Here is a 57,460-nt window from a genome sequence, read left to right as displayed (position 1 = left end):
TCCGGGCCCGCCGGCGGCACCCGCCCGGCCCGCGCCGGCACCGCATCCCGGCCCACCGGCCGCACCCACCCGGCCCGCCCAACCGCATCCGCCGGCGCACCCCGACCCCTCACCCGAACCCGCCCCGCGGAGGTCCGAGCATGAGCACCGACTACACCGCGGACGAGATGATGAGCGTCGCGGCCGCCCGCGCCCTCGCCGGCGGCAAGTCCTGCTTCGTCGGCATCGGCCTCCCCAGCAAGGCGGCCAACCTCGCCCGCCGCACCCACGCCCCCGATCTGAACCTGATCTACGAATCGGGCTGCCTCGGCGCGAAGCCCTCCCGCCTGCCCCTCTCGATCGGCGACGGCGAGCTGGCCGACACCGCCGACGCCGTGGTCAGCGTCCCCGAGGTCTTCAACTACTGGCTCCAGCCGGGCCGCATCGACGTCGGCTTCCTCGGCGCCGCCCAGCTCGACAAGTTCGGCAACATCAACACCACGGTCATCGGCTCCGACTACCACGACCCGAAGGTCCGCCTCCCGGGCGCGGGCGGCGCCCCGGAGATCGCGGCCTCCTGCGGCGAGGTGTTCATCGTCCTGCGCCAGAACCCGCGCGCGTTCGTGGAGAAGGTCGACTTCGTCACCTCGTTCGGCCACGGAACGGGCAGGGGCGACCGTGAGCGCCTGGGCCTCCCCGGCCAGGGCCCGACCCTGGTGGTCACCGACCTGGGCCTGCTGCGCCCCGACCCCGAGACCGCCGAACTGACCCTCACCGAGCTCCACCCCGGCGTCGAGCTCGATCGGGCCATCGCGGCGACGGGGTGGAAACTGAAGGTCGCGGAGGACCTGAAGGCCACCCCCGCCCCGACCGAGCAGGAGCTCAAGGTGCTCCGAGACCTGGAGAAGGCGAGCGCATGACCGACGTCTACATCCTCGACGCGATCCGCACCCCGTTCGGCCGCTACGGCGGGGCGCTGGCCGGCGTCCGCCCGGACGACCTCGCCGCCGGGGTCCTCAAAGCGCTCCAGGCCCGCGCCGGCCTCGATCCGTCCACAGTGGACGAAGTCACCCTCGGCGACGCGAACGGCGCGGGCGAGGACAACCGCAACGTCGCCCGCATGGCCGCGCTGCTGGCCGGCTGGCCGACGACCGTCCCGGGCAGCACCGTCAACCGCCTCTGCGGCTCCGGCCTCGACGCGGCGATCCAGGCGAGCCGGGCGATCCAGGTCGGCGACGCCTCCCTCGTCGTCGCCGGCGGCGTCGAGTCGATGACCCGCTCGCCGCTGGTCATGCCGAAGCCCGAAAAGGCGTTCCCCGCCGGCAACCAGACCCTCTACAACACCGCGCTCGGCTGGCGGATGGTCAACCCGGCGATGCCGTCGCAGTGGACGGTCTCCCTCGGCGAGTCCACCGAACAGCTCGCCGAGCGCTACGGCATCGGCCGCGACGAGCAGGACGCCTTCGCCGCGCGCAGCCACGTCAACGCCGCCAAGGCCTGGGACGAAGGCTTCTACGACGACCTCGTCGTCACGATCGAGGGCGTCGACCTGGCCCGCGACGAAGGTATCCGCCCGGACTCCAGCCCCGAGAAACTCGCCAAGCTGAAGCCCGTGTTCCGCAAGGAAAACGGCACCGTCACGGCGGGCAACGCCTCCCCGCTCAACGACGGCGCCTCGGCCCTCCTGCTCGGCGACGAAGCCGCCGCCGGCCGGCTGAACAGGGCTCCGCTCGCCCGCATCGCCGGCCGGGGCGCAGCCGGCGTCGACCCGGACGTCTTCGGCATCGGCCCGGTGCGCGCGGCCGAGATCGCCCTCGAGCGCGCCGGCATCGGCTGGGACGACCTGGCCGCGGTCGAGCTCAACGAGGCCTTCGCCGCGCAGTCGCTCGCCTGCCTGCGCGACTGGAAGGACCTCGACCCGGAGATCGTCAACACCCACGGCGGCGCGATCGCCATCGGGCACCCGCTCGGCGCGTCGGGCGGCCGGATCCTCGGCACCCTGGCCCACGACCTGCACCGCCGCGGCGGGGGCTGGGGCCTGGCCGCCATCTGCATCGGCGTCGGCCAGGGCCTGGCCGTCGTCCTCGAAGGCCGGTAAAGGAGAACAGACGTGGCCACTCCGACCGAACTCAGGCTGCCGCGCTACGGGCAGGACCCCGAAGGCACGCACCCCCCGCTGGACTCCACCGGCTACCGCTCCACGGCCCTGCGGCACCCCAAGCAGGACCTGGTGCTGCTCCCGCAGATGCTGACCGAGGTCACCGGCCCGCTGCTCGGCCCCGGCCGGCTCGGCGAGCTCGACAACGACCTCACCCGTCAGCACGCGGGCGAGCCGCAGGGCCAGCGGATCATCGTCACCGGCCGGCTCCTCGACGGCGACGGCCGCCCGGTGCGCGACTCCCTCGTCGAGATCTGGCAGGCGAACGCCGGCGGCCGCTACCGGCACACCGGCGACCGCTGGCCGTCGCCGCTCGACCCGAACTTCGACGGCGTCGGGCGCGCACTGACCGACAGCGACGGCCGCTACACCTTCACCACCATCAAGCCCGGCGCCTACCCGTGGAAGAACCACGACAACGCCTGGCGCCCCGCGCACATCCACTTCTCGGTGTTCGGCTCGGCGTTCACCCAGCGGCTGGTCACCCAGATGTACTTCCCGGACGACCCGCTGTTCTCCCAGGACCCGATCTTCAATTCGATCCCGGACGAAAAGGCCCGGCAGCGGATGGTCTCGCGCTACGACCACGAGATCACCCAGTCCGAATGGGCGCTCGGGTTCCAGTTCGACATCGTGCTGCGCGGGCGTGACGCGTCGGTGTTCGAAGAGGAAGAGGACGAGGACGAATGACCAGGCTGCTCCCCACCCCTTCGCAGACGGTCGGCCCCTACCTGTCGATCGGGCTGCCCTGGCCCGACGGCCCGCACGTCGTGCCCGAAGGCACGCCCGGCGCGTTCCGGATCCGCGGCACGGTCCGCGACGGCAACGGCGACCCGGTCCCGGACGCGATGATCGAGACCTGGCAGGCCGACCCCGACGGCGGCTTCGCCCACCCGGACGACCCGCGCGGCGCGGCGAACGGCGAGTTCCGCGGCTTCGGCCGCTGCCCGACGGACGTCGACGGCACGTACGAGATCCTCACGCTGCTGCCCGGCGTTGTCCCCGGCGAAGGCGGCACCACGCAGGCGCCGCACATCGACGTGTCGGTGTTCGCGCGCGGCCTGCTCAACCGGGTCGTCACGCGGATCTACTTCGAGGACCAGGACAACTCCGCGGACCCGGTGCTGGCGACCGTCCCGGCGGAGCGGCGCGCCACGCTCATCGCGGCGAAGACCGACGACGGCTACCGCTTCGACGTGCGCTTGCAGGGCGACGGCGAGACGGTGTTCTTCGCGGTATGAACGGAGGAGGAGGCGGCGTGAGCTCCGTGCGGGTGCACCGGGTCGTGGAAGGCCCGGAGGACGGGCCGGTGGTGGTGTTCGGCGGGTCGCTCGGCAGCGACCTCCGGATGTGGGAGCCCCAGGTGGTGCCGCTGCTCGAACGCGGCTTCCGCGTGGTCCGCTACGACACACGCGGTCACGGCGCCTCGCCGGTGCCACCGGGTCCGTACGAACTGGACGACCTGGGCGCCGATGTCCTCGCGCTGCTCGACGAGCTCGAGGTCGAGCGGGCCCACCTGGTGGGGCTTTCGCTCGGGGCGATGACGGGCATGTGGCTCGGCGCCCACGCACCGGACCGGGTGGCGAGCCTGGTGCTGTGCTGCACGTCCGCGAAGCTCGGCCCGCCGAGCATGTGGGCGGAGCGGGCCGCCAAGGTCCGCGCCGAGGGCACTTCCGCGGTCGCGGCGGCGGGCGTCACCCGCTGGCTCACCCCGGGCTACGCCGAGCGGCACCCGGACCGCGCCGCCTACCTGCGGTCGATGATCGCCGGGGTCCCGGCCGAGGGGTACGCGGCGTGCTGTGGCGTGATCGAGCGGATGGACCAGCTCGACGCGCTGCCGAAGATCACCGCCCCGACGCTGGTGATCGCGGGCGCGGACGACCCCGCGACCCCGCCGGAGGAGCACTCGCGCCCGATCGCGGAGGGCATCCCGGGCGCGCGGCTGGAAGTCGTCGCGGACGCGGCGCACCTGGGCAGCTACGAGCAGCCGGCGGAGTTCACCCGGCTGATCCTCGACCACTTGGAGCGAGTGTGACCGACCGGCACGAACAGGGCATGAAGGTGCGGCGCGAGGTGCTCGGGGACGAGCACGTCGACCGCGCCGTCGCGGGCACGACGGACTTCAGCCGCCCGTTCCAGGACTACATCACCGAGGGCGCGTGGGGGTCGGTGTGGTCCCGCGACGGCCTCGACCGCCGGACGCGCAGCTGCGTGACGCTGGCGGCGCTGACGGCGTTGCAGGCGCACAACGAGCTGGCGATGCACGTCCGCGCGGCGGTCCGCAACGGCCTGACGGCGGCGGAGATCAGCGAGGTCCTGCTGCACACGGCCGTCTACGCGGGCGCGCCGGCGGCGAACGCGGCGTTCGCCATCGCGCAGCGCACCCTCGCCGAGCTCGGCGAGCCGAGCGCCCGGCCGGCCGACGCCGGATAGGGTGCCGGTCATGGACGCGGGGAGGCCGATCGACGTCGAGCTGGACAGCGAGCCGGCGCACCGTGGTGCCCACCACGTGCAGTCGCTGGAGCGCGGCCTGGCCGTGATCAAGGCCTTCCACGCGGGAGCGGCGGAGCTGACCCTGAGCGACGTCGCCCGCGCGACCGGCTTGACCCGCGCGGCGGCCCGCCGGTTCCTGCTGACGTTGACCGACCTCGGCTACGTCCGCACCGACGGCAAGTACTTCTCCCTGACCGCGCGCGTGCTGGAGCTGGGCTACGCGTACTTGTCGAGCATGACGTTGCCCGAGGTGGCCCAGCCGCACCTGGAGAAGCTGTCCGCGACGGTCCACGAGTCGAGCTCGGTCTCGGTCCTCGAAGGAACGGACATCGTCTACGTGGCGCGGGTGGCGATCTCCCGGATCATGACGGTCAGCATCAACGTGGGCACCCGCTTCCCGGCGTACGCGACCTCGATGGGCCACGTCCTGCTGGCCGGCCTCAGCAAGGCGGAGCTGGAGGCGTACTTCCTGGTGGCGAGCCTGGACCGCCTCACCGACCACACGGTGACGGCCCCGGACCCCCTGCGCGCGGAACTGGCGGCGGTGGCCGACCAGGGCTGGGCGATGGTCGACCAGGAACTGGAGGAAGGCCTCCGCTCGGTGGCGGCCCCGATCCACGACCGCAAGGGCCGCACGGTGGCGGCGGTCAACCTGTCCACGCACGCCAGCCGCACGACGGCGGAGTCGGTCCGCGAGAACCTGGTCCCCCCACTCCTGGAGACGGCCCGCGCGATCGAAGCGGACCTGGCGATCGGAGCCCCGGGCCGAGCCCATGGCTGACCCCCCACTGCCTGCCACCCGGGTCGCCGGCCTCCTCCTGGCCGCAGGAGCCGGCCGCCGTTTCGGCGGCCCGAAGGCCCTGGTCGAGCTGAACGGCGAACCCCTGGTCCGCCGAGCCCTCCAAACCCTGACGGCGGCAGGCTGCACCCCGATCCGCGTAGTCGTGGGCGCAGCTGCCGCCGAAGTCCGCGCCCTCCTCCCCGACCCATCGTCGGCGGTGTTCGCGGAGGACTGGCAGACGGGCATGGGAGCCTCCCTCCGAGCAGGCTTGGCCGCACTGGCGGAAACCCCCGACGCTCCGGTGGCGGCCTTGGTCCACCTGGTCGACCTGCCGTGGGTAGGCCCCGAGATCCTCACGCGGGTCGCCGCGGAGGCAACCCCGGAGGCAGTGGCCCGCGCGTCGTACAACGGAGTCCCCGGCCACCCAGTCCTCCTCGGCCGCGACTGGTGGCCGGAGATCGCAGCCACCGCCCAAGGCGACCGAGGCGCCCGAGACTGGCTCGCGACCCGCAAGGACCTGAGACTGATCGAGTGCGCCGACCTGGGTAGCGGCCGCGACGTCGACCGCCCCACCGACTTGCCGAACCCGCCGCCCCGCTGACCACCCGCCCCAGCGCAAGCGGCTTCCGGCACTTCGCCGCTCCGCCCGCGCTGCTCCCCGCTACCCTTTCCCGCCCAGCCCCTCCCACGCCGTCCCGGCCCGCGGCCTCACCCAGCGAGTCGACACCGCCCACGCGAGCCGCCTCGGGCCGGGCCGCCGGCCGCTCCGGCACTGCAGCCGCCTGCCCGCCCTCCGGCAGGCGGGCCAGCCTGCCGTCCGCCTCGGCAGGCCGGCCTCGGGTTGCCCCGGTTCTGCAGCCATGCCGACCAGCAAGTCGCCGCCCGGCATGCGAGCTGTCCCCGGCCGCCCCGGCCCGCCGCCTCCTGGCCAGCGCGTCGTGGCGCGGCACGCCAGTTGCGCTCGGCCACCTGGCATGCCGCGGCCAGCAAGCCGCCGCCCCGCAGCGCGGCACGCCAGTTGCGCCCGCGCACCCGGCCGCGCCTCGCCGGGCACCAGGCCGCGTCCGGCAGGCGCCCCGCCGCACCCCGCCGGGCACACGGCCGCACCCCGGCCGTGCCCCGCCGCGCGCTCCGGCGGGCACGCGGCCGTGGGTCATCCGTCCGGGCCTCCTGCTCCGCACACACCGCACCCTCCCCACCCGCCGCCTACGATCGGGGCGTGACCGACTTGCTCGCCTCGCCCGAAGAACTCGCCGTTGCTCTCGACGGGACCGGTTACCTCGCCGATGACGGGCTGGCCACCGCCGGGTTCCTCGCGCTCAAGATGGGGCGCCCGCTCTTCTGCGAAGGCGAACCCGGTACCGGCAAGACCTCGCTCGCCCTCGCCCTCGCCGCCGCGCTCGAGCGTCCTCTCGTGCGGCTCCAGTGCCACGAGGGCATCGACGCCGCCCAGGCGCTCTACGAGTGGGACTTCCCCCGCCAGCTCCTGCACCTCCGGGCGCTCGAAGCCGCCGGCACGCTCGATGTCGAGGCCGCCGAACGGTCGCTCTACACCGAACGCTTCCTCCTAGCCCGGCCCCTTCTGCAGGCCCTCAAAGCTCCCTGCGTCCTGCTCGTCGACGAGATCGACCGCGCCGATGACGAGTTCGAAGCCTTCCTCCTGCAGCTGCTCGACGAGAACGCCGTCACCATCCCCGAGTACGGGGAGGTCCGAGCCGCGCAGCCGCCGCTCGTCGTGCTCACCTCCAACCGGACGCGGGAGGTGCACGACGCTCTCAAACGGCGGTGCCTCTACCACTGGCTGGAACACCCGGACCTGGTTCGGGAGGTCATGATCCTGCGCCGTAGAATCCCTCGAATAGGTGAAGTTTTAGCTCGGCAGATCGCTGAAGCGGTGCATCGGCTCCGTGAAATGGACCTGCTGAAGCCACCGGGAGTAGCTGAGTCACTCGATTGGGCGAGAGCCCTGATGACTCTTGAGCGCGACGAGCTGGACGCGGCCACCGCGGCGCGGACGCTCGGGGCCGTCCTGAAGTACAGCGAAGACCTCGACCGGGTACGGGCGAAACTCGACGCCCTGTTCGCCTGACCCGAGGGCCGAGACGGGGGAGAACCTGCGGATGAGCGTGGCGGAAACGACCGAGACGAGACCGGCCGCGGAGCCGGCGCCGGATCGGCCCGAGGCGGCCGGGGCGAGGACCGGCACCTGGCGGGGCAAGCTCGCCGCCGTGGCCGCGATCCTCGGCGGCACCGCGCTGATCGCCGTGCACGCGTCCTTCTACGGCCACTGGCTGATCGACGACGCCGCCATCACGTTCGCCTACTCGCGCAACGTCGCCGACGGCTTCGGGCCCGTCCTGCAGCCCGGTGCCTCGCCGGTCGAGGGGTACTCCAACCCCACCTGGATGGTGCTGCTCGCGCTCGGGAAGCTCGTCGGCCTGTTCGACCACGGGACGCTGTTCGGGGTCAACGACCAGATCCTCTTCCCGAAGGCGCTCGCGCTGGCGTGCTGCCTGGGCGTCCTCGTCCTGTTCTACTTCGGCGCCAAGACGCTCACCCGCCGCCCGGCGCTGGTCACCTTCCTCACCGGGGCCGTGCTCGCCGCGATCCCGTCGTTCGTGATCTGGTGCTTCTCCGGGCTCGAGAACTCCTTCTACGCCCTGACCGTCGCCGCGCTCGCGGTGGTGATCCTGCGCGCGGTCCAAGGCGGACGGCTGCTCGGCACGCAGGTCGCCGTCGGCACCGGGCTGATCGCCGTGCTCGCCGCGCTGACCCGGCCCGACGGCATCATCTACGCCGGTGCGTACCCGATCGTCGTCCTGCTGTTCCTCAAGCGGGAGCTGCTCGGCCGCAGCGTCCGCGCGGTCGTCCTGTCCGTCGCCGGCTTCGCCGTACCGTACGGCGCTTACGTCGTCTTCCGCTGGTTCGAGTTCGGCCGGCTGGTGCCCAACACCGCCGTCGCGAAGGGGCAGGAGCCGCCGAACCTCGACGACCTCGCGCGGCCCGGGGAGATCGTCTCCTACGTCGGCTGGCTGGTCGTCGCGATCGCCGTCGCGTGCCTGGTGATGCTGATGATCCGGCCGTCGAAGCTGCGCACCGGCCTGATCGCGCTGCTGGCGCCCTTCGGGCTGACCGTCGTCGCCTACATCGTCCTCGAGTACGACTGGATGGGGCAGCTGCGCTTCGCCACCCCGGTCTGGACGCTCGGCGCGTTCGGCGCCGTGGTCGTGGTCGTCGAGGCCCTGTCCGCGGCCCGGCTGCGCGGCCGGATCGTGCTCGCCTGCCTGCTGGTCGTGGCCGCGGTCAGCTCGGTGAGCGGGTTCTACACCCAGGGCACGACCTACCGCGCCAACGTCAAGACCGCGTTCTGCATCGTCGCCGAGCGCGACGCGCAGGCCGTCAACGGCTTCGCGGACATCCTGAAGCTGCCGGACACCGCGCAGGTCGGGCTGATCGACCTCGGCGGGACGTCGCTGGGCAGCCGCATCCGGGTGCTCGACCTGGCCGGCCTCGGCGACAAGCCGATCGCCGACTACCTGCACCGCGCCGACATGCAGGGCCTGCGCGACTACGTCTTCACGAAGGCCAAGCCGGAGCTGATCACGTTCATCGGCTCGTGGATCACCACGCTGCAGTTCGACCGGGACCCGCGGTTCGAGCAGGACTACGTGACGATCTTCGTCAACCAGCCGATCGGGAACATGACCGTCGATTCGCGCAACTGGGTCAGCTACCACGTCCGGCGCGACCTGGTCGACCCGGCGAAGCTCGCCGAACTCCAGGCGTACGCGCAGAAGACGCTGCCGCCGATCCTGGAGCTGAACAAGACGGCCGGCCTGCGCGGCTGCGCGAACATCCAGCCCGGCATGAAGGTTTCCTGACGCACGAACCCGAAACGCCCGCCCGGTCCACAATGGACCGGGCGGGCGTTTTAATTGCGTTGCCGGGCTCGCGCGACTCCGGCATCCTTTTCCTCACACAGCCGGAACCGCCACCGAGAGGAGGAGATCGTGACCCGACAACGGAACCGCCGCGCCACGGTCTCCCACGCCGTTCGCTGAAATCTTTCCGAAAAGCTCTTCGCGCCCACCCGCCGCTACCGGGTCGGCCGCGGCGAAGAGCGCGGTCCGCGTGCCCACCCGGGGAGGGGCGGGTGCGCGGGCCGCCTCGTCCCGGTAGCTCAGCAGGACAGAGCGCGGCGCTACGAACGCCGAGGTCCGAGGTTCGACTCCTCGCCGGGACACCAGCAGTGCACCCCCGAACGAGCGCACAATGGGGGCATGACCACCGCCGCCGATCCCGTCGCCGGGTACGCCGGGTTCGCCGCCGCGCTGCGCGAAGCCGGGGTGGCCTGCGACGCCCACCGCGTGCAGGCCTACCTGGCCGCCGTCGCCGAGATCGACGTCGCCGAGCCCACGCAGCTGTACTGGGCCGGGCGGCTGACGCTGTGTTCGAGCCCCGACGACCTCCCGAGTTACGAAGAAGCCTTCAGCCAGTGGTTTTCCATCGAGACGCCGACTCCGCAGCGCACGAAGACCGCCGCGCCGAAGCAGGCCCGGATCGCGCCGCTCGTCGACGCCGAGGGCGGGGACGCCGAGGGCGGCGACGGCCAGGACCAGCTGAAAGTCGCCGCGAGCGCCCAGGAAGTGCTGCGCCACCGCGACCTCGCCGCGCTGACCACGGCCGAACGCGAACACCTGCGTGAGCTGCTGGCCACCCTCAAACCGGTGCCCCCGAAGCGGCCGGCCGCCCGGCGGACGCCGTCGCGGCGCGGCCGGCTCGACCCGTCGCGCACGCTGCGCGCCATGCTCGCCAGCGGTGGCGAGCCGCTCAAGCTCGTGCACGCCCGCCGCGGCACGCGCCCGCGCCGGGTGGTGCTGCTCATCGACGTTTCCGGTTCGATGAGCCCGTACGCCGACGCGCTGCTGCGGTTCGCCCACGTCCTGACGCGGTCCGCGCCCCAGGCGGTCGAGGTCTTCACCCTCGGCACGCGCCTCACGCGGGTGTCGCGCCAGCTGCGCCAGCGGGACCCGGAACGCGCCATGCTCGCGGCCGGCTCCGCGGTGCCCGATTTCGCCGGCGGCACCCGGCTCGGCGAGACGCTGCAGGCGTTCCTCGACCGCTGGGGCCGCCGCGGGGTGGCCCGCCGCGCGGTGGTCACGGTGTTCTCCGACGGCTGGGAGCGCGGCGACACCGGCCTGCTCGGCGAGCAGCTCGCCCACCTGCGCCGGCTCGCGCACGCCGTATTCTGGGTGAATCCCCACGCCGGAAGGGCGGGGTACGCTCCGGTCCAGTCGGGCATCGTCGCGGCGCTGCCCCACATCGACCGGCTGCTGGCCGGGCACACCCTGGCCACCTTGGAACAACTGCTCCGGGAGATTGCCGATGCGTGACGTACTGGACGACGTGTTCCGCCGCTGGACCGACGGCGAGACCGTCGGACTCGGCACCGTGGTCGCCACCTTCTCGTCGGCGCCGCGCGCGCCCGGCGCCGCGATGGTCGTCGCCCCCGACGGCACCGTCGCCGGCAGCGTGTCCGGCGGCTGCGTCGAAGGCGCGGTCTACGAGCTCGCGCAGGAGGTCGTCGCCGAGCGCAAGCCGGTGCTGCAGCGCTACGGCGTCACCGACGACGACGCGTTCGCGGTGGGCCTGACCTGCGGCGGGATCATCGACATCTACGTCGAGCACGTCGACCGCGCGTCGATGCCGGAGCTCGGCGACGTCGTCGCGTCGGTGCGCGGCGGCGAGCCCGTCGCCGTGGTGACGGTGATCGAGCACGAGCGTGAGGGCCTGGTCGGCGAGCACATGATCGTCTGGCCGGACCGCACCGCGGGCTCGCTCGGGTCGTCGCGGATGGACGACGCGGTGGCCGACGACGCGCGCGGCCTGCTGGCCAGCGGCCGCACCGGCACCCTGCACTACGGCCCGGACGGGCAGCGCCGCGGCGAGGGCATGGCGGTGTTCGTCAACTCGTTCGAGCCGCCGCCCCGGCTGCTGGTCTTCGGCGCGATCGACTTCGCCGCAGCGATGGCCCGCATGGGCGGCTACCTCGGCTACCAGGTCACGGTGTGCGACGCGCGGCCGGTGTTCGCCACCAGCAGCCGCTTCCCGGACGCGCACGAGGTCGTCGTCGACTGGCCGCACCGCTACCTGAAGGCGGAGGCGGACGCGGGGCGGATCGACCAGCGCACGGCGATCGCGGTGCTGACCCACGACCCGAAGTTCGACGTGCCGCTGCTGGAGATCGCGCTGCGCCTGGAGGTCGGCTACGTCGGCGCGATGGGCTCCCGCAAGACCCACGACGACCGGTTCGCCCGCTTGCGCGAAGCCGGGATCACCGAGGGGGAGCTGGAAAGGCTGTCCTCGCCGATCGGTCTCGACCTCGGTGCCCGGACACCGGAAGAAACCGCCGTCTCGATCGCCGCGGAGATCATCGCGCTTCGGTGGGGTGGCGGCGGCAAGCGGCTCGCCGAGCTGACCGGACGCATTCACGGCTGATGAAAGCCCCCGGGCGGCACTGCTCCGGGTGGCTTACAAAAGTTCACCCATCCGGACTTCCGCACGTGCGGAGTTGCGCAGTGCATTCCCGTGCATCTGCGGAACAAGTAGTTGAACGTGTGACATCAGGGCTTGTCCGCGCCAAGGTCGCGTAGCACGCTCGGGAGTCTGTGAGCCCGATCACCTCGGGCAGGCCGTTCCCGAACCGGCTTTTGGAGGCCTGATGCGCATCACCGTCACCGTCGACGGGACGAAGTACACCGACGAAGTCGAGCCCCGCACCCTGCTCGTGCACCACCTGCGCGAAAAGCTCGGCAAGGTCGGGACCGTCGTCGGCTGCGACACCAGCAACTGCGGCGCGTGCACCGTCCACCTGGACGGCCACAGCGTGAAGTCCTGCTCCGTGCTGGCCGTGCAGGCCGACGGCTGCGAGGTCACCACCATCGAAGGCCTCGCCCGGGACGGGCAGCTGCACCCGGTGCAGAAAGCCTTCCACGACAACCACGCCCTGCAGTGCGGGTTCTGCACGCCCGGGATGATCATGCAGTCGATCGACCTGCTGGCCGACAACCCGGATCCGGACGAACAGGCCGTCCGGGAAGGACTCGAAGGCAACCTCTGCCGCTGCACCGGCTACCAGAACATCGTCCGGGCGGTCCGCGACGCCGCGCAGAACATGAGCCCCGGCGCCGGCCCCGAAGCGGAACGGATCTCCGAGAACAAGCACGTCGGCGTGGGTGGTGACTGATGACCGCCACGATCGAACCGGAGGTCGGGAAGTCCCGCCGCCGCAAGGAAGACGAACGGCTGATCACCGGCCGCACCCGCTGGACCGACAACCTCGCGCTGCCCGGGATGCTGCACATGGCGGTCCTGCGCAGCCCGTTCGCGCACGCCAAGATCGTCTCGATCGACACGTCGGCGGCGAAGGGCGCCGCCGGGGTGGTCGCCGTGTTCACCGCGAAGGACCTCGACCCGGACAGCTCGATCGGCATGCCCTGCGCGTGGCCGATCACGCCGGACATGAAGGCGCCGCGCCGCCCGGTGCTCGCCGCCGACCAGGTCAACTTCGCCGGTGAGGGCGTCGCGGTCGTCGTCGCGCGGACGTCGGCCGAAGCGCACGACGCGCTCGAAGAGATCGACGTCGAGTACGACGAGCTCCCGGTCATCCTCGACATGGAAGCCGCGATCGCCGACGGCGCCCCGCTCGTCCACGAAGACCAGGGCAGCAACACCAGCGCCGTCTGGAAGTTCGACTCGGCCGAAGCCGGCACCGGCGGCAACGTCGAAGAGGCCATCAGCTCGGCGGAGGTCGTCGTCAAGCGCCGCTTCCGCCAGCAGCGCCTGGTCCCGGCGTTCATGGAGCCGCGCGCCTGCGTCGTCGACCCGACGGGCACGCAGCTCACCATGTGGTCGGCCACCCAGGTGCCGCACATCCTGCGCGTGATGTCGGCGCTGACGCTCGGCATCCCCGAGCACAAGCTGCGCGTGATCGCCCCGGACGTCGGCGGCGGCTTCGGCGGCAAGATCGGCGTCCTGCCCGAAGAGATGATGTCGCTGCTGGTCGCGCAGAAGCTCGGCAAGCCGGTCAAGTGGAACGAGACGCGCTCGGAGACGATGCTCGCCGCGCACCACGGCCGCGACCAGATCCAGGACATCACCATCTCGGCCACCCGGGACGGACAGGTGACCGGCCTCAAGGTCGAGCTGCTCGCCAACCTCGGCGCGTACAACGGCCTGGTCGGCACCGGCGTACCGATCCTCGGCGCGTTCATGTTCAACGCGATCTACAAGTTCCCGGCGTACCACTTCGCGTGCACCAACGTGTACACGACGACGACGCTGACCGACGCCTACCGAGGTGCCGGCCGGCCGGAAGCGACGTTCGCGATCGAGCGGATCATGGACGAGCTCGCCGTCGAGCTCGGCGTGGACCCCCTGGAGCTGCGCGAGAAGAACTGGATCAAGCACGAGGAGTTCCCGTTCACCACGGTGTGCGGGCTGACCTACGACTCGGGCAACTACGAAGCCGCGACGGCGAAGGCCAAGCAGCTCTTCGACTACGACGGCCTGCGCGCCGAGCAGGAGAAGCGCCGCGCGTCCGGCGACAAGGTCCAGCTCGGCATCGGCATCTCGACGTTCACCGAGATGTGCGGGCTCGCGCCGTCGCGGGTGCTCGGCTCGCTCGACTACGGCGCCGGCGGCTGGGAACACGCGGCGATCCGGATGCTCCCCACCGGCAAGGTCGAGGTCATCACCGGCGCGTCCGCGCACGGCCAGGGCCACGAAACGGCGTGGAGCCAGATCGTCGCCGACCAGCTCGGCGTCGCGTTCGAGGACGTCGAGATCATCCACGGCGACACCCAGTCCTCCCACAAGGGCATGGACACCTACGGGTCGCGCTCGCTGGTCGTCGGCGGGATCGCCGTCGTCAAGGCGGCGGAGAAGGTGGTCGCGAAGGCCAAGCCGATCGCGGCGCACCTGCTCGAATGCGCCGAGGACGACCTGGAGTTCGCGAACGGCAAGTTCACCGTGAAGGGCACCGACACCTCGACCGGGATCGCCGACATCGCGCTCGCGGTGTTCGCGGCGCACAACCTGCCCGACGGGGTCGAGCCGTCGCTCGACTCGGACGCCACGTTCGACCCGGAGAACTTCTCCTACCCGCACGGCACGCACCTGTGCGCGGCCGAGGTGGACACCGAGACGGGCCGGATCAAGCTGCGGTCCTACGTCTGCGTCGACGACGTCGGCGTCGCGGTGAACCCGCTGATCGTCGAGGGCCAGGTGCACGGCGGGCTCGCACAGGGCATCGCGCAGGCGCTGTTCGAAGGCACCGAGCACGACGAGAGCGGCACGCTCACCACCGGCACGTTCGCCGACTACCTGCTGCCCTCGGCGGCCGACCTGCCGTCGTTCACCACCGACCGCACGGAAACGCCGTCGACGACCAACCCGCTGGGTGCCAAGGGCGTCGGCGAGGCGGGCACCATCGCCTCGACCCCGGCGGTGGTCAACGCGGTGATCGACGCCGTGCGCCACTTCGGGGTGAACGACATCGAGATGCCGTTGACGCCGATGCGGGTCTGGCACGCGATGCAGCACGGCACCACCGACGCGGGCGGCCCCGGCCGCGGCGAAGCCGGTGGCGGACTCGGTTCGATCGACGCCTCCGGAGGTGCGCAGTGATCCCGGCTCCCTTCGAGTACGCCCGCCCGTCCACAGTGGACGAAGCGGTGCAGGCGCTGGCGTCGGCGGGCGAGGACGCCAAGGTGCTGGCGGGCGGGCAGAGCCTGCTCCCGGTGTTGCGGATGCGGCTCGCCGCGCCGACGACGCTGATCGACCTCGGGCGCGTCCCGGAGCTGCGCGGCGTGCGCGAGGACGGCGACGCGCTGGTGATCGGCGCGATGACGACGCACTACGACGTCCAGCACGACCCGCTGGTCGCCGAGCACGCGGCGCTGCTCAAGGCGGCGACCGACACGGTCGCCGACCCGCAGATCCGCCACCGCGGCACGCTCGGCGGCGCGATCGCCCACGCCGACCCGGCGGGCGACCTGCTGGCGCCGGTGCTCGCGCTGGAAGCGTCGCTGGTGGTGGCCGGGCCCTCGGGGCGCCGGACGGTGCCGGCCGCGGAGTTCTTCCAGGACCTGTTCACCACGGCGCTGGCTCCGGACGAGCTGCTCGTCGAGGTCCGTGTGCCCAAGCACACCGGGTGGCGGGCGCACTACGAGAAGTTCAACCGGGTCGCCCAGGCGTGGTCGATGGTCGCGGTCGCGGTCACCGTCCGCACCGAGGCGGGCGTCATCGAGGAGGCCAGGGTCGCGCTGACGAACATGGGCTCCACGCCGGTGCGCGCTTCGGGCGTCGAAGCGGCGCTGGTCGGCGTCCAGGCCGCGGCGGATTCGATCCGCGCGGCGGCGTCGCACGCGGCCGAGGGCACGAATCCGCCGGTCGACGGCAACGCCGACGTCGAATACCGCCGCCACCTGGCGAAGGTGCTGACGGGCCGTGCCATCGCGGCGGCGGCCGGGGCCTGAGGACTCCGGTCGTCCACCCTGGCCGCGGCCCCGGCGGCGGCTAGGGTGGGCACCGGACACCCCAGGTCTGGCAGAGAGGAGGTCGGCCCGTGCGGCTCGACCACGAATTCACCGTCCCGGCCCCGATCGGCGAGGTCTGGCAGGCGGTCGTCGACCCCGAGCGCGTCGCCCCGTGCATGCCGGGAGCCACGCTGACCAAGGTCGAAGGCGACGCCTTCAGCGGCACGGTGAAGGTCAAGCTCGGGCCGATTTCGCTGCTCTACAAGGGGAAGGGCGAGTTCCTCGAGAAGGACGAGACCGCGCACAAGGTCACGATCAAGGCCTCGGGCAAGGACTCGCGGGGGGCCGGCACGGCGTCCGCGACGGTCACCCTGACGTTGACGGAGAGCGACGGCGGCACCCACGGTTCGGTGGCGACCGACCTGGCGATCACCGGCAAGCCGGCCCAGTTCGGGCGGGGCCTGATCAGCGAGGTGGGCGGCAAGATCCTGGACACGTTCGCGGGGTGCCTGTCGGGGAAGCTCGCCCCGGAGCCGGCTGCCGCGCCGGCCGCCGCTCCGGCGCCCGAGCCCGCGGTGAAGCCCGCGCCGACGACGGCGGAGATCAACACCGAACCCCGGCCCTCGGCACCGCAGCCGGACCGCCCGCCACTGCGCAGCGTCCCGGCGGCCCCGGAGACCGAAGCGATCGACCTGCTCGACTACGCGGGGCAGTCGGTCTTGAAGCGGCTGGCGCCGGTGCTGCTCGGCATCGCCGCGGTGGCCGGCGTGATCGCGATCATCCGCGCGCTGCGCAAGTAGGCGGGTCCCGGCGAGCCGCATCGCTTCGCCGGTGCTCGCGGGCCCGGCCAAGACCGTCGGCGCGATTTCGCTCGGCGTCGCCGCGGTCGCGATCATCGCGCCCTGTGCAAGTAAGCGCGCACCGAAGGGTCGCGATCTACCCTGCGCAGATCTTCCGGCCGGCCGCCCGGTTCAATTCCGCCGGACCGGCGACGTGGCTCGCTCGAACGGCTACGCTGGGCGACCTGGTCGGCCGAACTTCGCGCAAGGGGTACGTCACGATGCCGGTTCGTCACATCGGCGGCTTCGGCTCTTGAGAGCCCAGGCCGCCGTGCGCCGGGAAGCGCTTTCCGACTGGCCGGGGTGGCCCGCGCGGTGGGAGATGTGGACCGCGGCGAAAACGCGGTGGATCGTCTACGCCCTCGGCTGCGAGCTGCTCGCCGTCGGCGCGACCGCCGTCGCGCTGGGTACCGGGTTCGGGGAGCCGGTGCGGCCGGTCTGGTTCGCGGTGCTCGTCGCGCTCGGGGTGGCGCAGGCCGAAATGTCGCGCCGCATCGAACGGCTGCGGCGGTGGATGAGCGGGCAGACGCACATCAACGTCACCTCGGTCTGGTACCTCGCCGGCGTCGTGCTGCTACCGCCCGCCTGGGTCGCGCTGCTCGCCCTCGTGCTCTACGCCCACCTGTGGGCCCGGGTGTGGCGCCAGGTCCGGACGCGGCCCGCGCACCGCTTCGTCGCGAGCACCGCGTGGGCGATGCTCTCCTGCTTCGCGGCTTCGTCGGTGCTCGCCGTGCTGGGGTTGCACGGGACGCCGTTGCAGACCCCGCGCGGGTTGTTCGCGCTGTGCCTCGCCGCGGCGGTGTTCGAGCTGGTGAACATCGGGCTCGTGGCGGCGGGCATCTACCTCTACACGAGCCAGCGCTCGGCGGCCGACCTCATCGGGACCTGGGAGGACAACGCCTTCGAGCTGGCGACCCTCTGCCTCGGCGGGCTGGCCGCCTTGGCGCTGGTCGAGCAGCCCGTGCTGGTCGTGTTCGTGGTCGCGCCGTTGCTGCTGCTGCACCGGTACCTGCTGCTGAAGCAGCAGCTGCAGGTCGCCGCCGTCACCGACGAGAAGACCGGGCTGCTCAACACCGCCGGCTGGCACGACTCCGCCGTCCGGGAGCACGCCCGCGCGCTGCGCCGGGGCACCGGCAGCCGCTTCGCCGTGCTGATGATCGACCTCGACCACTTCAAGAAGATCAACGACACCTACGGCCACCTCACCGGCGACGACGTGCTGGCGGCCGTGGCGGTGGCGATCTCGGGCTCGGTGCGCCAGGGCGACACGGTCGGCCGGTTCGGCGGCGAGGAGTTCGTGGTGCTGCTGCCGGGCATCGGCCACGGCGACGTGCTCGCCATCGCCGAACGCGTGCGGGTGGCGGTGGGCGAGCTCAACGTGGTCATCTCGACCGGCGGCGGGACGGTCCGGGTGAGCGGCCTGTCGGTGTCGATCGGGGTGGCGTGCCACCCCGGCAGCGGCCATGCGCTCGACGACGTGCTCCGCGCCGCCGACGCGGCGCTGTACCGGGCGAAGGAAGCCGGCCGCAACCGCGTCGCCGTGTGACGAACGGCGCGAAATAGCCGCTCGCGCAGGCCGTTGAACCCGGTATGAGCGGCGCGGATCACGAGACGGACGTGGTGGTGATCGGGGCCGGCCAGGCGGGCCTGTCCGCGGCGTACCACCTGCGGCGCGCCGGCTTCGCCAACCGGACCGGTTTCGTCGTGCTGGACCACGGGAAGCGCGCCGGGGGAGCGTGGCAGTACCGGTGGCCGTCGCTGGTGCTCGGCAAGGTGCACGGCATCCACGACCTGCCCGGCATGGCCTTCGGCTCCCCGGACGTGACGCGCCCCGCCTCCGAAGTCGTTTCCGAGTACTTCGCGCGCTTCGAAAGCGTGTACGACCTCCCGGTGCAGCGCCCGGTCGACGTCCGGTCGGTGACGCGGGCGGGCGACCGGCTGGTGGTTTCGAGCCCGGCGGAGTCCTGGGCGGCGCGGGCCGTGATCAGCGCGACCGGCACCTGGGACCGGCCGTTCTGGCCGCACTACCCGGGCCAGGAGACGTTCGCCGGCCGCCAGGTGCACACCGCGGACTACGCCGGGCCCGAGGACTTCCGCGGCGAGCGGGTGGTCGTCGTCGGCGGCGGCGCGTCGGCCGTGCAGCTGCTGATGGAGTTCGCCCCGCTCGCCCGCGCGACGGCGTGGGTGACGCGGCGCCCGCCGGTCTGGCGGGACGAGCCGTTCAGCGAGAACTGGGGACGCAACGCCGTCGCGAAGGTCGACGAGCGCGTGCGGGCCGGGCTGCCGCCGGAAAGCGTCGTGAGCGTGACCGACCTGGCCGTGACGCCGGAGGTGCGGGCCGCGCGGGCGGCCGGGATCCTGGAGCGCCGCCCGATGTTCGCCCGGATCGTGCCCTCGGGCGTCGAGTGGGCGGACGGCACGCGCTTCGACGCCGACGTGATCCTGTGGGCCACCGGCTTCCGCGCGGCGGTCGACCACCTCGCCCCGCTGCACATCCGCGAGCCGGGCGGCGGCATCCGCGTGGACGGCACGCGGGTGGCGCTCGAGCCGCGGCTGCACCTGGTGGGGTACGGGCCGTCGGCGAGCACGGTGGGGGCGAACCGCGCGGGGCGGGCCGCGGTGAGCGAGATCCGGAAGCTCCTGACCACGGCCTGACCGCCCACTTACGGGCGATTTGTGGCGTTTCGCCCCGAACCGCCCCGATGCCGTGAAATGATCATCGGGTGAAGAAGACACTGGGGCGTCTGGGCGCCGTCACCGCAATCACCGGTTCACTGCTCGGCCTCGCGGCGGGCACCGCTTCCGCGGGGAACCCGCAGTACATCCGCAGCTACCAGTGGCAGGCCGACTGCGAGCGCGCCGCGGACGAAATCCGCAGCGGGGCCGACCTCGCCGCGTACTGCCGGTGGGACCAGGGGCACACCGAGTGGGACCTGTACGTCCTCTCGCTCTGATCCCGCGAAGAAAAGGTGCCGTTCCCCGGCCGCAACCGGGGAGCGGCACCTTTTTTCGTGGCCGTCCCACGTCGCGAAGCAGTATCCCGGTCAGCGAAACGGGACAAGACAAGAACTTGTCAGGCCAAGCTACTCGCCGTTAAAGTCCGCTTAGTTAGGAAACTTTCTTAACTGTTTTACCCGACGCCGCAGCCCCGTCAAGCCACCGCCAAGGCCCTTAAGGAGTGCGACGTGCCGTCCACCCGATTACGACCCCTCGCCCGACTCGCCCCGGTGCTCGCCGCCGTGGTCCTGCTGCCCTCCGCCATCGCCGCGGCCGCCACCACCCAGGCCGCCGATGTGCTGCTCTCGCAGGGCAAACCCGTCGCCACCTCGACCGTCGAAAGCTCGTCCTACGCCGGGACCAAGGCCGTCGACGGCAGCACCACCACCCGCTGGGCCAGCGTCGAAGGAGCCGACCCGCAGTGGCTGCGGATCGACCTCGGCCAGTCCGCCGCCGTCCACCGCGTGGTGCTGAACTGGGAAGCCGCCTACGCCAAGAAGTACCGCATCGAGGTCTCCGACGACGGCACGACGTTCACCACCGCCGCCACCGTCGACAACGGCGACGGCAAGACCGACGACCTGACCGGGCTCACCGCCCACGGCCGGTTCGTGCGCTTCGTCGGCCTCACTCGCGCCACCGGCTACGGCTACTCCTTCTGGGAGATGCAGGTCTTCGGCAGCACCGACTCCTCCGGCGACACGCAGGCCCCGACCGTCCCGGCCGGGCTCACCGCCGGCACCGCGACCGCCACCGGCGTCCCGCTGAGCTGGAGCGCCGCCACCGACAACGTCGGCGTCGCCGGGTACGACGTGCTGCGCAACGGAACCGTCGTCGCCACCAGCGCGACGACGTCCTACACCGACACCGGGCTGACGCCGGACACCAGCTACACCTACGCGGTCCGCGCGCGCGACAACGCGGGCAACGTCTCGGCCGCGAGCACGCCCGTCACGGTGAAGACCGCGGCCGGCAGCCCGGGGTTCACCCTCGCCGCCGCCGGTGACATCGCCGAACGCTGCACGTCCAGCAGTTCCAGCTGCGCCCACGTCAAGACCGCGAAGCTCGTCGAGACCATGAACCCCGCGGCCGTGATCACCATGGGGGACAACCAGTACGACGACGCGCACCTGTCGGACTTCAAGTCCTACTACGACAAGACCTGGGGCAAGTTCAAGAGCAAGACCCGCCCGATCCCCGGCAACCACGAGACCTACGACGACACGCCGTACAAGGGCTACGACGACTACTTCGGCGCCATCGCGAAGCCGAACGGCAAGCGGTACTACAGCTGGGAAATGGGCAACTGGCACTTCATCGCCCTGGACTCCAACGACTTCGCCACCCACGAGTTCGGCCCGGACGAGCAGATGGCGTGGCTGAAGCAGGATCTCGCGAACAACAAGAAGGGCTGCGTCGCCGCCTACTGGCACCACCCGCGGTGGAGCTCCGGTGACCACGGCGACAACCCCGACAGCATCGAGCTGTGGAACCTCATGGCGGCCAGCAAGGTCGACCTGGTCCTCAACGGCCACGACCACGACTACGAGCGGTTCGTCCCGCAGAACGCCGACGGCAAGGCGGACGGAGGCGGCCCGGTCGAGATCGTCGGCGGCTCCGGCGGGGCGAGCCTCTACGACCTGAGCTCGCCGCACGCCACGACCGCGAAGCTGCTCAAGACCTACGGCGTGCTCAAGCTGTCCATGACCGACACGAGCTTCCAGTCGCAGCTCATCGGCGTCGACGGCAAGGTCCTGGACAGCAGCCCGACCTACACCTGCCACTAGGAGGGACGCGCATGTACATCGCGGCGAGCCGGACCTCGGACCTGGCGGCCGGCACCGACCGGAAACCCGCGCTGAAGCGGGTGTCCGCCAACGTGGTGGCGCTCGGCATGGTCAGCCTGGTCACCGATGTCTCCTCGGAGATGGTGACCGCCGTCCTCCCGCTCTACCTGGTGCTCGGCCTCGGGCTGAACCCGCTGCAGTTCGGGCTGCTCGACGGGCTCTACGCGGGCGCCACCGCGGTCGTGCGGGTGCTCGGCGGGCACCTCGCCGACCGGTGGCGGCGGCTCAAGGCGGTCGCCGGGTTCGGGTACGGCTTGTCCGCGGTGTGCAAGCTCGGGCTGGTCGCGGCCGGCTCGTCGGTCGCGGCGATCGGCGTCGTCCTCGCCGCCGACCGCACCGGCAAGGGGCTGCGCACCGGCCCCCGCGACGCGCTGATCTCGCTGAGCAGCGAGCCGGCGACGCTCGGCCGGTCGTTCGGGGTGCACCGGGCGATGGACACCGTCGGTGCGTTCCTCGGCCCGCTGGTGGCGATGGCCGTGCTCGCGCTGAGCCTCGGCAGCTACCCGAGCGTCTTCGTCACCAGCTTCTGCATCGCCGCCATCGCGGTGCTGCTGCTCGCCCTGTTCGTGCACGACCGGCCGGCCACGGCCGACCGCGCCGCCGTCTCCCTGCGCGCCGCGCTCGGCCTGCTGCGGCAGCAGGACTTCCGGCGCGTCGCGCTGTGGGCGGCGCTGCTGGGCCTGGTCACGGTCGGCGACTCGTTCGTCTACCTCGTCCTGCAGCGGCGCTGGGAGATCGCGGCGACGTGGTTCCCGCTGCTGCCGCTCGGCACCGCCGGCGTCTACCTGGTGCTGGCCGTGCCGCTCGGCAAGCTCGCCGACCGGGCCGGGCGCTGGCCCGTCTTCCTCGGCGGGCACGCCGCGCTGTGCCTGGCGCTGGTGCTGCTCTGCGGCCCGCGGGCCGGGATCTGGCTGGGGATCGTCGCGCTCGGCCTGCACGGCGTGTTCTACGCGGCCACCGACGGCGTCCTGATGGCCGCCGCCGGTCCGCTCATCCCGCGTGACCTCCGGGGCACCGGGATGGCCGTCGTGCAGACCGGGCAGGCCGTCGCCCGGATGGTCTCCTCCGTCCTCTTCGGACTGGCGTGGACGCTGTGGGACCTGCGGCCCGCGGTGCTCGTCGCCGCGGCCTGCCTGGCCGCGGTCGCCCTCGCCGCCGCGATCGCGAAGCCGGTGCGCCCGTGAAGAAGATCGTGCTCGCCCTCGCCGGCACAGTGCTCCTGATCGCCGCGGCCGTCGTCTACACGGTCAGCTCGCGGCACGACACCGCCGAGGCCGGCCCGGCCGCGCGGCTCCCCCTCGCACCCGGGCAGCTGTTCTACCGTGACACGGCCACCGGCCGCGTCGGCGCCGTCCCGCTCGCCGGCACGGGTGCGAAACCGCAGCTCAGCGGCCTGAAGTGCGACCGGTTCGCGGTGGCGCGGCAGACGGCGGTGTGCCTGGCCGTCAAGCCGGGCACGCTCCCGGCGGTCACCGACGTCCTCGTCCTCGACGGCGGGCTCGGCGTCCGCCACACCGAAACCCTGCCCGGCACCCCGAGCCGCGCCCGGGTCTCGCCGGATGGCAAGCGCGTCTACTGGACGTTGTTCGTCACCGGCGATTCCTATGCGCAGACAGGGTTCTCCACCCGCGCCGGACTGTACGAAGTGGACACCGGACGGCTCGTCAAGACGATCGAAGAGCTGCCCGTCTTCCTCGACGGCAAGCGCTACTTCGCGGCCGACGTCAACTACTGGGGCATCACGTTCGCCCCCGACGGCAACCGCTTCTACGCCACGCTCGGCAGCAAGGGCACGACCTACCTCGTCGAAGCCGACTACGGGCGCTATCGCGGGAAGGTGCTCCGGGAGAACGTCGAATGCCCGTCGCTGTCGCCGGACGGCAAGCGGGTGGCGTTCAAGAAGAAGGTCGGCGAAGGGGTCTGGCGGCTCTCGGTGCTCGACCTCGCGAGCCGGCAGGAAACCGAGCTGGCGGAAACCCGCAGCGTCGACGACCAGGCGCTCTGGCAGGACGACCACACCATCCTTTACGGACTGGAGAACGCCGTCTGGGCGGTTCCGGCGGACGGCTCCGGCGCGCCGCGGCAGCTGGTCGGCGGCGCCGCGTCGCCCGCCGTCACGGGGTGACGTCCACCGCCGCGAACAGCGTCCGGACGCAGAGGTCGCGCAGCTCGGCCTGGGTGATCTTCGGCTGGTCGAGCCAGTCGAGGATGACGGTGGCGACGAACGCCAGCCAGCCGCGGACGGCCACCCGTGTCGTCTCGGTGACGGTGGTCAGGGCGCCGAGCGCGGCCAGGATGCGCTCGGCGTTCGCGGCCATCCCGGCCTCGCGGATCCGCAGGACCTCGCGGTCGGCGCCCGCGGCGGCGCGGTGCACGATGCGGTAGCCGTCGGGGTGCGTGCGCGCGAACTCGAGGTACACGTCGAGCCCGGCCCGCAGCTGCTCCGCCACGGGCAGCGCCGGGTCGGGCTCGCTCATCTCCAGCAGCTGGTCGCGCTGGCTGCGGACGATCTCGGCGAAGAACTCCTTCTTCGTCGGGAAGTAGTGGTACAGCAGGCCGCGCGAGACCTGCGCGATCTCCGCGACCTCCTCGATCCACACCTCGTCGTACGGCCGCTTCGCGAACAGCCCGGCGCCGATGGTCAGCAGCTGCTCCCGCCGCTCCTGCGTGCTCAGCCTGGTCCGCATGCCCCCGAGCTTACTTGACACGGGTTCAGTAGCGGGGGATCGTGAGCCTATTGGATCCGGGTTCAACAAGGAGCTGCCGTGGACACCAGCGGGATTCCGCACCGGCCGGGCCGCCTGCCGGTGATCGGCGACCTGATCGGGGCCAACCCGCGCACGCCGCTGCAGGACACCGTGCGCATCGGCAAGCGGCTCGGGCCGATCTTCACCCGCAAGGTGTTCGGCTTCGAGATCGTCCTGGTCGGCGGCGTCGACCTGGTCACCGAGCTGAACGACGAAGCGAAGTTCGGCAAGCACGTCGGCATGGGCGTGGAGAACCTGCGCGCGCTCGGCGGCGACGGCCTGTTCACCGCCCACACCCACGAGCCGAACTGGCGGCTGGCGCACGACATCCTGCAGCCGGCGTTCTCCGCCGAGGCGATGCGCCGCTACCACCCGATCATGCTCGACGTCGCCCGCGAGCTCGTGGCGGCCTGGGACGCGGCGAGCGGCCCGGTCGACGTCTCCGCCGACATGACCCGGCTGACCCTGGAGACCATCGGCCGCGCCGGCTTCGGCTACCGGTTCGGCTCGTTCGAGCGCGCCGAACGGCACCCGTTCGTGACGGCGATGATCCGCGCGCTGCGGTACGCGCAGCTGCAGAACGTCAAGCTGCCCTTCGTCCGGCGCGCGATCGCCGGGACGCCGGAGCAGAACCGCGCCGACATCGCGGTGATGACGGACCTGGTCGACGAGGTCATCGCCGGGCGCCGCGGCAGCGGCGAGGAGAGCCGCGACCTGCTCGGCCTGATGCTCACCGAAGGCCACCCGGTGACGGGGGAGCGCCTCGACCCGGTGAACATCCGCAACCAGGCGATCACGTTCGTCGTCGCCGGCCACGAAACGACGTCCGGCGCGCTGTCGTTCGCGCTGTACTACCTGACCCGCCACCCCGAACTGCTGGCCAAGGCCCGCGCCGAGGTCGACGCGGTGTGGGGTGACCGCGAGCCGGGGTTCGCCGACGTCGCGAAGCTGCGGTACGTCCGCCGCGTGCTGGACGAGGCGATGCGCCTCTGGCCGACGGCGCCCGGCTATTCCCGCGAAGCACGTGAAGACGTCGTGCTCGGCGGGAAGTACCGGATGCGCAAGGGCGACTGGGTGATCGTCCCGCTCCCGCTGGTGCACCGCGACCCGGCGGCCTGGGGTGACGACCCGGAGGCGTTCGACCCGGACCGCTTCGAGCCGGCCGCGGTGAAGAAGCGCCCGGCGCAGGCGTACAAGCCGTTCGGCACGGGTGAGCGCGCCTGCATCGGCCGCCAGTTCGCCTTGCACGAGGCCGTTTTGGCGCTGGGCGTGGTGCTGCAGCGCTACGACTTCGACGTGGACCCGGCGTACGAGCTGAAGATCGTGGAGTCCCTCACGCTCAAGCCGAGCGGCTTCACCCTGCGGCCGCGGGTCCGGGCCGGCCTACGAACCCAGGTAGCGCAGCTGTCCTGACTTGCTCCGCTCGTACTCGTCCCGGCCCGCGAGGTGCTCGGGCACGCCGACCTCCCACCAGGCTCCGGCTTCGGTCCACGTCGACGGCTGCGTCTTCACCACGACCACCGCCGGCCGCCGTTCGGCCACCGACGCCTCCCGGGCCGACGCGTAAGCCGTCCGCAACGAGTCCACTGTGGACGCCGTGAAGACCAGGCACCCCAGCGACTCCGCGTGCCGCGCGAAGTCCACTCTCGGCGGGGAAGCGTGCGAAGTCGTGCAGTCGGCGTAGAAGTTGTTGAACGGCTTCCCGCCCTGCCCCTCCTGGAGCCGCGCGATCACCGCGTAGCCGTCGTTGTCGCACACGACCGCGACGAACGGGTGCCCCGCGAACGCCGCCGAGAACAGTTCCGAGTTCAGCATCAGGTACGAGCCGTCGCCCAGGAGCGTCGTCACCAGGCCGGGCCACGCGATCGCCGCGCCCCACGCGCCGGACAGCTCGTACCCCATGCACGAGAACCCGTATTCGACGTCCATCGACACCGAACCGGACCCGCGCCAGCCGCCGATCAGCTCGCCCGGCAGCCCGCCGGACGCCGTCATGACGTAGTCGCCGCCGGCCGAGAGGTCGTTCACCACCCCGACGACCTGCGCGTAGGACGGGACTTCCGCCGCGGCCGACCGCAACGAATCGATGTGCGCGTCCCAGGAAGCGCGTTCCGCCGAAGCCCGTGACGTCCACGCCGGGTCCACCCGCCAGCTCTCCAGCTGCGCGGCGAGGTCCGTCAGGCCCGCGTAGGCGTCCCCGGTCACGGACAGGGCACCGTGCTTGACGGCGTCGAAGCGGGCCGCGTTCAGCGACACCAGCCGGACGTCGGGGGAGAACACCGTCCACGACGCCGTCGTGAAGTCCTGCAGCCGCGTGCCGACGGCCAGGACCACGTCCGCCTCGGTCGCCAGGACGTTCGCCGACGACGAGCCCGTGACGCCCAGCGGCCCCGCGTGCAGGGGGTGCGCGTGCGGCACCAGCGTGCGGCCCGCGGTGGTCTCCACGATCGGGATCCCGTGCCGCTCGGCGAAGTCGAGGGCCCGGCGCGCGGCACCCGAGTACCGGACCCCGCCGCCGAGCACCAGCAGCGGGCGCTGGGAGCCCCGCAGGACACCCGCCGCCTCGGTGACCGAACGCCGGTCCGGGCGCGGGCGCAGCGGCCGGTGCGTCACCGGGGCGAACAGCGCGTCCGGGAAGTCGTACGTCTCCGCCTGGACGTCCTGCGGCAGCGCCAGCACCACCGGCCCGCTGTCCGCCGGGTCCGTGAGCACCCGCGCGACCTGCGGCAACGTCGAGATCAGCTGCTCGGGCCGGGTGATCCGGTCGAAGTAGCGCGAGACCGCGCGGAAGGCGTCGTTCACCGTCGCGGTCGCGTCGCCGAACGGCTCGATCTGCTGCAGCACCGGGTCCGGCGCGCGGCTGGTGAACGTGTCGCCCGGCAGCAGCAGCACCGGCAGCCGGTTCGCGTGCGCGACCCCGGCCGCGGTGACCATGTTCAGCGCACCCGGCCCGATCGACGACGTCGCGACGCCGACCTGCCGCCGGTGCGTGGCCTTCGCCAGCCCGACCGCGGCCAGCGCCATGCCCTGCTCGGTGTGCCCGCGCCAGACGGGCAGTTCGTCGCGGTGTTCTTCCAGGGCCGTCCCGAGGCCGAGGACGTTCCCGTGCCCGAAGATCGCGAAGATGCCGGGGAAGAGCGGGACTTCGCGCCCGTCCAGGGTTTCGGAGCGCTGCGCCAGGATCCAGCGGACCAGCGCCTGAGCCGTCGTCAGCTTCACTGAACACGCCCTTCGTGACTCGTGACGGGGCACCGCGGGTCGAGGTCCTGCGACGCCCACGTGTCGCGGACCCAGCTGTGCGCGGGGTCGTCGCAGAACGCCATGGACCGCTCTTCGGCCGGCCCGGCCAGGACGTTCAGGTAGTACATCGGGTAACCCGGCGCGGCCACGCACGGGCCGTGGTAGCCGCGCGGGATGAGGAACACGTCGTGGTCGCGCACGGCGACGTCTTCGTCCAGGTCGCCGTCGGCGGTGTACGTGCGGTGCAGGCCGAAGCCCTCACGGGACGGCGTCACGCCGTCGCGGCCGGCGATCCGGAAGTAGTAGATCTCCTCGTTGACGACCTCGCACTCGGTCGCCTCGTCGTGCTTGTGCGGCGGGTACGACGACCAGTTCCCGCCCGGGGTGATCAGCTCGCACGCGTTGAGCTTGTCGGCGTGGTCCCAGACCCCGGGCACCCCGAAGTTGGTCACCTGCCGCGTCGCCTGCCCGGCGCCGCGGACCTCGACCGGGACGTCCTCGGCCGGGCCGTACTTCGCGGCGAGGCGGCGGGTGCAGCGCGCCATCGGGAGCGCGACCTCCAGACCGTCCGTTGTCGACAACTCGACTTCGGCGTCACGCGGCACGTAGGCGAAGTCCGTCACGCGCGCGAAGACCGACTTCCGGCCGCGCAGCTCGAAGACCTGCCCGTCGACGCGGACCGTCGCGGAACCGGACAGGGGCAGCACGAAGGCCTCGAACTCGCCGGTGTGCAGGATCCGGGTCTCGCCGGGCGCCAGGGACAGCACCCGCAGCCCGGTGTAGGTCCAGCCCGCGCTGTCCGGGGTGAGCCGGACCGGGTCGGTGTCGTCGGACAGCGTCCCGAGTGGACGGTGGAGCTTGCTCACTTCGCGGCCTCCAGTACCTTCGCGGCGGCTTCCACGGCCGCACCGACGTCGCCGTCGGGCGGGTAGAGCAGGGTGCGGCCGACGACCAGGCCGCGCACGACGTCGTGGCGCAGCGTCCGGCCCCACGAGGCCAGGTCGGCGGCCGGGTCGCCCGAGGGCACCCCGCCGAGCACGACCACCGGCAGCGTCGTCGCGCCGAGGACCTCGGCGGAGTCGGTCGAGGGCAGCTTGAGCCAGGTGTGCGCGGACGTCGCACCGAGGCCGGAGGCCACCGTGACGGCCCGCGCCAGGGACACGGGATCCTTCTGCAGCACCAGTTTCCCGTCGTCCCGGCGGTAGGGGAGCGGCTCGATCATCGCCATCAGCCCGTACGCCGCCAGCTCGGTGACGGCGTCGGCGCACGCTTGCAGCGTCGGGATCGTGCCGGGGTCGGCGTCGACGAGCCGCAGCAGCATCTTGCCGCCGTCGAGCCCGCAGTCGACGAGCGTGCGGGCGTCGTAGCCGGTGAACCGGTCGTCGATCTCCCAGTCCGCGCCGGCCAGGCCGCCGCGGTTCATCGAACCGAACACGACCTTGTCGTGCAGCGCGCCGAGCAGGAGGAGCTCCTCGACGACGTCGGGGGTGCCGAGGATGCCGTCGACGGCCGGGTTGGCGAGGGCGGCGAGCAGCCGGTCCAGCAGGGTCCGCCGGTCGGCCATCGCGAGCGGGTCCTCGCCGACGCCCAGTGCCCCGCGGGCCGGGTGGTCGGCCGCGACGAGGAACAGGGTGCCGTTGTCGGACAGCAGCTTCGAACGGCGTCTGCGGGTCGCGTAGGCCTGGCGGACCGCGCCCGGGTTCGTCGCCCGGGTGTGGAGGAGTTCGCGCCAGCGCTCGTCGGTGAGGATCACAGCAGCTCCTCGATCTCCTCGGCGGTCGGCATGGCGTCGGCGCAGGCCAGCCGGGACGCGACGAGCGCGCCCGCGGCGTTCGCGTACTCCGCGAGGCGCACCGGGTCCCAGCCGGACAACAGGCCGTGGATCAGCGCGCCGCCGAAGCCGTCACCCGCGCCGAGGCCGCACACGACCTCGACGCGCCGCGGCGGCACGGTCGACCGGCCGTCCGGCGTCGCCACCAGGACGCCCTCGGCGCCCTTCTTGATCACGGCGAGCCGCAGGCCGCGCTCCAGCAGGCGGTCCGCGGCGGCGTCCGGGTCCGCCGTGCCGACGGCGACCTCGGCCTCGGCGCGGTTGCCGACCGCGACGGTGACGTGGTCGAGCAGCCCGCCGATCTCTTCCCGCGCTTGCCCGGCCGACGGCCAGAACATCGGCCGGTAGTCGAGGTCCAGCACGGTGTGCTCACGGCGTCCGCGTGCTTCGAGGATCTTCCGCTGGGTCGTGCGCGCGGGTTCGGCGGACACGCCGGTGCCGGTGACCCACAGCAGCGGCACCGACTCGACGACGTCCCAGGGCACGTCGGCGTCGGTCAGCGTGAGGTCGGGGGCGATGGGGGAGCGGTAGAACAGCAGCGGCGGGTCCGCGGGCGGGTTCAGCTCGCAGAACACCACCGGCGTCTGGAGGTCCGGCGAGGTGCCCACGTGCGCCGGGGACACGCCGAAACCGTCGAGCGCCTGCCGGACGTAGTCGCCGAAGCCGTCCGGCCCGACCTTGGTGAGCACCGCCGTGCGCCGGCCGAGCCGCGCGGCGGCGACCGCGACGTTGGTCGCGGTGCCGCCGAGCGACTTGGCGAACGTGCTGACGCCGGCCAGCGGCACGCCGCTCTGCTCCGGGTAGAGGTCGACGCCCACCCGGCCGATCGTCAGCGCTTCGAGACTCACGCCTTCTCCACCTGCCGCAGTTCGTGTTCGAGGGCTTCCAGTTCCGCACCGCCCGCCATCTGCCGGGTCAGCTCGTTGATGTCGATGTCCTTCTTCTCGTACGCGCCGAGCGGAGCGCCGCGCTTGAGCAGCAGGAACCGGTCCGCCACCGGGAAGGCGTGGTGCGGGTTGTGCGTGATCAGCACGACGCCGAGCCCGCGGTCACGGGCCTGGGCGACGTACTTCAGCACCACCCCGGCCTGCTTGACGCCCAGCGCGGCGGTCGGCTCGTCGAGGATCAGCACCTTCGCGCCGAAGTACACCGCCCGCGCGATCGCCACGCACTGGCGTTCGCCGCCCGAGAGCGTCCCGACCGGCTGCTCGACGTCTCGCAGGTCGATGCCCATGTCGGACAACGCCTTCTTCGTCGTCTCGCGGCCCTTCTTCCGGTCCAGGAACCGGAACGGGCCGAAGCCGGTCGTCGGCTCCGAGCCGAGGAAGAAGTTCCGCCAGACGCTCATCAGCGGCACCACCGCGAGGTCCTGGTACACGGTCGCGATGCCGTGGTCCAGCGCCTCGCGCGGCGAAGCGAACCGCACGGGTTCGCCCTCCACGAGGAACTCGCCCCGGTCGTGCTGGTGCACGCCGGACAGGATCTTGATCAGCGTGGACTTCCCGGCGCCGTTGTCGCCGAGCACGCAGGTGACCTCGCCCGCGTTGACCACAGTGGACACTTCGCGCAGCGCGATCACGCTGCCGTAGGTCTTCCCGATGTCGCGGACTTCGAGCAGCGGGCTCATCGGCGTACCCTTTCCGCACGGCGCCGGAACGCGTTGTTCACCAGGACCGCGGCCAGCAGCATGATGCCGAGGAACAGCATGAACCAGTCGCTGTTCCACTGCGCGAACACGATGCCCTGGCGCGCCATGCCGAAGATCAGCGCGCCGATCGCCGCGCCCACCGCCGAGCCGAACCCGCCGGTGAGCAGGCAGCCGCCGATCACCGCGGCGATGATGTACTGGAACTCCAGCCCGATGCCCTGGTTCGCCTGGACGCTGGCGAAGCGCAGGATGTTGATCGAGCCGACGAGCCACGCGCCGAGCGCGGTGCCCATGAACAGCAGGATCTTCGTGCGCACCACCGGCACGCCGACCGAGCGGGCGGAGACCTGCGAGCCGCCGACGGCGAAGATCCAGTTGCCGAAGCGGGTGCGCATGAGCAGCACCGCCGCGACCGCCGTGACGACGATCCACCAGATGATCGACGACTGGAACTCGGTGCCGCCGACGGCGAAGGTGGACGCGAACAGCGCGCCCGCCGACTCGTAACCGCTGGTCGAGCGCATCCCCGACACCTGGACGGTGCTGGTGACCAGCCGCGTGACGCCGAGGTTGAGGCCCTGCAGCGCCAGGAACGACCCCAGCGTGACGATGAAGCTCGGCAGCCCGGTCTTCATCACCAGCCAGCCGTTGAAAGCGCCGACGCCGAGGGCGAAGGCGAGCGAGACTCCCAGTGCGAGCCAGACGTTCCAGCCCGCCTGCGTCGCCAGGATGGCCGTGACCAGCGACGTCGACGCCGTCATGACGCCGGCCGAGAGGTCGAACTCGCCGCCGACCATGAGCAGCGCGACCACGACGGCCATGATGCCCAGCGTCGAGGAGTCGTCGAGCCAGGTCGCCACGCCCAGCGGGCTGAGGAACTGGCCGGTGACGACGGAGAAGAAGACGAACACGAGCACGGCGCCGAGCAGCGCGCCGATCTCGGGCCGGACGACCAGCCGGTCGGTCAGGCTCTTCTTCCCCACCCGTTCGTCCGGCTGGGCCTGGATCGCCGCCGTCATCAGCGGGTGCCGCGCTGCGCGTACGGGGCCACGGTGTCGATGTTGGTCTTGTCGACGAAGCCGGGGCCGGTCTGGACCGGCTTGCCGCCGCCGATGGTGTTGCCGTTTTCCTTGTACAGCTTGAGGAACACGATCGGCAGGTAGCCCTGCTCGTACTGCTGCTGGTCGACGGCGAAGAGGATCGTGCCCGCCTTGATGGCCGCGACGACGTCGGCGTTGAGGTCGAACGTCGCCACCTGCGCCTTCGAGCTGGCCTCCTTGGCCGCGTCCACCGCGCGGGCCGCGACCTGCGAGTTCAGCGCCAGCACGGCGTCGATCGACGGGTCGGACTGCAGCGCGCCGCGGATCCGGGCCTGCGCGTCGGTCGGGTTGGAGATGTCGACCTGCAGCGTGGAGACGGTGCCGAACGTCTGCTTCGCGCCGTCGCAGCGCTGGTTCTGGCCGATGTTGCCGGCCTCGTGGATGACGCACAGCAGCTTCGTCTTGCCCGCCGCCTTGAGCCGCTGCCCGGCGCCCTGGCCCGCGAGGCCTTCGCTCTGCCCGACGTGCGCGATCGCGCCGAAGGCCGCGCTGGAGTCCTCGCCGGAGTTGATGGTGACGACCGGGATGCCGGCCTTGACCGCGTTCTGGATCGACGTCTGCAGCGCCTGCGGGTTCGCCATCGAAACCACCAGGCCGCCGACCTTCTGCGCGACCGCGTTGTCGATCAGCCGGGCCTGGTTGCCCGGGTCGCCGTCGGCGAAGTAGTCGACGCCGACGTTCAGGTCCTTGCCCGCCTGCTCGGCGCCGTTCTTGACGACGTTCCAGAAGGCGTCGCCGGACGTGCCGTGGGTGACCACGGCGATCTTCAGCGGGCCGCCCGTGCTCGGGGCCGCGGCCGACGAGTTCGCGCTGCTGGCCGAATTGTTGTCGGCGGACGGGCCGCTGCACGCGGACAGGACCAGTCCGGCGGCGGCGATCGCCGCCACACCGGCCAGCTTCTTCATAGAGAACACAGTCACTCCTTTGGGACCGGGATTACAGGGAGTCGATGATCTTCGCGAGGTGGGTGAGGCTGCGCTCGGTGTCCCGCCGGGGCAGGTCGTCGGGGCTTTCCTCGCCCAGGGCGGTGTCCTGTTCGAGGACGTACCAGCCGTCGTAGCCGGCGGCCTGGACGGAGCGCACCATCGAAGCCACGTCCACGTCCCCCTCGCCGAGCGGGGTGTAGATGCCCCGCCCGACCGCGTCGGTGTAGCCGAGCCGTCCCGCGCGGACTTCGGCCGCCAGGTCCGCCCGGACGTCCTTCAGGTGCACGTGCCCCACCCGCTCGGGATACCGCTTCGCCAGCTCGACCGGATCCGTCCCGCCGATCATCAGGTGCCCGGTGTCGAGGCACAAGCCGAGCTCGGAATCGGCGAGGAAGCGCTCGACCTCGGCCTGCTGCTCCACGTGCGTCCCGACGTGCGGGTGCAGCACCGTGCGCAGGCCGTGGGCGGCGGCGATGTCGCGGATCTTGCCGGCGGTGCCGACCAGCGTCGCCCATTCGGCGCCGGTGAGCCTCGGGCGTTCGTCGTAACCGTCGAGCCCGGTCGCGGCGGCGAGCACGAGGATGTCGCCCCCGCAGGCGGCGAACAGCGCGGCGGACTCTTCGGCTTCCGCGAGGGCGGCTTCCTGGTTTTCGTGCAGGACGACGGCGAGGAACCCGCCGACGAGCGTGAGGCCGTGCGCCCCGAGCAGCTCCCGGAGCCCGGCCGGGTCGCGGGGGAGGTAGCCGGGCGGGCCGAGTTCGGTCGCCTGGACGCCGAGCGCCGCCATCTCGCCGAGCACGGTCGCGGCGTCGAGCACCCGGCCCCAGCCCGGGACTTCGCAGACGCCCCAGGAGATCGGCGCGGCGGCTACTCGGATCGTCGCTGTCACAAGGGGCCTCCGTCGGTGGCGTTGGAGCGCTCTATTGATTAGAGCGCTCTAATCTTGTAGCGTCCGTCACAGCAAGTCAAGACCCGGGTTTCCGGTGCTCAGGGGAGGTGCTCGTGCGTCCGACGATGGAGGACGTCGCCGCCAGGGCGGGCGTTTCGCGCGCGCTGGTCTCCCTGGTGATGCGGAATTCGCCGAAGGTGTCCGACGCCCGGCGCGCCGCGGTCCTGCGCGCCGCCGAAGAACTCGGCTACCAGCCGCACGTGATGGCGCGGTCGCTGGCCAGCCGGACGTCGACGGTGCTCGGCGTGATGGTCAACGACCTGCGCAACGCGTTCTTCGCCGACATCGTCGAGGAGCTGGACCGGGCCGCGCAGGCCGCGGGCTTCGACCTGATCCTCAACACCGGCGGCCGCAGTCCCACGCGCGAGTGGAACGCCCTGCACAACCTGCTTTCCTTCCGCCCGGCGGGGATCATCCTGCTCTCGCCGGTCGTGCCGGCGGCGTCGATCCGGATCGCGGCCAAGCAGTGCCCGGTCGTGCTGGTTTCGCGGACAATCCGCGCGTCCACAGTGGACACGGTGAACGACGACGGCGAGGCGGGCTCCGCGCTGGCGGTCGGCCACCTGGCCGGCCTCGGGCACCGGCGCATCGCGCACCTCGACGGCGGCGGCGCGGCCGGGGCGGCGCAGCGGCGGCGCGGCTTCGAGTCGGCCATGCGGGCGCACGGCCTGGAGCCGATCGTCGTGCGCAGCGAGCACACCGACATCGGTGGCGAAACCGCCGTGCGCGAGCTGCTCGCCACGTACTCGCGCGCCGACCTGCCGACGGGGCTGGTCGCCGGCAACGACTTCAACGCCGTGGGCGCGATCTCGGCCCTCGAAGAGGCCGGGCTGCGCGTACCGGGGGACGTGTCGGTCGTCGGGTACGACAACACGTCGCTGGCCGCGCTGCGCCACCTCTCACTGACCACGGTGGACCAGTCGCGCACGGACATGGCGCGGCTGGCGTTCGCGGCGCTGATCGAGCGCGTCCGCGGGGAGCGCACGGAGCCGGTCCGGCACCTGCTGCACCCCTCCCTGGTGGTCCGCGCGACCACCGCCGGGTTTTCTGCGACAGGAGGAGCACCACGATGAGGTTGGGACTGGCGGGCACCGGCCGGATCGGCACCGCGCACGCGGAGACGCTGAAGGGCTTCGAGGAGGTCGGGTCGGTCGTGGTGGCCGACGTCGACCCGGCGCGGGCCCGGTCGGCGGCCGCGAAGCTGGGCGTCGAGACGACGTCCCTCGACGACCTGTTCACCGCGGGCCTCGACGGCCTGGTCGTCACGGCCGCCACGGACGCGCACCCGGGCCTGATCATCGCGGCGGTCGACGCGGGCCTGCCGGTGTTCTGCGAAAAGCCGGTGGCCGCGGACATCCCCGGCACCCTGGCCGTCATCGACCGCATCGGCGCCTCGGACGTGCCGGTCCAGATCGGCTTCCAGCGCCGCTTCGACGCGGGCTACCAGGCGGCGCGGGCGGCGGTCGCGTCGGGCGAACTGGGCTGGCTGCACACCCTGCGCGCGACGACGTTCGACCCGGCGCCCCCGCCGGCGGAGTACGTGGCCCATTCGGGCGGGTTGTTCCGCGACTGCGGCGTCCACGACTTCGACATCATCCGCTGGGTCAGCGGCCGCGAGGTCGAGGAGGTCTACGCGATCGGCGCCAACCGCGGTGAGCGGTTCTTCGCGGACGCGGGCGACGTCGACACGGCGGCGGCGACGCTGACCCTGGACGACGGCACCCTGGCGACGGTGTCCCTGACCCGCTACAACGGCGCGGGCTACGACGTCCGGCTGGACGTGCTCGGGTCGGTGTCGGGCGTCGTCGTCGGCCTGGACGACCGGGCGCCGCTGCGCTCGGTCGAGCCGGGGGTCGCCCCGCTGCCCGGGCCGGCGTACCCGGGGTTCATGGAGCGGTTCCGGCCCGCGTACACGACGGAGTTGAAGGCGTTCCTGGACGTCGTCGCGGGCCGGGCGCCTTCGCCGTGCGTCGCGGCGGACGCGCTGGAGGCGTTCTACATCGCGGAGGCGTGCGAGGTGTCCCGGCGCGAGCGGCGTCCGGTGCGGCTGGCGGAGGTCCGGCGCTGATCACGCTGACGGTTTTGGACGAGCCCGCGCTCTCCCGCCTGCTGGACGCGGCGGTGACCGGTGCGGATCCCCTCGAAGTGATGCCCCCGGTGCCCGGCCCGCCCGGCTGGACGGCGGCCCGCCGAGACGCGTTCCTGGCGTTCCACCGAGGTCGCTCGCTCGACCCGGCGACCGCGGTGGAACGCACGTGGGTGGTCGACGTGGACGGTGCCGCGGCGGGCGCCGCCCGGCTGGAGCGCCACGGCGACGCGGTGGAAGCGGGCATCTGGCTGAGCCGGGACACCCGCGGCCGCGGGATCGGCCGCGAGGTGACCAGGCTGCTCCTCGCCGAAGCCCGCACGTCCGGCGCCGCGCGCTTCACCGCCTCGACGACGCCGGACAACACCGGCGCCCGTTCGGTGCTGGCCGCCCTCGGCGCCACGCTCACCACCGAGGGCGACGAGATCCGCGCGGACCTGCGCCTCGGCTGAGCAGACCTCGTGAGCGGGAAACAGTGTGCTGACCCTGTTTCCCGCTCACGACCAGCCGCGGCAGGATCTCCGTCCGCACGTACTCGAGCGCGTCCCGCTCCGGGAGGATGTGCGGCCCCTGCACCCACGCGACCCCGTGCCGCACCGCCGCGGCCGTGACGCGCTCCCGCAGCGTGCCCACCACCCCGGCGCCCAGCACCAGCGCGTCCACGACACCCAGCCGGGACAGCACCGCTTCCTCCGAAACGACGCCGTCCGCGGCGAGACCCGCCGCGGACAGCGCCGCCGTCACCCTCGAGACCGTGGCCGGGTTGCGGCCGAACAGCAGCACCTTCATGCCGCCCAGGCTCACACCTCAAGGGCACTCGAGGTCAAGACAGTTCGAGCGTGGGGGAGTACATCTCGATCCAGTGGTAGAAGTCGAGCACCCGGTCCAGCCCGATCCGCATCGCCGGGTCCATGGTCGCCGGGTCCACTTCGGACGCCCGGTGCGCCCACCCGCGGTCCACCAGCCCGAACACCTGGTGGCCCGGGTCGGCCAGCACCTCCTTGACCTGCTGCTGCAGCGCCGCCGCGTAGCCCGGGTCCTGCGTCGACGGGTACGGGCTCTTCACCCGCTGGGCCACCGACTCCGGCAGCACGTGCTTGGTGGCGTGTCGCAGGAGGCTCTTCTCGCGGCCGTCGAACGTCTTCAGCGACCACGGCGTGTTGTACACGTACTCGACCAGCCGGTGGTCGCAGAACGGCACGCGGACCTCCAGGCCCACCGCCATCGACGCGCGGTCCTTGCGGTCGAGCAGCATCCGCACGAACCGGGTCAGGTGCAGGTTGCAGATGGTCCGCATCCGCGCCTCGAGCGCGGACTCGCCGTCGAGGTGCTCGACCGCGGAAACGGCCGACGAGTACTGGTCGGCGACGTAGGACTCGACGTCGAGCTTCTTCACCAGGTCCGGTGTGTACAGCGACGCCCGCTCGTCCATCATCGACGTCCGGAACGCCAGCCACGGGAACGTGTCCGCGTTGACGGCCTTCTCGTCGTGGAACCAGCGGTAGCCGCCGAACACCTCGTCGGCCGACTCGCCGGACAGCGCCACCGTCGACTGGCCGCGGATCGCCTTGAACAGCAGGTAGAGCGAGGTGTCCATGTCGCCGAGGCCGGCCGGGATGTCCCGGGCCCGCAGCACCGCGCGCCGGACCTCGGGGTCGGTCAGGTCGCCCGGGTTGAGCATGACGTCTTCGTGCGCCGAGTTCACCAGCTCGGCGACGTCCCGCACGAACGGCGAGTCCGCGGTGTCGCGCATCTCGTCGGGCTTGAAGTTCTCCTCCTGGCCGAAGAAGTCGACGGAGAACGTCCGTAGCTGCTCGCCCTGCTCGGCCAGCCGCGCGGCGGCCAGGCCGGTGACGGCGCTGGAGTCCAGGCCACCGGACAGCAGCACGCACCGCGGGACGTCGGCGACGAGCTGGCGGTTGACGATGTCGGTCATCAGCTCGCGCACGCGGGCGACCGTCGTCTCCTGGTCGTCGGTGTGCTTCTTCGCGTCCAGCTTCCAGTAGGTGCGGGTCTTGATGCCCTCGCGGGACACGGTGACGATCGTGCCCGGCTGGACCTCTTCCATGTCCTTCCACAGCGACCAGCCCGGCCGCTTGGTGAAGCCGGCCAGCTCGCGGAAGCCGTCGAGGTCGACGACCTTCTTGGCGAGCGGGTTGGCCAGGATGGCCTTCGGCTCGGAGCCGAACAGCACGCCGTCGCGCGTCGGGTAGTAGTAGAACGGCTTGATGCCCATCCGGTCGCGGATCATCACGAGCCGGTCGTCGCGCTCGTCCCAGATCGCGAAGGCGTACATGCCGTTGAGGTGGTCGACGACCGCGTCGCCCCACTGCAGGTAGCCGTGCAGCACGACCTCGGTGTCGCTGTCGGTCTCCCACTGGTGGCCGAGCTTCGTCAGCTCTTCCTTCAGCTCGGTGAAGTTGTAGGCCTCACCGCTGTAGACCATCGCGACGTCGCCGTTCGGCGTGTGCACCGACATCGGCTGCCGGCCGCCGGGCAGGTCGATGATCGCGAGCCGCCGGTGGCCGAGCGCGACGTTCCGGCGCACCCAGGTGCCTTCGTCGTCCGGGCCGCGGCAGGACATGGTCGCGGTCATCGCGTCGACCACCTCCTCGCGGCGGGTGAGGTCGGCGTCGTAGGAAACCCAGCCGGCGATACCGCACATAGGTGATCCCCTCTCCCAAAGATTTGCTTAGCCGATACAACTATCGGTAACACAGGTGTAACACGACCTGAAGATGTTGTCTGCCCGAATTGCACTTTCCGCACTTGTTTGGTCACACGGTGTGTTGTGAGTCATTGACCAACTGCATGCAGTCACAGTGGGGCAAACGTTTGCGTGACCGTCGCCACCTGCCATAAAGACGGCGTAAATGCGTGTCAGGAACGCATCAAGGCGCCGTCAGCCGCAGGTCGGAACCGGGTCCCGGAGCCGCAGAGTGAAGGCGTCCGGTCACCGAACCCGGTGACCCGTCTTGAGAGGTGCCTGTGGCCGACTTGCTCTACGCCGTCCTGCTGATCGGCGTGTTCGTGGTGCTCGCGCTGGCGCTGCGCGGGATGGAAAAGCTGTGAGCGGCGCCGGAACCGTGGCCAATGTCGTCGGCGGACTGCTGGCGCTGGGCCTGCTCGGCTACCTCTTCGTCGCGCTGATCAAGCCGGAGAAATTCTGATGTCCGACACGACGGCCGGGCTCATCCAGCTCGGCCTCCTCCTCGCCGCCCTCGCCGCGGTCTACAAACCGCTCGGCGACTACCTGGCGCGCGTCTTCTCCAGCGAGAAGCACACGAAGCTCGAGAAGGGCCTGTACAAGCTCTTCCGCGTCAACCCGGACTCCGAACAGCGGTGGCCGACCTACGCCGCCGGTGTGCTCGGCTTCTCGTTCGTCTCCGTCGTCCTGCTCTACCTGCTGCAGCGGCTGCAACCGCTGCTGCCGTGGAACCTGGGCCGCGGCGCGGTGAGCCCCGGCGTCGCGTTCAACACGGCGATCTCCTTCGTCACCAACACGAACTGGCAGTCCTACGTCCCCGAGACGACGATGGGCCACTTCGTGCAGATGGCCGGCCTGACCGTGCAGAACTTCCTGTCGGCGGGCGTCGGCCTGGCCGTGGCGATCGCCGTGACGCGCGGGTTCGTCCGCGCGAAGACCGACCGCCTCGGCAACTTCTGGGTGGACCTCACGCGCGGCACGGTCCGCGTGCTGCTGCCGATGGCGTTCGTGTTCGCGCTGGTGCTGGTCGCGCTCGGCGTCGTGCAGAGCCTCAAGGCCGGCGTCGCCGTCACCAACCCCGACGGCAGCCCGAGCACCATCGCCCTCGCCCCGGCCGCGAGCCAGGAGGCCATCAAGGAACTGGGCACCAACGGCGGCGGCATCCTCAACGCCAACTCCGCGCACCCGTTCGAGAACCCCAACGCCTGGTCGAACCTCGTCGAGCTGTTCCTGATCCTGGTGCTCCCGGTCAGCCTGACCCGCGCGTTCGGCAAGCTGGTCGGCAAGCCCAAGCAGGGGTACGTGCTGCTCGGCGTGATGAGCCTGCTCTGGGCCGCGTCGCTGGCGATCATCTGGTTCTCCGAGGCCTACGCGGACAACCCGGCGGCGCGGGCCGCGGGCGCGAGCATGGAGGGCAAGGAACAGCGGTTCGGCATCGGCCTGACGTCGATCTTCGCCGACACCACCACCGGCACGTCCACCGGCGCGGTCAACGGCGCCCACGACAGCCTTTCGGGGCTCGGCGGCGGGGGACCGCTGCTGAACATGCTCTACGGCGAGATCTCGCCGGGCGGCGTCGGCACCGGGCTCTACGGGATCCTGGTCATGGCGATCATCGCGATGTTCCTGGCCGGGCTGATGGTCGGGCGCACCCCGGAGTACCTGGGCAAGAAGCTCGGCCGGCGCGAGGTCACCTGCGCGGCGATCGCCATGCTGGCCATGCCGACCGTGGTGCTCCTCGGTTCCGGGATCGCGCTGCTGCTGCCGGACACGGTGGGCGCGCTCGGCAACGGCGGCGCGCACGGCCTGTCCGAGATCCTCTACGGCTACGCGTCCACCGGCAACAACAACGGCAGCGCGTTCGGCGGCCTGACCGCGACGAACGACTGGTTCCAGTCCTCGTTCGGCGTCGCCATGGCGTTCGGCCGGTTCATCCCGATCCTCGCCGTGCTCTGCCTGGCCGGCTCCCTGGCCGCGCAGCGCAAGGTGCCCGAAACCGCAGGCACGCTGCCCACCACCGGCCCGCTGTTCGCCACCATGCTCACCGGCACGGTGGTGCTCGTCGCGGCTCTCACCTTCATCCCGGCGCTCGCGCTCGGGCCCATCGCGGAGGCACTCGCATGACCGTCACCGAAGAACGACCCCGGGTGACACCCGCCACTGAGACGACGAGCCGGGTCGGCGCGGGGGTGTTCAGCCCGCGCCAGCTCTGGACGTCGCTGCCGGACGCGTTCCGCAAGCTCAACCCGAAGCACCAGCTCGGCAACCCGGTGATGTTCGTGGTGTGGGTGGGTTCCGCGCTCACCACGGTCTTCGCGGTCACCGACCCGAGCGTCTTCACGATCCTGATCGCCGTCTGGCTCTGGTTCACGGTGCTCTTCGCGAACCTCGCCGAAGCCGTCGCGGAAGGGCGCGGCAAGGCGCAGGCGGAATCCCTGCGGCGGTCGAAGAAGGAGACGGTCGCGCGCCGGCTCACCGCGACCGGCTCGGAGGAGCAGGTCCCGGGCGTCGAGCTGAAGATCGGCGACCTGGTCGTCGTCGAGGCGGGCCAGGTGATCCCGGGCGACGGCGACGTCGTCGAGGGCATCGCGACCGTCGACGAGTCGGCCATCACCGGCGAGTCCGCCCCGGTCATCCGCGAATCCGGCGGGGACCGCAGCGCCGTCACCGGCGGCACGACCGTGCTGAGCGACCGGATCGTCGTGAAGATCACCACCAAGCCGGGCGAGTCCTTCGTGGACCGCATGATCGCGTTGGTGGAAGGCGCTTCGCGGCAGAAGACGCCGAACGAGATCGCGCTGACCATCCTGCTCTCGACGCTGACGATCATCTTCCTGCTCGCCGTCGTCGCGCTGCAGCCGATGGCCCGCTACTCCGGGTCCGAGCAGTCGGTGATCGTGCTGACCGCGCTGCTGGTGTGCCTGATCCCGACGACGATCGGCGCGCTGCTGAGCGCCATCGGCATCGCGGGCATGGACCGCCTGGTGCAGCGCAACGTCCTGGCGACGTCGGGCCGCGCGGTCGAGGCCGCCGGTGACGTTTCGACGTTGCTGCTCGACAAGACCGGCACCATCACCTTCGGCAACCGCCGGGCCACCGAGCTGATCCCGGTCGGATCGTCCACACCGCACGAACTGGCCCGCGCGGCGAGGCTGGCCAGCCTCGCCGACGAAACCCCCGAGGGCCGCAGCGTCGTCGAGCTGACGGCGGACCACGCGGCCCAGGACGAGCACGGCGAGTTCGTCCCCTTCACCGCGCAGACGCGGATGAGCGGGCTCGACGTCGGCGACCGGCGGATCCGCAAGGGGGCGGCGAGTGCCGTCCGCGCGTGGGTGCGGGACAACGGCGGCGAGTTCCCCGACGAGACCGAGCGCGTGGTCGACGAGATCAGCGCGCAGGGCGGCACGCCGCTGGTCGTCGCGGAGAACACGGTGGTGCGCGGCGTGATCCGGCTGTCCGACGTCGTCAAGCCGGGCATGAAGGAGCGTTTCGCGGAGCTGCGCGAGATGGGCATCAAGACGGTGATGATCACCGGCGACAACCCGCTCACCGCCAAGGCCATCGCCGCGGACGCCGGCGTCGACGACTTCCTCGCCGAGGCCAAGCCCGAAGACAAGATGGCGCTCATCAAGAAGGAGCAGGAAGGCGGGCGGCTGGTCGCGATGACCGGCGACGGCACCAACGACGCGCCGGCGCTCGCGCAGGCCGACGTCGGCGTCGCGATGAACACCGGCACCTCGGCGGCCAAGGAAGCCGGGAACATGGTCGACCTCGACAGCGACCCCACGAAGCTGATCGAGATCGTCGAGATCGGCAAGCAGCTGCTGATCACGCGCGGCGCGCTGACCACGTTCAGCGTCGCCAACGACCTGGCCAAGTACTTCGCCATCCTGCCCGCGATGTTCACCGCCATCTTCGCCCAGCTGGGCGGGCTGAACATCATGCACCTGGCCACGCCGAAGTCGGCGATCCTCTCCGCCGTCATCTTCAACGCGCTGATCATCGTCGTGCTGATCCCGCTGGCCCTGCGGGGCGTGCGGTACAAGCCGTCGTCGGCGTCCGCGCTGCTGCGCCGCAACCTGCTCGTCTACGGCCTCGGCGGGATCGTCAGCCCCTTCCTCGGGATCTGGCTGATCGACCTGCTCGTGCGCCTCATCCCAGGAATCGGGTGAACGAAAGTGAACACGCTCGTCAAGCAGACCTGGGCGGGGCTGCGCGTCCTCATCGTGATGACGGTCCTGCTCGGGGTCCTCTACCCCCTGGCCGTGTGGGCGATCGCCCGCATCCCCGGCCTGGAACCGAACGCCGAGGGCTCGATCGTGACGCGGAACGGCCAGGCCGTGGGGTCGTCGCTGATCGGCGTCGACCCGGTGCCCGCCGACCCGGCGCGCGACCCGTGGTTCCACCCGCGGCCGTCGGCGGTCACCCCCGAGGTGCCGTCCGGCGCGTCCAACAAGGGCCCGTACAACGAAGATCTGGTCAAGGCGATCGAGGAGCGGCGGGCGGCGATCGCGCAGCGCGAAGGCGTGTCACCCGGTCAGGTACCGCCGGACGCCGTTACGGCGTCGGGTTCCGGGCTCGACCCGGCGATCAGCGTCGCCTACGCGGACCTGCAAGCCCAGCGGGTCGCCCGGAACAGCGGCGTGCCGCTCGACCGGGTGAAGCAGCTGATCGAGGCGAACACGAGCGGCGCCGGGATCGGCGTCCCCGGCGTGAATGTGCTCCAGCTCAACTTGGCCGTGCGCGACGCGGCCGGAGGGGCACACTGACAGCGTGACCACCGCGAAGAAGCCGCGCCGGGGGGAGCTGAGGATCTACCTCGGCGCGGCTCCGGGCGTCGGCAAGACGTTCGCCATGCTCGGCGAGGCGCGCCGGCGGCTGGACCGCGGCACCGACGTCGTCGTCGGGCTGGTGGAGACGCACGGCCGCGAGAAGACCGCGGTGCTGCTCGAAGGCCTGGAGCTCGTGCCGCGGCGGCCCGCCGGGCACCGCGGCCGCGAGTTCGACGAGATGGACGTCGACGCGATCCTCGCCCGCGCGCCCGAGGTCGCCGTCGTGGACGAGCTCGCGCACACCAACGTGCCGGGCTCGCGCAACGCCAAGCGCTGGCAGGACGTCGAGGAGCTCCTCGAAGCGGGCATCGACGTGCTGTCCACGGTCAACGTGCAGCACCTGCAGAGCCTCAACGACGTCGTCGAGCGGATCACCGGCGTCACGCAGCAGGAGACCGTGCCGGACGAGGTCGTCCGCCGCGCCGAGCAGCTCGAGCTGGTCGACATCACGCCCGAGGCGCTGCGGCGGCGGCTCGCGCACGGCAACGTCTACCCGGCCGAGCGGATCGACGCCGCGCTCGGCAACTACTTCCGCCCGGGCAACCTGACCGCGTTGCGCGAGCTGGCCCTGCTCTGGGTCGCCGACCAGGTCGACGTCGCCCTGCAGCGCTACCGCGCCGAGCAGAGCATCACCGACACCTGGGAGACGCGCGAACGCGTCGTCGTCTCGATCACCGGCGGGCCGGAGAGCGAGACGCTGATCCGCCGCGCCAGCCGGATCGCCACCCGGGCCGGCGCCGAGCTGCAGGTGCTGCACATCCTGCGCGGCGACGGCCTGTCCGGCATCGGCCCGACCGCGATGGCCCGCTGCCGCACGCTGGCCGAGGAGGTGGGGGCGACCTTCCACACCGTCGTCGGCGACGACGTCCCGGCCGCGCTGCTGGACTTCGCCCGCGGCGTCAACGCGACCCAGCTGGTGATCGGGACCTCACGGCGTTCTCGCGTGGCGCGGTTGTTCGACGAGGGCATCGGCGCCGGGGTCGTGCGGCAGTCCGGATCGATCGACGTGCACATGGTCACCCACTCCGAGGCGGGCGGGCGGCTGCGGACGCGGCTGGGCGCGAGCCCGCTGGGGTTCTCGCGGCTGGTCGCGGGCTGGGTGCTCAGCGTCGTGCTGCCGGTGCTGGTGACCGTGGTCGGGTTCTTCATCCCGGCCGGGCTCGACTTCGCCACCGACGTCATCTCCTACGTGCTGGCCACGGTCGTCGTGGCGCTGGTCGGCGGGCTCGGCCCGGCGCTGGTCGCGGCCGTGCTCGGCGCCGGGCTGCTCAACTTCTTCTTCACCCCGCCGCTCTACACGCTCACCGTGCACACGCCGCAGAACCTCGTGACGCTGATCGCGATGGTCGTGGTCGCGGTGCTCGTCGCGCTGGTCGTCGACCAGGCCGCGCGCCGGGCCACGCAGGCGGCGCGGGCGCGGACGGAGGCGGCGCTGCTGGCCTCCTACGCGCGGACCGTGCTGACCCACGCGAACCCGATCGAGCGGCTGCTGGAGAAGGTCCGCGAGAACTTCGGGCTGACGTCGGTGACGCTGCTGGAGAAGCAGGAAGGCGCGTGGCGGGGCGTGGCGGCCGCCGGGGAACGGCCGTGCGCGGACCCGGACGAGGCCGACGTCGACATCGCCGTCACCGCCGACGTCCACCTGACCCTGCGCGGGCGGGCGCTGCCGGCGGCCGACCGGCGCGTGCTGGAAGCCGTGGCCGGGCAGGCGTTGCTCGCGTTGCGCCAGCAGCGGACGGCGGCCGCGGCCGCGGCGGCGGAGCGCAAAGCGGAGGCGACCGAGCTGCGCACGACGTTGCTGTCGGCCGTCGGGCACGACCTGCGCACGCCGCTGACGTCGATCAAGGCGTCCATCGGCAGCCTGCGCGCGCCCGACCTCCGGCTGTCCGAAGAGGACACCGCGGAGCTGATGGAGGCCATCGAGCTGTCCGCCGACCGGCTCGCGGGCCTGATCGACAATCTGCTCGACTCGTCGCGGCTGGCCACCGGCGCGGTGAAGCCGCACCTGCGTCCGGTGGGGTACGACGAGGTCGTCGCGCACGCGTTGTCCACTGTGGACAACTCCGACGCGGTGCGAGTGGCGGTCGACGACCAGCTCCCGGTGGTGCTCGCCGACCCCGGCCTGCTGGAGCGCGTGGTGGCGAACGTGCTGGACAACGCCCTGCGGCACGGGGGTTCGCCGGTGTCCGCGCGGGCTTCTGCGCACTCCGGGCACGTCGAGCTGCGGATCGTCGACCACGGCAAGGGCCTGCGCAAGGGCGCGGCGGACTCGGCGTTCGCCCCGTTCCAGCGCCTGGGCGGCGACCGCGACACGACCCCGGGCGTCGGGCTCGGGCTGTCGGTGGCGAAGGGCTTCACCGAGGCGATGGGCGGCACGATCCGCGCCGAGGACACCCCGGGCGGCGGGCTCACCATCGTGGTTTCGCTGCCCGCGTTCAGCGTCGAGTTCCAGGAAGAGGGGGTGCGATGAGCGACCCGGGTGCCACCGTGCTGGTGGTGGACGACGAGCCGCAGATCGTGCGGGCACTGCGGATCAACCTCAACGCCCGCGGCTACAAGGTGATCACCGCGCACGACGGCACGGCCGCGCTCAAGGCGGTGGCCGAAACCAAGCCGGACGTGGTGGTCCTGGACCTCGGCCTGCCGGACCTGGACGGCACGGAGGTGATCGCGGGCCTGCGCGGCTGGACGACGGTCCCGATCATCGTGCTGTCCGCGCGCGGCGACTCGGCCGACAAGGTCCAGGCCCTCGACGCGGGCGCGGACGACTACGTGACGAAGCCGTTCGGCATGGACGAACTCCTGGCGCGCCTGCGGGCCGCGGTCCGCCGCTCGGCGGTGACCGGCGCGGACGGCGCCGAGGCGGTGGTGGAGACGTCGTCGTTCAGCGTCGACCTGGCGGCCAAGCGCGTCCGCCGCACCGACGGTTCGGAAGTCCACTTGACGAAGACGGAGTGGGGAGTCCTGGAACTGCTGGTCCGCAACCGCGGCCGGCTGGTGGCGCAGAAGCAGCTGCTGCACGAGGTGTGGGGCCCGTCGTACGAGACGGAGTCCCACTACCTGCGGGTCTACCTGGCCCAGTTGCGGCGCAAACTGGAGCCGGAACCTTCGCGGCCGCGTCACCTGCTCACCGAACCGGGCATGGGTTACCGCTTCGAGGCCTGAACCGGCGGGTACCCCGGTCGGGTGACCGAAGGGAAATGGCTACCGGGCGGCCGCTTGCCGGCGAAGGCCGCACTGGCGTTGGCGATCGTGTGCATGGTGTGCGCACTCGGCACCGGCCTGCTCACCGTCGGCGGCGGGCTCCCCGGGCTGCAACGCGGGATCCAGCTCGCCGTGACGGCGCTGTGGCTGGTCCTGGCCGGGTGCTACTGGTTCCGCTACGCCCGGACGCGCCGGCGCCGCGGATGAGCGAGCCCGCACCCCACCGCGGCCGGCGAGCCCGGCTGCTGGGCCTGCTCCTTTTGGCGGCGCTCGGCTACCTGGCGGGGGTGGGGGTGTCTGTCGCGTTCGGCGTCGAGGACCCGTGGACCCGCGGCATCATCGGGATCGGCCCGCCGCTCGGGGGCGCGCTGGCGGAGTGGATCCGGCGGCGCGCCCGCGGCGCCTAGAACGCCGGAAGGCCCCTTCCCCGGCGGTGCTGCCGGGGAAGAGGCCTTCCGGGAGTTCGCTTACTGAGCGCGGGTCGAGCTGCCGGTCACGCCGGACGACGTACCGGTCGAGGTCGGCGCGCCGCCGGTGCTCGTGCCGCCGCCGGTGCTGGTCGGCGGCTCCTCCGTCGTCGAGGTCGGGGGTGGCGGCGTCGTGCTCGTCGGGGGCTTCGGGGTGGTGGAAACCGGCGGCTTCGGGGTCGTCGGCGTCGTGACCGGTGGCGGGTTGCCGCCCGTGTCGCTGCGCGGGGGCGGCGGGGGCTGGGTCACCAGCGTCGTCGTGGTCTTGCCGTCCGGGCTGACCGACACGACCGTGGTCGGGGCGCTCGACGACGTCGTCGCCGACTCGCTCGTCGGGGCGCCCACCGTCGACGGGCCGGCCGACGAAGGGGTGGTCGGGATCGTCTGCAGGCCGGCCTGCGAGGTGCCCTGGCCGCCGGTGCCTCCGGTGCTGCCCGCGGTCGTGGCCGGGTCCGGGCCCGCCAGCTCGGCGACGGCGGCGAACGCGGTCGCGACCACCAGGCCGGCGACCCCGAGCACCACGTACCCGGTGCGGTTCGGTTTGCTGCTCTTCGGCGGCGCGGTGTCGATCCTGGTGATCCCGTCGGGGCGGGGCATACAGGCTCCTTGGGGGAAGCTTCGGGGAGGCGCGGGCGAGGTCGGTAACGGGGCACTGCGCCCGCGGCGGGGGAGCGACCTCGGCCCGGAGGTTATCACCGGCGTGCGGGTATTCGCCCAGGTAGTGGCCTTGATCCGTTACTGTGCGCGGTCAGTTGACCCGGAAGGGAGAGATGGCGTGAGTGAGGAAGAAACGAACACCCGGGTGACGGCGTGGGTGCGCGGCCGGGTCCAAGGGGTCGGTTTCCGCTGGTGGACGCGCAGCCGTGCGCTCGAACTGGGACTGGTCGGGAGCGCGAGCAACCTCGCCGACGGGCGTGTCGAGGTCATAGCGGAGGGTAGCCGGGACCACTGTGCGCGGCTGCTGGCCGCGTTGCGGTCGGGAGAATCACCCGGAAGTGTGGAGCACGTCGCTGAGCGCTGGTCCGACCCGAAAGGGGGACTCAGCGGTTTCGCCGAGCGGTGACGCATGGTTGCCGCGGCGGCGCCCGGTGTGCTAGGCGCGCCGAGGAGGGGGCGCGTCCGGCGGACCCCGGAGGCCCCCAGGTAGCCTGGGACGATTGAAACGCCAGTACCGGCAGCCAGAGGGGTCAGCACCCAGTGCACCTGAAAAGCTTGACGCTGAAGGGCTTCAAGTCCTTCGCCTCGGCCACCACGCTGCGCTTCGAGCCCGGGATCACCTGCGTGGTCGGGCCGAACGGCTCCGGCAAGTCGAACGTGCTGGACGCGCTGCGCTGGGTCATGGGCACCCAGGGCGCCAAGGACCTGCGCGGCGGCAAGATGGAGGACGTCATCTTCGCCGGCACCGCGGGCCGCGCCCCGCTCGGCCGCGCCGAGGTCACCCTCACCATCGACAACGCCGACGGCGCGCTCCCCATCGAGTACTCCGAGGTGTCGATCACCCGCCGGATGTTCCGCGACGGCGCCAGCGAGTACGAGATCAACGGCGACCGCTGCCGCCTGATGGACGTCCAGGAACTGCTCTCGGACTCCGGCATCGGCCGCGAGATGCACGTCATCGTCGGGCAGGGCCAGCTCTCGGCGATCCTCGAGTCCAAGCCCGAGGAGCGCCGCGCCTTCATCGAAGAGGCCGCCGGCGTCCTCAAGCACCGCAAGCGCAAGGAACAGACCCTGCGCAAGCTGGCCAACATGCAGGGCAACCTCGACCGCCTCGGCGACCTCACCACCGAGCTGCGCCGCCAGCTCAAGCCGCTGGGCAAGCAGGCCGAGATCGCCCGCAAGGCCCAGTCCGTCCAGTCCGAGCTGCGCGACTCCCGCCTGCGCCTGCTCGCCGACGACCTGGTCACGCAACGGGACGCGATCGCGCGCGAAGAAGCCGACGAGAAGACCGCCCGCCAGCGCCGCGGCGAGGTCGAGCAGCACCTCGAGCTCGTCTCCGCCGAGGAAGCCGAGCTGGAGTCGTCGCTGGCCGAGGACGCGCCGCTCCTGCAGACCGCGCAGGAGACCTGGTACAAGCTGTCCGCGCTGGCCGAGCGCCTGCGCGGCACCGTCCGCCTCGCGATCGAGCGGCAGCGGCACCTCTCCGCCGACGTCACGACGTCGACCGGCGGCCGCGACCCCGAAGAGCTCCTCGAAGAGGCCGAGCGGGTCGCCGAGCAGGAAGAGGAGCTCAACGAGGCCGTCATGGAGGCCCGGGAGCTGCTCGCCGAGACCGTGCTGCGCCGCGAAGACCTCGAACAGCGCGTCCAAGCCGCCGAGCGCGCGCACTGGGCCGCCGTCCGCGCCATCGCCGACCGCCGCGAGGGCATGGCCAAGCTGACCGGCCAGGTCGAGGCGCTGCGCAGCAAGAACGGCGCCACCTCCGACGAGATCGACCGGCTCAGCGTGTCCCTCGAAGAGGCCGCCGAGCGCGCCGAGATCGCCGTCGAAGAACTCGAGATGGCCAAGGCCGAGGGCGGCGTCGAGGAGTCCGACGACGCCGGTCTGATGGACCGCCACGACCGCGCGGTCGAAGCCAACAACACGGCCAAGGCGCGCGTCGAAGAGCTGGTCAAGGCCGAACGCGCCGCCGAGCGCGAGATCGCGTCGGAGAAGGCGCGCGTCGAGGCGCTGTCGATGGGCCTGCGGCGCAAGGACGGCGCGGGCGCGCTGCTCGGCGCGTCCCACGAGCTGCCGGGCCTGCTCGGCTCGGTCGCCGCGCTGCTCACCGTCGAGCCGGGCTACGAGGTCGCGCTGGCCGCGGCGCTCGGCCCGGTGGCCGACGCGGTCGCCGTCACCGGCGGCGAAGACGCCCTGCGCGCGTTGAAGTACTTGAAGGAAACCGATTCCGGCCGGGCGGGCATCCTGCTCGGCGGTCCGGAGTCCACTGTGGACACCTACTCGTGGCCGTCGCTGCCGGAAGGCGCGCGCTGGGCGCGTGAGGTCGTCACGGCGCCCGCGCAGCTGCGGCCCGCCGTCGAGCAGGCTCTCGAGAAGCTGGCGCTGGTCCGCGACCTCGACGCGGCCCGGCACCTGGTCGCGGTGCACCCGGAGGTCCGCGCGGTCACCGCCGAGGGCGACGTCTTCGGCGCCCGCTGGGCGATCGGCGGCTCCGGCAAGCGCGAGAGCGTGATCGAGGTCCAGGCCGCTGTCGACGAAGCGGCCGAGCGGCTCCGCCTGGCCGAGCGCTCGCTGGAGCGCTACGCGGCCGAGCTGGAAGGCGCCCGCGCCGAGCAGCAGGCGCGCCGCGAAGAGGTCTCGCAGGCCAAGGACGCGCTCGGCGAGGCCAAGGTCCGCAAGGCCCGGTCGTCGGAGCGGCTCAACCGGATGCAGCAGGCCGCCCGCCAGGCGCAGGCCGAGGTCGAGCGGTTCTCCGGGCAGCGCGCGAAGGTCGAGCAGAGCCGCGTCCAGGCGCTGGCCCAGCTCGCCGAGCTGGAGGAACGGCTCGCCGCCGTCGCCGAGCAGCCGGTCGAGGACGACCCGGACACCGCCGAACGCGACGCCGCCGTCGAGGAGCTGGCCGTCGTCCGGCAGCAGGAGATGGAAGCGCGGCTCGCGCAGCGCACCGCCGAGGAGCGGGCGCGCAGCATCGCGGGCAAGGCCGAAGGGCTCCGCCGCGCCGCGCACGCCGAGCAGCAGGCCCGCGAACGCGCCGAGCGCGCCGCCGCGGCCCGCAAGCGTGGCGCCGAGATCGCGAACGCCGTGGTCAACGGCGGCGAGATCGCCCTCGACCGCATCGAGCACTCCGTCCAGCGCGCGGCCACCGAACGCGACGAGGTCCAGGCCCGCCGCCAGACCCGCGAGCAGGCGCTGACCGGCGTCCGCGCCAAGGTCCGCGAGCTGACCGGCGAGCTGGAGAAGCTGACCGACGCCGTGCACCGCGACGAGGTCCTGCGCGCCGAGCAGCGGCTGCGCCTGGAGACCCTGGAAGCGAAGATCGCCGAGGACTTCGGCATCGGCCTCACGGATCTGGTGCAGGAGTACGGCCCGGACGTCCCGGTCCCGCCGAGCGCGGGCGAGATGGCCGAGTACGAGGCGGCCAAGGACCGCGGCGAGGACGTCACCCCGCCGCCGCCGATGCCCTACGACCGCGACACCCAGGCCCGCCGCGCCAAGCGCGCCGAGAAGGACCTCTCGTTGCTGGGCAAGGTGAACCCGCTCGCGCTCGAGGAGTTCGCGGCGCTGGAGGAGCGGTACAAGTTCCTCTCCACGCAGCTGGAAGACCTCAAGGACACCCGCAAGGACCTCGAAGCCGTCATCAAGCAGGTCGACGAGAAGATCCTCGAGGTCTTCGCCGGCGCGTACGCCGACGTGGCCCGCGAGTTCGAGACGGTCTTCAGCGTGCTGTTCCCCGGCGGCGAGGGCCGGATGGTCCTCACCCAGCCGGACGACCTGCTCAGCACCGGCGTCGACGTCGAAGCCCGCCCGCCGGGCAAGAAGGTCAAGCGGCTGTCGCTGCTCTCCGGTGGCGAGAAGTCGCTGGTCGCGGTGGGCATGCTGGTCGCGATCTTCCGCGCGCGCCCCTCACCCTTCTACGTGATGGACGAGGTCGAGGCGGCGCTCGACGACACCAACATGCGCCGCCTGATCGGCCTGCTGGAGCAGCTGCGCGACTCGTCGCAGCTGATCATCATCACCCACCAGAAGCCGACGATGGAGATCGCCGACGCGCTCTACGGCGTGAGCATGCAGGGCGACGGCATCACGAAGGTGATCTCGCAGCGCCTGCGCACGGCCGACGACGAACCGGTCGCGGTCGGCTGACGCGTCACATGTCGTCTTCGCGCGGCGCGCGGCGGTCGTCGCCCCGCGCGCGCGGCTCGTAGGTGCCGAGATCGTTGCCGATGTGGGTGGCGTCGTCGATCCGCGGCCGGCGCCCGCGCGGCGTCATCATGCCGCGTTTGACGCCTCGCTTGCGGTCGGACCGCAGGTGAGACCCCCTCTCCGCTCCCAGGTTACGGGAGCGGAGAGGGCGGTCACATCCCCTTAGCCGGCGACCCAGAACGCGTAGTCGGCCGAGTAGCGGACCGCCGTCTGGGCGCCGTCGGTGCACGCTCCCGCCGGAGCCACGCCGCCGCGGGTGTTGAGGCGCTGGATGTACGTCACCTTGCCGAAGACGCCGTCGCCGGTGTTCAGGTTCGCCTTGAGCAGCAGTTCCGGGATCGCGCCGTCGCGCGGGGCGTTGGCCACCGCCGCCGCGCCGACCGTGCTGCCGTCCACGATGGACGTCCAGACCGGGCCCTTGCTGTGCAGCGCCACCGGCTTGCCGTGCTTCGACAGCACCGCCGCGGGCTGGATCAGCGTCCACGTACCGGCGGTGCAGCCGTAGATCTGCACGCCCTCGGCCGGGTACGCGGCCAGGGCCTTGTTGCCCGCCGGGACCTTGATCGCGTCCGGCACGCGCGGGGCCGCCGGGGTGGCCGAGGCCGTCGCCGCGCCGCCGAGGAGCAGGCCGCCGATCGCGAGCGCCACCGTCATCCGCTTCATGAAGTCCACCTTCGAAGTCCTCCCGCCGCTTCTCGGCGGGCTCCCGCAAACCGACACGGGCGCCCGCCGGAAACGGTTCAGAAGGATCAGGCGGCGGTGACCTCTTCGCTCTCGCCCACGGCCTCGGCTTCGGCCGCCTTCGGGTCCGGCGTCCGGTGCCGCAGCGACAGCAACCCGCCCACGACCAGCGTGATCACCACGCCCAGCAGCGTGTACCACGGATACGCCAAGGCCACGCGGTCCCCGGCCGCCTTCGAGAAGTCGATCCCGATCAGGCCGCCGGTCTTCGCGCTGAACTTCACCCCGAGGATCACGAACGCCATCACCACGACGGTGGCAACGAACGCGATGATCGCGTCCACCTGCCGCGCCTTCTTGATCAGCAGGCCGAGCAGGAACGACCCGAGCAGCGCGCCGTAGGTGTACCCGGTGATCGCGAGACCCAGCTCGATGACCGAGTTCTTCGTGGTGGAGAACAGCGACGCGAACACCGCGAACACGACCGCCCAGATGAGTGTCCACATGCGACCGTGCTTGAGCAGCTTCGAATCTTCCGGCGCGCGCTTGGTGAACCGCTGGTAGAGATCGGCCACAGTGGACGTCGAAAGCGCGTTGAGCGCCGAAGCCAACGCTCCCATGGTCGACGCGAGCACGCCCGCGATGAGCAGGCCCGAGACGCCGGCCGGCAGGTCGTCGATGATGAACCGCGAGAACACGTCGTCCGGGCTCTGCAGGCCGAGCTGCGCGACCGACTTGCGCCCGTTGAACACCCACAGCATCGCCCCGACCAGCAGGAACAGTGCGAACTGGATGGTGACGATGATACCGCTGCCGATCAGCGCCTTCTGGCCGTCGCGCAGGCTGCGCGTGGCCATCAGCCGCTGCGCGATCAGCTGGTCCGCGCCGTGCGAGGCCATCGACAGCGCCGCGCCGCCGAGCACCGCCGTGATGAACGCGTACGGGCTGGTCAGCAGGTTCTTCGTGAAGTCGACGAGCATGAACTTGCCGTCGTCGGACGCCTGGGTCATCCAGTCGCCGGGCAGCTTGTTCAGCAGCACGATCGCGGCCACCGCGGCGCCGCCGAGGTAGAGGGTCAGCTGGATGACGTCGACCCAGACGACCGCCTTGATCCCGCCGATGTAGGCGTAGATCAGCGTCAGCGCGGTCAGGATGACGACGATCACCCAGTAGTCGAGGTGGATGTCGTAGTGCCCGAGGATCACCTTGATCGGGATCGCGCCGGCGAACAGGCGGACGCCCTCGGCGAGCAGCCGGGTGATCACGAACGTCACCGACGCCGTGCCCTGCAGCCCCGAGCCGAACCGCTTCCCGAGGAACGCGTACGCGCTCACGAGGTTGCCGCGGAAGTACCGCGGCAGCAGCACGAACGCGGCGACCGTCCGGCCGATGATGTAGCCGAAGGCCAGCTGCAGGAACAGGAACGCGTTGCCGAAGACGAGGCCCGGCGTGCTGATCACGGTCAGCGTCGAGGTCTCCGTGGCCACCACGGACAGCATCACCGCACCCCACGGCAGGCTGCGCTCACCGACGAAGTAGTCGGCCGCCGACCGTTGCTTCCGGCCGACGAGCACGCCTATCAGCGGCATCGCCGCCAGGTAGACCACGATGATCGCGAGGTCAACACCACGCATGGACTTCTCCTACCCTCATCCGGCCTTCTCCGCGACTCGCAACCGCGTCACGGTGCCCCCCAGCGGGGCGGGAAGGATCAGTGGCCCGGCACCCGGCACGAGCGCGCCGAGCAGGCGCGGCCCGCGGGCACCGGTCGCCGACGGCACCGTACCGGGCACGCCGCACCAGGTCAGCCACCCCAGCAGCGCGGTCAGGTACGCCTCCTTGCCGGCGCCGGGCAGGCCGAGGTCGTCGCTGGTCTTGAGCACGGCCGAAGGCAGGTTCCGCGCCAGCGCCGTCATCACCGCCGGGTTGCGGATGCCGCCGCCGGAGGCGATGACGATCGTGACGCCGTGGCGGCGGCACCGCTCGGCCACGGTCACGGCGGTCAGCTCGGTCAGCGTCGCGAGCAGGTCGGCGGGCCCGACCGGGTCGAGGCCGGCCAGCGCGGCGTCGAGGTAGGCCGCGTTGAAGTGCTCCTTGCCGGTCGACTTCGGTGGCGCGGCGGCGAAGTAGGGGTCGGCGAGCAGCCTGCCGAGCAGGTCGGCGCGCACCGAGCCGTCGAGCGCGAGCCGCCCGTCGACGTCGCTGCGCTGCCCGGTGACGCGGTGGGCGGCGAGGTCGAGCAGCGCGTTGGCGGGGCCGGTGTCGTAGGCGATCGCCGGTGCGCCGTCGGCGACGACGGTGATGTTCGCGATGCCGCCGAGGTTGAGCGCGGCGACCGGGCGCCCGGTGTCCTGGGCGAGGCCGCGCAGCCACAGCTGGTCGAGCGTGCTCGCCAGGGGAGCGCCGTGGCCGCCCGCGGCGACGTCGCGGGCCCGCAGGTCGGCGACCACCGGCAGGCCGGTGCGCTCGGCGATCCAGGCCGGCTGGCCGAGCTGGAGGGTGCCGCGGACGTGGCCTTCCTCGACCCAGTGGAACACCGTCTGGCCGAGCGAAGCGACCAGGTCCGCGCTGCTGCCGGCGAGTTCTTCGGCGCCGCGCCGGGCGGCGTCGGCGAACGCCTGCCCGACGCCGGTGTCGAGCCGCGTCAGCTCGCCGGCGGTGCAGGGGCCGGGCGGGAGGGCGGCGAGGAGACCTTCGCGCAGCGGTTCCGGGTAGGGGACGTCGAGCTCGCCGAGCGGCGTCAGCACCACGGTGTCGTCCTCGGCGCGCAGGTCGGCGGCGGCCACGTCGATGCCGTCGACCGACGTGCCCGAAATCAGGCCGATCACCCGGAAGCCGTGGTTGCCCATCCGGAGGGGTTTAGTGCAGGTCTTCCTGTGACGCAACCCACTTGGTGAAGTCTTGGCCCAATCGGGATCGATCTGGTGGCGAATTGCCTGTGTGGACGGGGTGTCCGGGTCCGCGCGGTGCGGATGGAAGGATGGGTCCCGTGTCGAGCACCTGGTTCCTGTTCGTAGTCCTGGCCGTCGTCGTGCTGGTCGCCCTCCTGGTGACCGGCCTGCTGGTCGCGCGCAAGCGCCGGATCAGCCTGGACGCCAAGCGCGAGGTCGAGGAGAAGCCGAAGGGCGGCTCCTACGCGGCCAGCGGGGGCATCGCCCTCGCGCCCGGCGGGTCGGCCGAAGCGCCCGAGCACCCGGTCGAGGACCGGCCGGAGACCGAAGGCCAGCCCGCGGTCGGCGACGACGCCGCCGTGCCGCGTGATTCGGCGCAGCGCACGGTCCGCGACGTCAAGCTCCCCGAAGAGCCCCCCGCGCCCGCCGCGCCGGCTCCGGTCGCCCCGGCGGCTCCGGCCGCTCCGGTGGTCGAGGAGATCGACCCGGCGACGGGCCGCATGGAGCGGCTGCGCGGCCGGCTGGCGAAGTCGCGTTCGGTGTTCGGCACGAGCCTGCTCGGCCTGCTCGGCGCCGGCGACCTCGACGAGGACTCCTGGCAGGACGTCGAAGACACGCTGCTGATGGCCGACCTGGGCGCGGCCACCACCACCCAGATCGTCGACCGCCTGCGCGACGAGCTCTCGCGGCGCGCGATCCGCTCGTCGGCCGAGGCCCGCGAGGTGCTGCACGAGGTGCTGACGGCGCAGCTGTCCACCGGCAGCGAGCGCGCGGTGCGGGCGCTGCCCCACATCGTCGACGGCAAGAAGCAGCCCGCGGTCGTGCTGGTGGCGGGCGTCAACGGCACGGGCAAGACGACGACCACGGGCAAGCTCGCCCGCGTCCTGGTGGCCCAGGACAAGACGGTGGTCCTGGGCGCGGCGGACACCTTCCGCGCGGCGGCGGCCGACCAGCTCCAGACGTGGGCCGAGCGCGTGGGCGCGGAGGTCGTTCGCGGCAAGGAGGGCGCGGACCCGGCGGCGGTGGCGTTCGACGCGGTGAAGCGCGGCGTGGACACGGGCGTCGACGCGGTCCTGATCGACACGGCGGGCCGCCTGCACACGAAGACGGGCCTGATGGACGAGCTGGGCAAGGTCAAGCGCGTCGTGGAGAAGCAGGCGAAGGTCGACGAGGTGCTCCTGGTCCTGGACGCGACGACGGGCCAGAACGGCCTGATGCAGGCCCGGGTGTTCGCGGAGGTCATCGACGTCACGGGCATCGTGCTGACGAAGCTGGACGGGACCGCGAAGGGCGGGATCGTGTTCCAGGTCCAGCGCGAGCTGGGCGTCCCGGTGAAGCTGGTCGGGCTGGGCGAGGGCCCGGACGACCTGGCCCCGTTCGAGCCGGGCGCGTTCGTGGACGCCCTGCTGGGCTAGATGTGATGTCCGGGGAGGTTGGTCAGCCGGGTGACCGGCGGCTTGCCGCCGGTTGAGCTGTGGGGTCGATGATGATTGTAGAAGTGCAGCCAGCCCGGTAACGCCGCCCGGCGCAGGGCATCGGACGGGTAGAAGCGTGCGTAGGCCCACCCCTCGGCCAGAGTCCGGTGGAAGCGTTCGATCTTGCCGTTGGTCTGTGGCCGGTAAGGCCGGGTCCGTTTCGGGCTGATGCCCAGCTCGGTGC

At 71.9% G+C, this 57,460-nt stretch carries 54 protein-coding genes and 1 tRNA gene; 38 read left to right on the top strand and 17 right to left on the bottom strand.

The features are described 5' to 3' along the window. The first annotated feature begins 140 nt into the window (after positions 1-140). From AB0B33_RS42565 to AB0B33_RS42455, 23 genes are all read left to right on the top strand, one after another. Positions 141-899, top strand: a complete 759-nt coding sequence (locus AB0B33_RS42565) for a CoA-transferase subunit beta (protein ID WP_247013183.1) — start codon at positions 141-143, stop codon at positions 897-899. Next, positions 896-2,077, top strand: a complete 1,182-nt coding sequence (locus AB0B33_RS42560; RefSeq protein WP_360782690.1) for a thiolase family protein — start codon at positions 896-898, stop codon at positions 2,075-2,077. Before AB0B33_RS42565 ends, AB0B33_RS42560 begins: the two co-directional genes overlap by 4 nt. A gap of 12 nt (positions 2,078-2,089) precedes the next feature. Next, entirely contained in the window at positions 2,090-2,827 is a 738-nt protein-coding gene (pcaH, locus tag AB0B33_RS42555) for a protocatechuate 3,4-dioxygenase subunit beta (RefSeq protein ID WP_360782687.1), read from the top strand. Beyond that, a complete protein-coding gene (gene pcaG / locus AB0B33_RS42550; RefSeq protein WP_360782684.1) occupies positions 2,824-3,378 on the top strand; it encodes a protocatechuate 3,4-dioxygenase subunit alpha in 555 nt (184 codons plus the stop codon). The genes pcaH and pcaG overlap by 4 nt, the downstream gene beginning before the upstream one ends. A gap of 17 nt (positions 3,379-3,395) precedes the next feature. Further along, positions 3,396-4,172, top strand: a complete 777-nt coding sequence (gene pcaD / locus AB0B33_RS42545; protein WP_360782681.1) for a 3-oxoadipate enol-lactonase — start codon at positions 3,396-3,398, stop codon at positions 4,170-4,172. Continuing rightward, positions 4,169-4,570: a 4-carboxymuconolactone decarboxylase gene (gene pcaC, locus AB0B33_RS42540; RefSeq protein ID WP_160701811.1), complete on the top strand. Its 402-nt coding sequence runs from the start codon at positions 4,169-4,171 to the stop codon at positions 4,568-4,570. Before pcaD ends, pcaC begins: the two co-directional genes overlap by 4 nt. Positions 4,571-4,580: 10 nt before the next feature. Next, positions 4,581-5,411 carry an IclR family transcriptional regulator C-terminal domain-containing protein gene (locus tag AB0B33_RS42535; protein ID WP_247013172.1) on the top strand — a complete coding sequence of 277 codons (831 nt, stop codon included), beginning with the start codon at positions 4,581-4,583 and terminating at the stop codon, positions 5,409-5,411. Then, positions 5,404-6,012 (top strand): nucleotidyltransferase family protein, encoded by a 609-nt coding sequence (locus AB0B33_RS42530; RefSeq protein ID WP_360782677.1) that lies wholly within the window; start codon positions 5,404-5,406, stop codon positions 6,010-6,012. Before AB0B33_RS42535 ends, AB0B33_RS42530 begins: the two co-directional genes overlap by 8 nt. Positions 6,013-6,630: 618 nt before the next feature. Continuing rightward, positions 6,631-7,500, top strand: a complete 870-nt coding sequence (locus tag AB0B33_RS42525) for a MoxR family ATPase (protein WP_360782674.1) — start codon at positions 6,631-6,633, stop codon at positions 7,498-7,500. A gap of 31 nt (positions 7,501-7,531) precedes the next feature. After that, complete coding sequence (locus tag AB0B33_RS42520; protein ID WP_360782671.1) at positions 7,532-9,292, top strand: hypothetical protein; 1,761 nt, start codon at positions 7,532-7,534, stop codon at positions 9,290-9,292. A gap of 288 nt (positions 9,293-9,580) precedes the next feature. Then, positions 9,581-9,657, top strand: a tRNA-Arg gene (locus tag AB0B33_RS42515). Positions 9,658-9,691: 34 nt separating this feature from the next. Continuing rightward, positions 9,692-10,804: a VWA domain-containing protein gene (locus AB0B33_RS42510; protein ID WP_360782668.1), complete on the top strand. Its 1,113-nt coding sequence runs from the start codon at positions 9,692-9,694 to the stop codon at positions 10,802-10,804. After that, a complete protein-coding gene (locus tag AB0B33_RS42505; RefSeq protein ID WP_247013162.1) occupies positions 10,797-11,909 on the top strand; it encodes an XdhC/CoxI family protein in 1,113 nt (370 codons plus the stop codon). Before AB0B33_RS42510 ends, AB0B33_RS42505 begins: the two co-directional genes overlap by 8 nt. Before the next feature lie 223 nt (positions 11,910-12,132). Beyond that, on the top strand, positions 12,133-12,657 hold the full coding sequence (locus AB0B33_RS42500) for a (2Fe-2S)-binding protein (protein ID WP_247013161.1): 525 nt from the start codon (positions 12,133-12,135) through the stop codon (positions 12,655-12,657). After that, the gene (locus AB0B33_RS42495) at positions 12,657-15,098 is read left to right on the top strand and encodes a molybdopterin cofactor-binding domain-containing protein (RefSeq protein ID WP_247013159.1); all 2,442 of its coding nucleotides are present in this window, start codon (positions 12,657-12,659) and stop codon (positions 15,096-15,098) included. The genes AB0B33_RS42500 and AB0B33_RS42495 overlap by 1 nt, the downstream gene beginning before the upstream one ends. Beyond that, positions 15,095-15,949, top strand: a complete 855-nt coding sequence (locus tag AB0B33_RS42490) for a xanthine dehydrogenase family protein subunit M (protein ID WP_360782663.1) — start codon at positions 15,095-15,097, stop codon at positions 15,947-15,949. Before AB0B33_RS42495 ends, AB0B33_RS42490 begins: the two co-directional genes overlap by 4 nt. A gap of 89 nt (positions 15,950-16,038) precedes the next feature. After that, entirely contained in the window at positions 16,039-16,749 is a 711-nt protein-coding gene (locus AB0B33_RS42485) for an SRPBCC family protein (RefSeq protein WP_360782660.1), read from the top strand. Positions 16,750-17,110: 361 nt separating this feature from the next. Beyond that, on the top strand, positions 17,111-18,334 hold the full coding sequence (locus tag AB0B33_RS42480; RefSeq protein ID WP_360782782.1) for a GGDEF domain-containing protein: 1,224 nt from the start codon (positions 17,111-17,113) through the stop codon (positions 18,332-18,334). A gap of 44 nt (positions 18,335-18,378) precedes the next feature. Further along, the gene (locus AB0B33_RS42475; RefSeq protein WP_360782657.1) at positions 18,379-19,443 is read left to right on the top strand and encodes an NAD(P)-binding domain-containing protein; all 1,065 of its coding nucleotides are present in this window, start codon (positions 18,379-18,381) and stop codon (positions 19,441-19,443) included. A gap of 68 nt (positions 19,444-19,511) precedes the next feature. After that, a complete protein-coding gene (locus tag AB0B33_RS42470) occupies positions 19,512-19,742 on the top strand; it encodes a hypothetical protein (RefSeq protein ID WP_247013149.1) in 231 nt (76 codons plus the stop codon). A 273-nt stretch (positions 19,743-20,015) separates the two neighbouring features. After that, positions 20,016-21,572, top strand: a complete 1,557-nt coding sequence (locus AB0B33_RS42465) for a discoidin domain-containing protein (RefSeq protein ID WP_360782779.1) — start codon at positions 20,016-20,018, stop codon at positions 21,570-21,572. 11 nt (positions 21,573-21,583) lie between these two features. After that, complete coding sequence (locus tag AB0B33_RS42460) at positions 21,584-22,816, top strand: MFS transporter (protein ID WP_360782653.1); 1,233 nt, start codon at positions 21,584-21,586, stop codon at positions 22,814-22,816. Further along, on the top strand, positions 22,813-23,757 hold the full coding sequence (locus AB0B33_RS42455) for a hypothetical protein (protein WP_360782650.1): 945 nt from the start codon (positions 22,813-22,815) through the stop codon (positions 23,755-23,757). Before AB0B33_RS42460 ends, AB0B33_RS42455 begins: the two co-directional genes overlap by 4 nt. Here the strand turns inward: AB0B33_RS42455 and AB0B33_RS42450 are convergent. Continuing rightward, positions 23,747-24,319 carry a TetR/AcrR family transcriptional regulator gene (locus AB0B33_RS42450; protein WP_360782647.1) on the bottom strand — a complete coding sequence of 191 codons (573 nt, stop codon included), beginning with the start codon at positions 24,317-24,319 and terminating at the stop codon, positions 23,747-23,749. The genes AB0B33_RS42455 and AB0B33_RS42450 overlap by 11 nt on opposite strands. A 78-nt stretch (positions 24,320-24,397) precedes the next feature. On the opposite strand from AB0B33_RS42450, the gene AB0B33_RS42445 reads away from it, so the two are divergent. Beyond that, positions 24,398-25,792 carry a cytochrome P450 gene (locus AB0B33_RS42445; protein ID WP_360782644.1) on the top strand — a complete coding sequence of 465 codons (1,395 nt, stop codon included), beginning with the start codon at positions 24,398-24,400 and terminating at the stop codon, positions 25,790-25,792. Here the strand turns inward: AB0B33_RS42445 and iolD are convergent. Genes iolD through AB0B33_RS42405 form a run of 8 tightly spaced genes read right to left on the bottom strand, consistent with a single transcriptional unit; the run spans position 25,763 to position 34,013 of the window. After that, positions 25,763-27,598 (bottom strand): 3D-(3,5/4)-trihydroxycyclohexane-1,2-dione acylhydrolase (decyclizing), encoded by a 1,836-nt coding sequence (iolD, locus tag AB0B33_RS42440; protein ID WP_360782641.1) that lies wholly within the window; start codon positions 27,596-27,598, stop codon positions 25,763-25,765. The two genes, AB0B33_RS42445 and iolD, sit on opposite strands and share 30 nt — an antisense overlap. Beyond that, positions 27,595-28,485 (bottom strand): 5-deoxy-glucuronate isomerase, encoded by an 891-nt coding sequence (gene iolB, locus AB0B33_RS42435; RefSeq protein WP_360782638.1) that lies wholly within the window; start codon positions 28,483-28,485, stop codon positions 27,595-27,597. The genes iolD and iolB overlap by 4 nt, the downstream gene beginning before the upstream one ends. Next, positions 28,482-29,372 (bottom strand): aldolase, encoded by an 891-nt coding sequence (locus tag AB0B33_RS42430; RefSeq protein ID WP_360782635.1) that lies wholly within the window; start codon positions 29,370-29,372, stop codon positions 28,482-28,484. The genes iolB and AB0B33_RS42430 overlap by 4 nt, the downstream gene beginning before the upstream one ends. Continuing rightward, the gene (gene iolC, locus AB0B33_RS42425; RefSeq protein WP_360782633.1) at positions 29,369-30,298 is read right to left on the bottom strand and encodes a 5-dehydro-2-deoxygluconokinase; all 930 of its coding nucleotides are present in this window, start codon (positions 30,296-30,298) and stop codon (positions 29,369-29,371) included. Before iolC ends, AB0B33_RS42430 begins: the two co-directional genes overlap by 4 nt. Next, complete coding sequence (locus AB0B33_RS42420; RefSeq protein WP_360782629.1) at positions 30,295-31,077, bottom strand: ATP-binding cassette domain-containing protein; 783 nt, start codon at positions 31,075-31,077, stop codon at positions 30,295-30,297. Before AB0B33_RS42420 ends, iolC begins: the two co-directional genes overlap by 4 nt. Next, entirely contained in the window at positions 31,074-32,117 is a 1,044-nt protein-coding gene (locus tag AB0B33_RS42415; protein WP_360782626.1) for an ABC transporter permease, read from the bottom strand. Before AB0B33_RS42415 ends, AB0B33_RS42420 begins: the two co-directional genes overlap by 4 nt. Continuing rightward, positions 32,117-33,112, bottom strand: a complete 996-nt coding sequence (locus tag AB0B33_RS42410; RefSeq protein ID WP_360782623.1) for a sugar ABC transporter substrate-binding protein — start codon at positions 33,110-33,112, stop codon at positions 32,117-32,119. Before AB0B33_RS42410 ends, AB0B33_RS42415 begins: the two co-directional genes overlap by 1 nt. Before the next feature lie 22 nt (positions 33,113-33,134). Next, the gene (locus tag AB0B33_RS42405; RefSeq protein WP_360782620.1) at positions 33,135-34,013 is read right to left on the bottom strand and encodes a TIM barrel protein; all 879 of its coding nucleotides are present in this window, start codon (positions 34,011-34,013) and stop codon (positions 33,135-33,137) included. Between the two features lie 125 nt (positions 34,014-34,138). Here AB0B33_RS42405 and AB0B33_RS42400 point away from each other — a divergent pair, with 125 nt between their 5' ends. Genes AB0B33_RS42400 through AB0B33_RS42390 form a run of 3 tightly spaced genes read left to right on the top strand, consistent with a single transcriptional unit; the run spans position 34,139 to position 36,611 of the window. Continuing rightward, positions 34,139-35,146, top strand: a complete 1,008-nt coding sequence (locus AB0B33_RS42400) for a LacI family DNA-binding transcriptional regulator (protein WP_247025253.1) — start codon at positions 34,139-34,141, stop codon at positions 35,144-35,146. Further along, entirely contained in the window at positions 35,143-36,141 is a 999-nt protein-coding gene (locus AB0B33_RS42395) for a Gfo/Idh/MocA family oxidoreductase (RefSeq protein WP_360782617.1), read from the top strand. Before AB0B33_RS42400 ends, AB0B33_RS42395 begins: the two co-directional genes overlap by 4 nt. Before the next feature lie 14 nt (positions 36,142-36,155). Further along, positions 36,156-36,611, top strand: a complete 456-nt coding sequence (locus AB0B33_RS42390) for a GNAT family N-acetyltransferase (RefSeq protein WP_360782614.1) — start codon at positions 36,156-36,158, stop codon at positions 36,609-36,611. On the opposite strand, the gene AB0B33_RS42385 is transcribed toward AB0B33_RS42390, so the two are convergent. Both AB0B33_RS42385 and asnB read right to left on the bottom strand, forming a co-directional pair. After that, complete coding sequence (locus AB0B33_RS42385) at positions 36,565-36,948, bottom strand: hypothetical protein (protein ID WP_360782611.1); 384 nt, start codon at positions 36,946-36,948, stop codon at positions 36,565-36,567. The two genes, AB0B33_RS42390 and AB0B33_RS42385, sit on opposite strands and share 47 nt — an antisense overlap. A 34-nt stretch (positions 36,949-36,982) precedes the next feature. Then, entirely contained in the window at positions 36,983-38,824 is a 1,842-nt protein-coding gene (gene asnB, locus AB0B33_RS42380) for an asparagine synthase (glutamine-hydrolyzing) (protein ID WP_360782608.1), read from the bottom strand. A gap of 403 nt (positions 38,825-39,227) precedes the next feature. Between asnB and kdpF the strand changes: the two genes are divergently transcribed. From kdpF to AB0B33_RS42340, 8 genes are read left to right on the top strand one after another with little or no spacing between them, the layout of a single operon-like run. After that, on the top strand, positions 39,228-39,329 hold the full coding sequence (gene kdpF, locus AB0B33_RS42375) for a K(+)-transporting ATPase subunit F (RefSeq protein ID WP_360782605.1): 102 nt from the start codon (positions 39,228-39,230) through the stop codon (positions 39,327-39,329). Continuing rightward, positions 39,329-40,990, top strand: a complete 1,662-nt coding sequence (gene kdpA / locus AB0B33_RS42370; protein WP_360782602.1) for a potassium-transporting ATPase subunit KdpA — start codon at positions 39,329-39,331, stop codon at positions 40,988-40,990. Before kdpF ends, kdpA begins: the two co-directional genes overlap by 1 nt. Beyond that, a complete protein-coding gene (gene kdpB, locus AB0B33_RS42365; RefSeq protein ID WP_360782599.1) occupies positions 40,987-43,038 on the top strand; it encodes a potassium-transporting ATPase subunit KdpB in 2,052 nt (683 codons plus the stop codon). The genes kdpA and kdpB overlap by 4 nt, the downstream gene beginning before the upstream one ends. 6 nt (positions 43,039-43,044) lie before the next feature. Further along, positions 43,045-43,635, top strand: coding sequence for a potassium-transporting ATPase subunit C (locus AB0B33_RS42360; protein WP_360782596.1), 591 nt, complete (start codon positions 43,045-43,047; stop codon positions 43,633-43,635). A 4-nt stretch (positions 43,636-43,639) separates the two neighbouring features. After that, positions 43,640-46,168, top strand: coding sequence for a DUF4118 domain-containing protein (locus tag AB0B33_RS42355; protein WP_360782593.1), 2,529 nt, complete (start codon positions 43,640-43,642; stop codon positions 46,166-46,168). Beyond that, positions 46,165-46,863, top strand: coding sequence for a response regulator (locus AB0B33_RS42350; protein WP_247013107.1), 699 nt, complete (start codon positions 46,165-46,167; stop codon positions 46,861-46,863). The genes AB0B33_RS42355 and AB0B33_RS42350 overlap by 4 nt, the downstream gene beginning before the upstream one ends. 21 nt (positions 46,864-46,884) lie before the next feature. After that, positions 46,885-47,109, top strand: a complete 225-nt coding sequence (locus AB0B33_RS42345; RefSeq protein ID WP_360782590.1) for a hypothetical protein — start codon at positions 46,885-46,887, stop codon at positions 47,107-47,109. After that, on the top strand, positions 47,106-47,309 hold the full coding sequence (locus AB0B33_RS42340; protein ID WP_360782587.1) for a hypothetical protein: 204 nt from the start codon (positions 47,106-47,108) through the stop codon (positions 47,307-47,309). The genes AB0B33_RS42345 and AB0B33_RS42340 overlap by 4 nt, the downstream gene beginning before the upstream one ends. Before the next feature lie 60 nt (positions 47,310-47,369). On the opposite strand, the gene AB0B33_RS42335 is transcribed toward AB0B33_RS42340, so the two are convergent. Then, on the bottom strand, positions 47,370-47,966 hold the full coding sequence (locus AB0B33_RS42335; protein ID WP_360782584.1) for a hypothetical protein: 597 nt from the start codon (positions 47,964-47,966) through the stop codon (positions 47,370-47,372). Positions 47,967-48,144: 178 nt separating this feature from the next. Here AB0B33_RS42335 and AB0B33_RS42330 point away from each other — a divergent pair, with 178 nt between their 5' ends. Beyond that, positions 48,145-48,432 (top strand): acylphosphatase, encoded by a 288-nt coding sequence (locus AB0B33_RS42330; protein WP_247013097.1) that lies wholly within the window; start codon positions 48,145-48,147, stop codon positions 48,430-48,432. A gap of 134 nt (positions 48,433-48,566) precedes the next feature. Beyond that, a complete protein-coding gene (gene smc / locus AB0B33_RS42325; protein ID WP_360782580.1) occupies positions 48,567-52,169 on the top strand; it encodes a chromosome segregation protein SMC in 3,603 nt (1,200 codons plus the stop codon). Positions 52,170-52,173: 4 nt separating this feature from the next. On the opposite strand, the gene AB0B33_RS42320 is transcribed toward smc, so the two are convergent. From AB0B33_RS42320 to AB0B33_RS42305, 4 genes are all read right to left on the bottom strand, one after another. Beyond that, positions 52,174-52,299, bottom strand: a complete 126-nt coding sequence (locus tag AB0B33_RS42320; RefSeq protein ID WP_360782577.1) for a hypothetical protein — start codon at positions 52,297-52,299, stop codon at positions 52,174-52,176. A 92-nt stretch (positions 52,300-52,391) separates the two neighbouring features. Beyond that, positions 52,392-52,892, bottom strand: a complete 501-nt coding sequence (locus AB0B33_RS42315; protein ID WP_360782575.1) for a DUF3455 domain-containing protein — start codon at positions 52,890-52,892, stop codon at positions 52,392-52,394. Between the two features lie 86 nt (positions 52,893-52,978). Next, a complete protein-coding gene (locus tag AB0B33_RS42310) occupies positions 52,979-54,544 on the bottom strand; it encodes a sodium:solute symporter (protein ID WP_247013090.1) in 1,566 nt (521 codons plus the stop codon). A gap of 15 nt (positions 54,545-54,559) precedes the next feature. Continuing rightward, positions 54,560-55,759 carry an anhydro-N-acetylmuramic acid kinase gene (locus tag AB0B33_RS42305; protein WP_360782572.1) on the bottom strand — a complete coding sequence of 400 codons (1,200 nt, stop codon included), beginning with the start codon at positions 55,757-55,759 and terminating at the stop codon, positions 54,560-54,562. 140 nt (positions 55,760-55,899) lie between these two features. Between AB0B33_RS42305 and ftsY the strand changes: the two genes are divergently transcribed. After that, positions 55,900-57,216, top strand: coding sequence for a signal recognition particle-docking protein FtsY (ftsY, locus tag AB0B33_RS42300; protein ID WP_360782569.1), 1,317 nt, complete (start codon positions 55,900-55,902; stop codon positions 57,214-57,216). Here the strand turns inward: ftsY and AB0B33_RS42295 are convergent. Beyond that, positions 57,213-57,460, bottom strand: a 248-nt coding sequence (locus AB0B33_RS42295) for an integrase core domain-containing protein (protein ID WP_360782566.1), incomplete at its 5' end; no start/stop codon positions are given. The two genes, ftsY and AB0B33_RS42295, sit on opposite strands and share 4 nt — an antisense overlap.

The sequence above is a fragment of the Amycolatopsis sp. NPDC049159 genome, assembly GCF_040648295.1.
GTDB lineage: Bacteria > Actinomycetota > Actinomycetes > Mycobacteriales > Pseudonocardiaceae > Amycolatopsis > Amycolatopsis pretoriensis_A.
This window is presented reverse-complemented; position numbering and strand designations above follow the sequence as displayed.

Coding starts and splice junctions, on each gene's coding strand:
- AB0B33_RS42500 (WP_247013161.1), top strand. CDS start 12,133: ATGCGCATCACCGTCACCGTCGACGGGACGAAGTACACCGACGAAGTC.
- AB0B33_RS42450 (WP_360782647.1), bottom strand. CDS start 24,319: ATGCGGACCAGGCTGAGCACGCAGGAGCGGCGGGAGCAGCTGCTGACC.
- AB0B33_RS42495 (WP_247013159.1), top strand. CDS start 12,657: ATGACCGCCACGATCGAACCGGAGGTCGGGAAGTCCCGCCGCCGCAAG.
- AB0B33_RS42460 (WP_360782653.1), top strand. CDS start 21,584: ATGTACATCGCGGCGAGCCGGACCTCGGACCTGGCGGCCGGCACCGAC.
- AB0B33_RS42310 (WP_247013090.1), bottom strand. CDS start 54,544: ATGCGTGGTGTTGACCTCGCGATCATCGTGGTCTACCTGGCGGCGATG.
- AB0B33_RS42320 (WP_360782577.1), bottom strand. CDS start 52,299: ATGATGACGCCGCGCGGGCGCCGGCCGCGGATCGACGACGCCACCCAC.
- AB0B33_RS42520 (WP_360782671.1), top strand. CDS start 7,532: ATGAGCGTGGCGGAAACGACCGAGACGAGACCGGCCGCGGAGCCGGCG.
- AB0B33_RS42475 (WP_360782657.1), top strand. CDS start 18,379: ATGAGCGGCGCGGATCACGAGACGGACGTGGTGGTGATCGGGGCCGGC.
- AB0B33_RS42420 (WP_360782629.1), bottom strand. CDS start 31,077: ATGAGCCCGCTGCTCGAAGTCCGCGACATCGGGAAGACCTACGGCAGC.
- AB0B33_RS42560 (WP_360782690.1), top strand. CDS start 896: ATGACCGACGTCTACATCCTCGACGCGATCCGCACCCCGTTCGGCCGC.
- AB0B33_RS42480 (WP_360782782.1), top strand. CDS start 17,111: ATGTGGACCGCGGCGAAAACGCGGTGGATCGTCTACGCCCTCGGCTGC.
- AB0B33_RS42350 (WP_247013107.1), top strand. CDS start 46,165: ATGAGCGACCCGGGTGCCACCGTGCTGGTGGTGGACGACGAGCCGCAG.
- asnB (WP_360782608.1), bottom strand. CDS start 38,824: ATGTGCGGTATCGCCGGCTGGGTTTCCTACGACGCCGACCTCACCCGC.
- AB0B33_RS42340 (WP_360782587.1), top strand. CDS start 47,106: ATGAGCGAGCCCGCACCCCACCGCGGCCGGCGAGCCCGGCTGCTGGGC.
- AB0B33_RS42400 (WP_247025253.1), top strand. CDS start 34,139: ATGGAGGACGTCGCCGCCAGGGCGGGCGTTTCGCGCGCGCTGGTCTCC.
- AB0B33_RS42535 (WP_247013172.1), top strand. CDS start 4,581: ATGGACGCGGGGAGGCCGATCGACGTCGAGCTGGACAGCGAGCCGGCG.
- AB0B33_RS42395 (WP_360782617.1), top strand. CDS start 35,143: ATGAGGTTGGGACTGGCGGGCACCGGCCGGATCGGCACCGCGCACGCG.
- AB0B33_RS42505 (WP_247013162.1), top strand. CDS start 10,797: ATGCGTGACGTACTGGACGACGTGTTCCGCCGCTGGACCGACGGCGAG.
- pcaG (WP_360782684.1), top strand. CDS start 2,824: ATGACCAGGCTGCTCCCCACCCCTTCGCAGACGGTCGGCCCCTACCTG.
- AB0B33_RS42305 (WP_360782572.1), bottom strand. CDS start 55,759: ATGGGCAACCACGGCTTCCGGGTGATCGGCCTGATTTCGGGCACGTCG.
- AB0B33_RS42335 (WP_360782584.1), bottom strand. CDS start 47,966: ATGCCCCGCCCCGACGGGATCACCAGGATCGACACCGCGCCGCCGAAG.
- AB0B33_RS42565 (WP_247013183.1), top strand. CDS start 141: ATGAGCACCGACTACACCGCGGACGAGATGATGAGCGTCGCGGCCGCC.
- kdpA (WP_360782602.1), top strand. CDS start 39,329: ATGTCCGACACGACGGCCGGGCTCATCCAGCTCGGCCTCCTCCTCGCC.
- AB0B33_RS42415 (WP_360782626.1), bottom strand. CDS start 32,117: ATGACGGCGGCGATCCAGGCCCAGCCGGACGAACGGGTGGGGAAGAAG.
- AB0B33_RS42315 (WP_360782575.1), bottom strand. CDS start 52,892: ATGAAGCGGATGACGGTGGCGCTCGCGATCGGCGGCCTGCTCCTCGGC.
- AB0B33_RS42530 (WP_360782677.1), top strand. CDS start 5,404: ATGGCTGACCCCCCACTGCCTGCCACCCGGGTCGCCGGCCTCCTCCTG.
- AB0B33_RS42510 (WP_360782668.1), top strand. CDS start 9,692: ATGACCACCGCCGCCGATCCCGTCGCCGGGTACGCCGGGTTCGCCGCC.
- kdpB (WP_360782599.1), top strand. CDS start 40,987: ATGACCGTCACCGAAGAACGACCCCGGGTGACACCCGCCACTGAGACG.
- AB0B33_RS42385 (WP_360782611.1), bottom strand. CDS start 36,948: ATGAAGGTGCTGCTGTTCGGCCGCAACCCGGCCACGGTCTCGAGGGTG.